Below are 54783 nucleotides of genomic sequence, written 5' to 3'. Positions count from 1 at the left end.
TCGCGGCGCGCGCGGCGTCCGGATCCCGATCGCGGATCGCGTCGACGATGGCTTCGTGCTCCAGCTCCGAGCGGCGCGGCATGTCTTCCACCGTGTACAACGCCTGCACGCGCTGGAACATTGCACCGTACTGGTGGCCCAGCAGGTGCCGGATCAGCAGCGAATAGGCGGGGTTGCCGCTGGCGTCGGCGATGCGGATATGCAGCAGCCGATCACCGGGATGGGTGGTGGAGGCGTGCTGGTTGTCGGCGATGTTGCGCTGCAGGGCTTCCTCGATGCCGGCGATCTGATCGTCGGTGGCGTTCTCGGCCGCCAGCGCGGCGGTTTCCGGTTCCACCAGCCGGCGGGCGCTCAGCAGCGAGAACGGCGGGATTTCGGCATCGAAATCGGCCACCACGCCCAGTTCCGGATCCAGTGTCCACGGATTGAGCTGGCGGGCGCGATCCAGCGCATGTTCGGCCGGCGGCGCCTCGTCGGCGTCCGGTCCCACCACGCTGACCCCGTCGCCCACCCGGACCCGCACCAGGCCCAGCACCTCCAGCGCGATCAGCGCCTCGCGCAGCGAGGTGCGGCTGACCCCGAACTGCTGCGATAGCTCGCGCTCCGGCGGCAGGTAGCTGCCCGGCGGAAATTCGCCACGGTTGATCATGCCGCGCAGCTGGTCGGCGATCTGCTGGTAAAGACGGCGGTTCTGGATGCTCTTGACTGGCATGTCCGGGGCTCCGCATCCGGCGGGCTTGCTGGGAACATGCGGCGATTATAGGCCAATCCCCGTACCGTCCCGGACGGTCGGGGCCGGCGTGTACCGAAGCGGCGGGGCGCACCGCGCCCCGCGCTCCCGATTCGTCACTGCGCCGTGTAGCCGCCGTCTACCAGCAACGAGGCGCCATTGACGAAGGAAGCATCGTCGCTGGCGAGGAACAGCACCGCACGAGCGACTTCCTCCGCCCGGCCCAGCCGGCCCATCGGATGCAGCTTCTCCAGCGCGTACCTGCCCTCGGCCGGGACGTCCTTCAGCAGCGGCGTGTCGATGTAACCCGGGCAGACCGCATTGACGCGGATGCCGCGCGCGCCGTAGTCGATGGCCAGGGTCTGGGTCAGCAGCTTCACCCCGCCCTTGGCCGCCGCGTAGGCGGTGACGCCCTGCTTGCCGACGTGGCTGTGGATGGAACCGCAATTGACTATGACGCCGCCACCCTGCTTGAGCATCTGCTCGATGACGTACTTGTCGCACAGGTAGACACCGGTGAGGTTGATGCCGATGGTGCGGTCCCAGGCCGCTTCGGACAGCTGGTCGATCGGACCGTCGGCGGCGATGCCGGCGTTGGCGAACAGCACGTCGATGCGACCGAACGCGGCGACGGTTTCCGCCACCATCCGCTGCACCGCCGCGCTGTCGGTGACGTCGGTCTTCACGAACAGGGATTTCGCGCCCTGCTTCGACAGTGCGTCGGCGACCGCCTGCCCGTGATCAGAGAAATCCGCGATCACCACATGCGCGCCGCGCTCTGCGAACAGCTTCGCGCTGGCCTCGCCGATGCCGCTGGCACCGCCGGTGACGATGACGACCTTGTTGTTGAAATCCATGTTGACGCTCCTGGCCGTGGGGGCCGATGTGAACTTTCAACAGGTTAATCCCTGCTGCCTTTACCCATGCCGAGTCCAGCGCCAATGACAGTCGAATCACATTGTCCCAGTCGTCGCACCGCCGTCATTCCAGCGAAACCTGGAATCCATTTTCGCCGGGTTTCTCGACGTCCAGGACCACTCACCATCACGGCAAATGGATCACGGCATTCGCCGGGACAATGATGGAATGGCGATGCAGGCAGGGACATGCCGGGGATTCGCCACGCGACACGCTGGCGGCATTGGCTTGCGGAGATGGCGTGCACGGGCACGCCGCCGCTCTCCACTCAATCGCTCTTGCGCTTGTCCGTATCCCGCATCTCGTACCACATGCCATTGAGGATGGCGAAGCTGGCCGCGAGTCCGGCGCCGAGTATCCAGCTGAAATACCACATGCGTGCTTCTCCTCAGTAAGCGTTCGGATTCTGGTCGTGATCCAGGCTGTCCTCGCCGACCTTGCCGCGCATCACCCGGTATACCCAGGCCGTGTAGGCCAGGATGATCGGCAGGAAGAACGCGGTCACCAGCAGCATGATGAACAGCGTCAGGTGGCTGGAAGACGCATCCCACACCATCAGGCTGGCGCCGGGATTGAGCGAGGACGGCAGCAGGAAAGGAAAGGTGGTCAAGCCGAAGGTCAGCAGGATGCCGGCAATCGCCAGCGCCGAGGACAGGAACGCCAGTCCGCCCTTGCCCGCGCGCAGGCAGAGCGCGCTCAGCAGCGCACCCAGCACGCCCAGCACCGGGAACAGCCAGATCACCGGCCAGCGCGCGTAGTTGCCCATCCACGCGCCCGGCTGCGCGATCACCACCTTGGCCAGCGGATTGGACGGACCGGCCGGATCCATGGCGACCTGCAACACGTAACCATTCAATCCCTTGGCCAGCCAGACACCGCCGATGACGAACAGCACCGCGGTGGCGATCGCGGCCACGCCGCCATAGCGGCGCGCGCGCCGGGCGATCGCGCCGTCGGTCTTCATCGCCAGCCGTCCGGCGCCATGGGCGACCAGCATGCACACGCTGACCAGGCCGCACAGCAGCGCGAAGGGCGTGAGCAGTCCGAACAGTCCGCCCTCGTAGTGCGGGCGCAGGATGTCGTCGAAGGTGAACGGCGCGCCGAGCAGCACGTTGCCCATCGCCACGCCGAATACCAGTGCCGGCACCAGCCCGCTGACGAACAACGCCCAGTCCCATACCGCGCGCCAGCGAGGGTCCGGCACCTTGCTGCGGAACTTGAAACCGACCGGGCGCAGGATCAGCGCGACCAGGATCAGGAACATGGCGATGTAGAAGCCGGAGAAGCTGACCGCGTACAGCGGCGGCCAGGCGGCGAAGATCGCGGCGCCGCCGACGATCAGCCAGACCTGGTTGCCCTCCCACACCGGGCCGATCACGTTCAGCGTGATCCGGCGTTCCTCGTCGGTGCGGGCCACCGCCGGCAGCAGCGTCGCCACGCCCAGATCGAAGCCGTCCATCACCGCGAAGCCGATCAGCAGGATGCCCAGCAGCGCCCACCAGATCAGGCGCAGGGTCGGATAGTCGAGCGGAATGGTGTCCATGGACGCGCTCCTCTCAGATGGCCGTGACCGGCGGGGTGGCGGGTGCGGTCGCGCCGTGCGGTTCCGGCGAGAGCTCTTCCGGGCCCTTCAGGATCAGCTTGCGCATCAGCCATATTTCGACCACCGCCAGCACCGTATAAATCGTGACGAAGCCGCTCAGGGTGATCAGGATCTGGTGCAGCTTCAGGCCCGAGGCGGCGAAGAAGGTCGGCAGCACGCCATCGATCACCCACGGCTGGCGGCCGTACTCGGCGATCAGCCAGCCGGCCTCGATCGCGATCCATGGCAACGGCAGGCTGTAGAAGGCCAGCCGCAGGAACCAGCGCCGCTTGTCCAACTGGTGTTTGCTGGCCAGCCAGAACGCGAAGGCGAAGAAGGCGATGAAGTAGAAGCCCAGTCCGACCATCAGGCGGAAGCTCCAGAACAGCGGCGCCACGTGCGGCACGGTGTCGAACGCGGCCTTGACGATCTCCTCGTCGGTCGCGTTGGCGATGTCCTCGCGGTACTTCTTCAGCAGCAGGGCGTGGCCGATGTCGCGCCAGTGGGTTTCGAACATGTACCGCGCGTGGGAATCACCGCGGTTGGCGCGCAGTTTCTGCAGGTTCTCGTAGGCGACGATGCCGTTGCGGATGCGCCCTTCGGCGCGCTCGACCAGTTCCAGGATGCCCGGCATCTCCTTGTTGAGCGAACGGGTACCGATGATCCCCATCACGTAGGGGATATGCACCGCGTAGTGGTTGGTGCGGGTTTCCTGGTCGGGAATGGCGAAGGCGTTGAAGCCCGCCGGCGCCGGCTCGGTTTCCCACATCGCCTCGATCGCGGCCAGCTTCATCTTCTGGTTCTCGCCGACCGCGTAGCCGCTCTCGTCGCCCAGCACTACCACCGACAACGCCGCGGCCAGGCCGAAGCTGGCCGCCACCGCCATCGAGCGCTTGGCGAAGTCGACGTTGCGGCCGCGCAGCAGGTAGAACGCGCTGATCGACATGACGAACATCGCCCCGGTCACGTAGCCGGCGCTGACCGTGTGGACGAACTTGGCCTGCGCGACCGGGTTGAAGATCACCGCCATGAAGTCGGTGATCTCCATGCGCATGGTCTCGGGGTTGAACACCGCCCCGACCGGGTTCTGCATCCAGCCATTGGCGACCAGGATCCACAGCGCCGAGAAGTTGGTAGCCAGCGCGACCAGCCAGGTGACCGCCAGGTGCTGGACCCGGCTGAGCCGGTTCCAGCCGAAGAAGAACAGGCCGATGAAGGTCGCTTCCAGGAAGAAGGCCATCAGGCCCTCGATTGCCAGCGGAGCGCCGAAGATGTCGCCGACGTAGTGGCTGTAATAAGACCAATTGGTCCCGAACTGGAACTCCATCACAATACCAGTGGCGACGCCCATGGCAAAGTTCACCCCGAACAGGGTGCCCCAGAACAGGGTCATCCGCCGCCACACGTCCCGTCCGGTCATGACGTAGACGCTCTCCATGATGGCCACCATGAAGGACAGGCCCAGGGTCAGTGGCACGAACAGGAAGTGGTACATCGCCGTGAGGGCGAATTGCAGGCGGGACAGCTCGACAACGGTCATGTCCGGCATGAGGGAGGCTCGGCAGCGGTGTCGAGGGGGATTCTAGACCCCTGCCGGGCAAGGGCGGGGGTGACAATCTGTCGCACCCTGGACCTTGTACCGGGTTGCCAACATGCCGCCCGTGGTTCGCTGACCACTCCCTGTCCGTATTTCCCCCCTCCCGGTTGATTCAAATCAATGTGGGCGGGGGCCGATGGGGCTGAAGATCATGGTGTTGAGCCTAGGAGCAGGTGGCATGCAGAGCGTGCGGGGTACTTATAACGACAAGGTGGTGCGCCAGTTCGCGGTGATGACCGTGGTCTGGGGCATCGTGGGGATGGCCGTGGGCGTGTTCATCGCCGCCCAGCTGTACTGGCCGGCGCTGAATTTCGATCTGCCATGGCTCAGCTATGGCCGGCTGCGCCCCCTGCATACCAATGCGGTGATCTTCGCGTTCGGCGGCAGCGCCCTGTTCGCGACCAGCCTGCACGTGGTCCAGCGCACCTGCCACGTCCGGCTGATCTCGGACAAGCTGGCCGCGTTCGTGTTCTGGGGCTGGCAGGCGGTCATCCTGGCGGCCGCGATCACCCTCCCGCTGGGCATGACCCAGGGCAAGGAATACGCCGAGCTGGAATGGCCGGTCGACCTGCTGATCACCGTGGTCTGGGTGGCCTACGCGGTGCTGTTCTTCGGCACCATCGCCAAGCGCGCGGTCAAGCACATCTACGTGGCGAACTGGTTCTACGGCGCCTACATCATCGCCGTGGCCCTGCTGCACATCGTCAACAACATCGCCATCCCGGTCGGCTTCACCAAGTCCTACCCGGTCTACAGCGGCGCGGTCGACGCGATGGTGCAGTGGTGGTATGGCCACAACGCGGTCGGCTTCTTCCTGACCGCCGGCTTCCTCGGCATGATGTATTACTTCGTGCCCAAGCAGGCCGGTCGCCCGGTCTACTCCTACCGACTGTCGATCGTCCACTTCTGGGCGCTGATCGCGGTCTACATGTGGGCCGGCCCGCACCACCTGCACTACACCGCGCTGCCGGACTGGGCGCAGTCGCTGGGCATGGTGTTCTCCCTGATCCTGCTGGCGCCGTCGTGGGGCGGTGCGCTGAACGGCATCCTGACCCTGTCGGGCGTGTGGCACAAGCTGCGCACCGACCCGATCCTGAAGTTCCTGATCGTCGCCGTGTCGTTCTACATGATCGCGACCTTCGAGGGACCGATGATGTCGATCAAGACGGTCAACTCGCTGAGCCACTACACCGACTGGACGGTCGGCCACGTGCACGCCGGCGCGCTGGGCTGGGTGGCGATGATCTCGGTGGGTTCGATCTACGCGCTGCTGCCGCGCCTGCTGGGCCGGGACAGCATGTTCTCGACCAAGGCCATCGACCTGCACTTCTGGCTGCATACCCTGGGCGTGGTGTTCTACATCGCCTCGATGTGGATCGCCGGCGTCATGCAGGGCCTGATGTGGCGCGCCACCAACGCCGACGGCACGCTGACCTACAGCTTCGTCGAGGCGCTCAACGCCACCTATCCGTACTACCTGATCCGCCTGGGCGGCGGCCTGCTGGTGCTGAGCGGCATGGGCGTGATGGCGTGGAATACCTGGAAGACGTTTGCATCCGCGCGTTCGACCGCACCGCAACCGATCCTGCCGGTTGACGTTTCCGAAGTGCGCGCCTGAGGACGAGACCGACATGAGCAACAGCAACTCCCACGAGAAAATCGAGAAGAACATCGGCCTGATGGCCATCCTGATCGCGGTGGTCGTGTCGTTCGGCGGCCTGGCCGAGATCGTGCCGCTGATGTTCCAGGCCGAGGCCATCAAGCCGCTGGAAGGGGTCAAGCCCTACCCGGCCCTGCAACTGGCCGGCCGCGACGTGTACGTCCGCGAAGGCTGCTACAACTGCCACTCGCAGATGGTCCGCACCCTGCGCTTCGAGAGCGAGCGCTACGGCCACTACTCGCTGGCCGGCGAGTCGGTCTACGACCGTCCGTTCCAGTGGGGCAGCAAGCGCACCGGGCCGGACCTGGCCCGGGTCGGCGGCCGCTACTCCGACGACTGGCACCGCGTGCACCTGATCAACCCGCGCGACGTGGTACCCGAGTCGAACATGCCCGGCTTCCCCTGGCTGGAGAAGAACAAGGTCGACGGCGAGGCCACCGCGCGGCGGATGGGCGCGCTGAAGGCGCTGGGCGACCCCTACACCGATGCCGAGATCAAGGCCGCGCCCGAGGAACTGAAGGGCAAGACCGAGCTGGACGCCGTGGTGGCGTACCTGCAGGCGCTCGGCAAGCACGCACCGCGGGGAGGCTGAGATGGTGTCCGGAATCGTGACCGCAATCCTGCTGGTGCTGTTCATCGGCGGCTGGATCTGGGTATGGAGCCCGCGCCGCAAGGCCGAATTCGATGACGCCGCGGCGCTGCCGCTGAACGAGGAAGACGAGGAGTACAAGGCATGAACAGCGGCTGGTCGTGGTACGTCATCGCCCTGGTGGCGCTGAACATCGTCGGCTGCGCGTGGTTGCTGTGGTGGACGGCGCGCCGTCGCCCGGGCGATCCGGCGCCGGAGGAAACCAGCCATGTCTGGGACGGCGATCTGACCGAGTACAACAAGCCCTTGCCGCGCTGGTGGATCAACATGTTCTACCTGACCATCGCGTTCGGCATCGGCTACATCGCGTGGTACGGCGGCCTGGGCGGCTACGCCGGCGCCGCCGACTGGTCTTCGGCCGGCGAACACGCCGCCAAGAAGAAGGTGGAGGACGCCAAGCTGGAACAGACCTTCAAGCCCTACGCGGACCAGGCCATCGACAAGCTGGCGCAGGATCCGAAGGCGCTGTCGCTGGGCCGTTCGATCTTCAACAACACCTGCGCCACCTGCCACGGTTCGTCCGCGCAGGGTGCGATCGGCTATCCCAACCTGACCGACGACATCTGGCACTGGGGCGGTTCGCCGGAGAAGGTGCTGGAAACGGTGCTGGACGGCCGCGACGGCGTGATGCCCGAATGGGGCACCGCGCTGACCGGCATGGGCGGTCCGAACGCGGTCGACTACACCATCGCCTACGTGCGCACGCTCGGCCATCCGGATCAGCTGATCAACAACTTCCCCGCCTCCCAGGGCAAGAAGCTGTACGAAGGCGTGTGCGTGGCCTGCCACGGCGTGGACGGCAAGGGCAACCAGGACCTGGGCGCGCCCGACCTGACCGACGACTACTGGTTGTACGGCGACAGCAGCGAGAGCCTGCGCCAGACCATCGGCAAGGGCCGCCATGGCATCATGCCGGCGCACCGTGAGCTTCTCGGCGAGACCCGCGCGCGCCTGGTCGCCGCGTACGTCTGGTCGCTGTCGCACAAGGGCAACAAGGAAACCGCCGCCGCCTCGCCATAGAAGGAAACGTCGTCGCCATGACCGATTTCAGCGAACCCCGACTGGACCATCCGCCCCGCCCGCTGGCACAGCGGATCGGGGCCATCCTCTGGCCCAGTTTCTTCGCGGCGGGCGTGGCGACGATGGTGTTCTTCGCCTTCGTGGATCCGCTCCAGCTGCGCGACGTGACCTTCCCCGACTGGCCGTTGACCCGCGAGCTCGGCTACACGCTGGGCTTTTTCATGTTCTGGCTGGCGACCGCCTCGTCCAGCCTCTTTACCTGGATACTCCTGCGGCCTTCCAGCCGCTTCAACCGCGCGCTGCCGCCGGAATGAAAGCCTGGAGCGGGCCTGCGACAAACCGTCGCTCCCGCTCCTGTCGTGCGCGCCGGAGACTGGATCCGTCCGGTACTCCCTCAACGCCACGCCGGTAACCCCCGGCGAAGCCATGCCATGAACGTTCCGATTCCGCTTTACCGCAAATCCCAGCTCCCATCGCGCAACGGAGTATCGCCATGAGCCGGCAGATCCCGATCGACGTGGTGGACGACCAGGGCAATTCGCTCTACGTCAGCGAACGCAAGATCTACCCGCGCGACGTGTCCGGCCGCCTCAACCGCCTGCGCGTGGCCGCGGTGTTCTGGCTGCTGGGCATGTTCTACGTGTTCCCGTGGCTGCGCTGGGACGGCCGCCAGGCGGTGCTGTTCGATCTGCCGGCGCGCAAGTTCTACGTGTTCGGGCTGTCGTTCTGGCCGCAGGACTTCCTGTTCCTGGCGCTGCTGCTGATCATCGCGGCGATGGCGCTGTTCTTCTTCACCACCCTGGCCGGGCGCCTGTTCTGCGGGTACGCCTGCCCGCAGACGGTGTGGACCGAAGTGTTCCTGTGGATGGAGCGCTGGACCGAGGGCGACCGCGGCCAGCGCATGAAGCTGGACGCCGGCCCCTGGAACGGGCAGAAGATCCTGCGCAAGGGCGGCAAGCACGCGATCTGGCTGCTGTTCGCGCTGTGGACCGGCTTCACCTTCGTCGGCTTCTTCACTCCGATCCGCGATCTGGCCGTGCGCGCGCCGCTGGAATGGGGCGGCTGGGAAACCTTCTGGGTGCTGTTCTACGCGCTGGCCACCTGGGGCAACGCCGGCTTCCTGCGCGAGCAGGTGTGCAAGTACATGTGCCCCTACGCGCGCTTCCAGAGCGCAATGTTCGACCGCAACACCCTGATCATCGCCTACGACCCGATGCGCGGCGAACCGCGTGGCCCGCGCAAGCGCGGCCTGGGCAGCGTGCTGGAACGCGCGCGCGGCCTGCTCGACAAGGCCACCGCCTACGACTACGTGTTCCGCGCGTACCAGCATCCCACCGCGGCCGACAACCGCCTGCACGCGCGCGGCACCATCACCTTTGCCGGCGCCGGCGCGCACGCCGAGCCGCTGCCGAAGTTCGCCCCGGATCAGCTGGGCGACTGCATCGACTGCACCATCTGCGTGCAGGTCTGCCCGACCGGCATCGACATCCGCAACGGCCTGCAGTACGAGTGCATCGCCTGCGGCGCCTGCATCGACGCCTGCGACGATGTGATGGGCAAGATGGGGTATCCGAACGGCCTGATCCGCTATTCGACCCAGAACGCCATCGACGGCAAGGGCACCCGCGTGCTGCGTCCGCGCGTGTTCGTCTACGGCACCATCCTGCTGGCGCTGCTGGCCGCCTGGGCCTGGGGCGTGACCCACCGCAGCGACGTGATCGCCGAGGTGCTGCGCGATCGCAACGCGCTGTACCGCGACGTCGGCGGCGGGCGCATCGAGAACAGCTACACGCTCAAGCTGGTCAACAAGGATCAGCAATCGCACCAGTACCGCATCGTGCTGGAATCGGACACCGCCGGCATCACCCTGGCCGGTGGCGGCAAGCAGGTCCAGGCCGATGCCGAGGAAGTGCTGTCGCTGCCGCTGGTCGCGACCGCGCCGTCCAGCGTGACCGGCCGGCACGCCATCCGCATCCGCGTCGAACGCGAGGACGGCGTGTCCACCAAGATCGTCGAGAGCAGCTACTTCGGACCCGTCCCATGACCCCGCAACCCAAAGTCCCCCTCTGGCGCATTCCGGTGATGTGGCTGGTGATCGGCCTGCCGATCGCCTCGATCGTCGCCGGCGTCGGCCTGGTCTACATCTCCGTGCGCGCCGGCGGCGCCGACGCGGTCACCGACAAGGTGGATCGGATGGCGCAAATCCAGACCACCGACCTCGGTCCGGACCAGCGTGCGCAGTCGATGAAGCTGGCGGCGGTGCTGCGGGTGGACGCGGGCGTCGTGGAAGTCATTCCGGTCAGCGGCGAATTCGATCGCCGCGCGCCGCTGGAGCTGCATCTGCAACATCCGACCAAGGCCGAGGAGGACCGCCGCCTGCGCCTGCCGCCGGCCGGCAACGGTTGGCGTCTGGATGAAGCGGTGGACGCCTCGCACGCGTGGAAGGTGCAACTCGGCCCGGCCGACGGCCAATGGCGCCTGCGCGGCCGCCTGCCCAAGGCGCAGCGCGCCACGCACCTGTCGCCCTCGTTGCAGGACGACGCCGCCTCGTGAGCGCAACGGCGCCTTCGCCGCATTGCTACCACTGCGGCGAGGCGCTGCCGGCCGCACCGGTGCTGCGTCCGCTGGACGGCCAGACCGCGGGATTCTGCTGCGAAGGCTGCGCCGCGGCGGCCGAATGGATCCGCCATTCGGACCTGGGCAGCTACTACCGCCTGCGCAGCGCCGCGGCCGGACGCGTGGACGCCGAGCCGGTCGATCTGGGCATCTGGGATCGCGAGGAGTTGCAGGCCGAACACAGCCATCCGGTCACCGGCGGGCGCGAGATCATCCTGCTCACCGACGGCATGCGCTGCGCCGCCTGCGCCTGGCTGATCGACCGCGCGCTCACCCGCGAGGAGGGCGTGCTCGACAGCACCGCCAACGCGGTGACCGGACGCATCCGCATCGCCTGGGATCCGCAGCGCGCGGCGCTGTCGCGGATCCTGCAGCGGCTGTCCATGCTCGGCTACCGGCCCTATCTGGCCGGCGGCGAGGCCAGCGAACGCGCGCGCCTGGACGAGCGCAAGCGCTGGCTGCTGCGGCTGGGCATCGCCGGTCTGGGCGCGTTACAGGCGATGATGTTCGCCGAGGCGCTGTACCTGGACGTAGACCGGACCATGCCGGTGCCCACGCGCGATTTCTTCCGCTGGCTGACCTTCCTGGTGTCCACGCCGGTGGTGTTCTACTCCGGCTGGCCGTTCCTGGCCGGCGCCTGGCGCGAACTGCGCGAACGCCACCTCGGCATGGACACGCTGATCGCCGGTTCCACCCTGCTCGCCTACCTGGCCAGCCTGGTCGAAACCATCCGTGGCGGCGTGCATGTCTGGTACGACGCGGCGGTGATGTTCGTGTTCCTGCTGCTGGCCGCGCGCATGCTGGAACAGCGCGCGCGCAACATCGCCACCGCCCAGGTCGATGCGCTGGCGCGGGCGCGCCCCGCCTTCGCCACCCGCGAGCGCGCCGACGGCAGCCGCGAGTCGGTGGCGGTCGGCAGCCTCGCCGCCGGCGACGTGGTGCGGGTGGCCGCCGGCGACAACGTGCCCGCCGACGGCGTGCTGCTGGACACCGACGCGGTGTTCGAGGAAGCGCTGCTGACCGGCGAGTCGCATCCCATCCACAAGCGCGCCGGCGCGTCGGTCTACGCCGGCACCGTGTGCCGCGAGCACCCGGCGCGGCTGCGGGTCACCGACGTCGGCAGCGCCACCCGGCTCTCGCAGCTGGCGCGGCTGGTCGATCAGGCGCAGGCGCACCGGCCGCCGATCGCGCGCGCGGCCGATCGCATCGGCGGACGCTTCGTCGCCGGCCTGCTGCTGGCGGCGCTGGCGGTGTACGTGTTCTGGTATTTCCACGATCCCGCGCGCGCCTTCGAGGTGACCCTGGCGTTGCTGGTGATCAGTTGTCCTTGCGCGCTGTCGCTGTCGGTGCCGACCGCGCTGGCCGCTGCGCACGGCACCCTGGCGAAGCTGGGCGTGCTGGCGACCCGCGCCGATGCGCTGGACACGCTCTCGCGCGCCAGCGACATCGTGTTCGACAAGACCGGCACGCTCAGCGATCCGCGCGCGTTGAGCGTGGAGGCGCAGGGCCTGGACGATTTCGATCGTTCGCGCGCGCTCGCGCTGGCCGCGGCGCTGGAGCGCGACAGCGGCCATCCGCTGGCCGCCGCGTTCCTCCAGGCCGCCACCGACGCGGACGTGGACACGCTGCGCGCCGAGCGGGTGGAAACCGTCACCGGCCGGGGCGTGCAGGGCCGCATCGATGGCCAGGCGTGGCGGCTGGGCCAGGCCGGGTTCGCCAGCGGCGGCGAAGACGATGGGGCGATCTGGCTGGGCGATGGCACGCGTGCCGTCGCGCGGTTCGTGCTGCGCGAATCGGCGCGTCCCGACGCCCGGGACGCGCTGGCGGCGCTGCGCGCGCAGGGCTACGCGGTGCATCTGGCCAGCGGCGACGGCGTCGCGCCGGTGCAGCGCTTCGCCGCGGAAATGGACATCGCCGATCCGCGCGCGCGGCAAACGCCGGAGGACAAGCTCGCCTTCGTGCATGAACTGCAGGCGCAGGGCCGGATCGTCGCGATGGTCGGCGACGGCATCAACGACGCGCCGGTGCTGGCCGGCGCGGACGTGTCGGTGGCGATGGGCCAGGGTGCGCCGCTGGCGCAGCGCGCGGCGGATCTGGTGATGACCGGCACCTCGCTGTCGCGCCTGCCCGCCACCGTGGATCTGGCCCGCCGCACCCGCCGGCTCATCCGCGAGAACCTGGCCTGGGCGCTGGCCTACAACGTGCTGGCGCTGCCGCTGGCCGCCACCGGCAAGGTCACCCCGTGGCTGGCCGCGCTGGGAATGGCGCTATCCTCGCTGCTGGTCACCGCCAACGCCCTGCGCCTGACCCGCGTGCCCACGAGCAAGTCCGCACCATGACCATTCTGTTGATGCTCATTCCGATCAGCCTGGTGCTGCTGGGCCTGGCGGTCGCCGCCTTCATCTGGGCGGTGCGGCGCGGCCAGTTCGACGATCTGGACACGCCCGCGCTGGACATCCTCGACGACGAGGACGCGCGGAAACCCGCGCACGCGTCGAAGCCATCCGCACCGGAAGGCGACGGCGCGGCACCCGCGACGGACGCGGCGCGCGACACGGGCAAGGACGATGCCGGTTGACAGCCTCACCCTGCTCGCGGCGCTGCTGAGCGGCCTGCTGGGCGGCGTGCATTGCGCCGCGATGTGCGGCGGCATCGCCACCGGATTCTCCGCGATGAACCCGCAACGCGGCTGGGGCGCGGCCTTGCAGGTCAACCTCGGTCGGGTCGGCGGCTACGTGCTGGCCGGCGCGATCGTCGGCGGTTTCGGCGGCGGGCTGCTGAAAGTGTTCCGATTCGACAACCTGGCACTGGTCCTGCGCATGGCGGTGGGCGTGGTGCTGGTGCTGGTCGCGCTGCGCCTGCTGGATCGGCGCGCGCGCCTGCAGTTCCTGTCGCGTCCGGCGGCGCGCGTGTGGCAGTGGTTGCGGCCGTTGCAATCGCGCCTGCTGCCCGCCGATCGCGCGTGGCGCCGGATCGCGCTGGGCATGCTGTGGGGCTGGCTGCCCTGCGGACTCAGCCTGAGCCTGCTGACCGCCGCGTGGTTGCAGGCCAATGCGCGCGACAGCGCGCTGACCATGCTTGCCTTCGGCCTGGGCACGCTGCCGATGATGGTGCCGCTGACCTGGTCGGGCGCGCGCATGGGCCGCTGGCTGCAACGGCCGGGCGCGCGCATGGGCGCGGCGATGATCGTGCTGTTCGCCGGCCTGCTCACCCTCGCCGGACCGTGGCTGGCGCACGCGCCGGCACTGCATGGCCTGCTCAGCGCGCTGGGCTGCCGCACCCTGCCGACATGAGCGACGTGGCGGATGCGCGCGCGCCCGACGCGGCGCGACACCTGAAGGCATTCGCCGCGCTCGGCGCGCGTCCGCTGCGCCTGGCCGGCGTCTGCACGGTGCTGGCTGGCGCGCTGCTGGTGCCGCAGGCGCTGCTGATCGCGCGGGCGATGCAACAGGTCTTCGTAGACCATGCGCCGGTGCGCGCGGTGGCGGCGCTGCTGGCCGGACTGGCCGTCGTCGGCATGTTGCGCGCGTTGCTCGGATGGGCGTCGCGGCGGTTGGCCGACGAAGCGGTGGAAACAGTGCGCGTGCAGGTACGTGCACGGCTGGCGCGCCGCCTGATCGCGCGCGGCCCGCGTTGGCTGCGCCACCGGCGCAGCGGCGAACTCGCCGAGACGCTCGGCGGCCACGTCGATGCGCTGGAAGGCTACCTCGGCGGTTTCCTGCCGGTGCGGCTGGAAGTGGTGGCGGTGCCGTTGCTGATCCTGATCGGCGCGTTCTGGGCCGACCGCGTGGTCGGCCTGATCCTGCTGCTGACCCTGCCACTGGCGCCGATCTTCATGATGCTGGTGGGCTGGGGCGCGGAAGCGGCCAGCCGCCGCCAGTTGCAGGCGCTGGCGCGGATGGGCGGCCATTTCGCCGATCGCCTGCGCGGCCTCGGCCTGATCCGCCTGTACGGACGCGGCGACAGCGAACTGGCCGGCATCGAACAGGCCGCCGAAGGCCTGCGCAGCAGCAGCCTGAAGGTCCTGCGCATCGCCTTCCTGTCCTCGGCGGTGCTGGAGTTCTTCGCCTCGCTGAGCGTGGCGATGATCGCGCTGTACCTGGGCCTGTCCTACCTGGGCATGCTCGATCTGCGCGGACCGCCGCTGGATCTGGCGACCGGCGTGTTCTGCCTGCTGCTGGCGCCCGAGTTCTACGCGCCGCTGCGGCGGCTGGCGACGCACTACCACGATCGCGCCGCCGCGCTGGCCGCGGCGGGCGAGATGGCGCATCTGCTGGAAGACATCGAACCCGAGACCGCGCCGCCATCGCCGGCGACCGCGAACGCGGCCAGCGATCCGCGCGCGCCGGCGCTGCGGGTGGAACGCCTGGCGCTGCGTCCCGCCGCCGGTGCGCCGCTGGCGCTGCGGGATCTCTCGTTCGCGCTGGAAGCCGGTGGACACCTCGCGATCGCGGGCGCCAGCGGCGGTGGCAAGAGCACGCTGCTGGAAGCGCTGGCCGGCTGGCTACCGCCCGCCGGAGGATCAATCCAATACGACACGCCGCCGCGCATCGGCTATGCCCCGCAGCGACCGTTCCTGTTCCAGGGCACGCTGGCCGACAACCTGCGTATCGCCGCACCCGGCGCCAGCGACGCGGAACTGGAACACGCCGCCGAAGCCGCCCAGGTGATGCGCTTCGCCCGGCGCCTGCCGCAAGGCCTGCATACCGCCATCGGCGAGCGCGGCTTCGGCCTGTCCGGCGGCGAGGCGCGGCGCGTGGCGCTGGCCCGATTGTTCCTGCGCAAACCCGGCCTGCTGTTGCTGGACGAACCGACCGCCTTCCTCGACCCGGAAACCGAACAGGCCGTGCTCCAGGCGCTGGCGGAGTTCGCGCGCGGACGCACGCTGATCATGGCCACCCACAGTCCGGCGGCGATGCGGATGGCTGGGCGCGTGCTGGATCTCCACCACGCATGCCCGCGTGTGCCGGAGGCGTCGCCATGAGCGCGCGGCCGGACGATCTGGGCGGCGTGTTGCGCCGCCATGCCGGCGGCATCGCGCTGACCTTCGCGCTGCTGCTGACCACCCTGCTGGCCGGCACCGGCCTGCTCGGCCTGGCCGGACATTTCCTCACCGCCGCGGCGCTGGCCGGCAGCGCGGCGATCGGCTTCAACTTCTTCGGTCCGTCGGCCGGCATCCGTGCATTCACCTTCGCCCGCATCCTCTCGCGCTACGCGGAAAAGCTGGTCGGCCACGACGTCACCCTGGCGCTGGCGAAGGATCTGCGGGTGTGGTTCTTCCGCCGCGCGCTGCCACTGGCGCCGCTGGGGCTGGGGCGCTATCGCGTGGGCGATCTGCTGGCGCGACTGGTCGCCGACATCGAGGCGGTCGACGGCCTGCTGGTGCGCGCGCTCGGGCCGCTGGTGTCGCTGGCGACGGTGCTGTCGATCGGTGTCGCCGTCGCAGCCTGGTGGCTGCCCGTCGCCGGACTGTTGCTGGCGGTGGCGTTCGTCCTGATCGCGGTGGCGGTGCCGTGGGCGATACAGGCCGGCGCGCGCGGCCTGGAACGCGAACGCGCCGAAGCACGCGCGCGCCTGCGCTACGCGGTGCTCGAAGGGCTGGAAGGCGCCAGCGATCTGGTCGCGCTCGACGCGGCGGATGATTGGCTGGCGCGGGTGGATGCGGACGCACTGGCACTGGCCGGACGGGAGCGCCAGCGCAAGCGGCGGCTCGCGCTCGGCGTGCTGCTCCACGGCCTGCTGGCGGCGGCGCTGCTCCCGGCGCTGGGCTGGCTGCTGTTCGACGCGGTCGATGCGCGGCGCTTGTCCGCGCCCGCGGCGGGCGGCCTGTTCTTCATGACCCTCGCCCTGCTGGAAGCCGCCGCCGGCATCGGCGTGGCATGGCAGGCCTGGCAGGCCGCGCGCGCCTCCGCGCGGCGGCTGGACGAGGTGGCGATGCAGCAACCGGAGATTGACGAGCCCGACGATCCCGTCGCCGTGCCCGCGCAAGGCCCGCTGGTGCTGGAAGGCGTGGCCTTTGCGTGGCCGGGCGAAGCGCGCCGGCTGCTGGATGGCGTGGATCTGGTGCTCGCGCCGGGACGTCGCATCGCCATCCGCGGCGACAGCGGCGCCGGCAAGTCATCGCTTCTCGCATTGCTGCTACGCCTGCGCGATCCCGACGCAGGCCGGCTGCTTTACGCGGGCCACGATCTGCGCCGGTTCCGCGGCGCCGACTGGCATTCACGCCTGGCCTGGCTGCCGCAGGACGCGCCGATCTTCGCCGGCAGCGTGCGCGACAACCTGCGGATCGGCGATCCCGGCGCCGACGATGCAAAGCTGTGGCGGGCGCTGGCGCAGGTCCGGCTGGACACGCTGGTACGAAACTGGAGCGACGGCCTCGATGGCTGGGTCGGCGAAAGCGGCGCGACCCTCTCGGCCGGCCAGGCGCGGCGCCTGGCACTGGCGCGCGCGCTGTTGCGCGATACTCCGCTGCTGCTACTCGACGAGCCCACCGAAGGCCTGGACCAGGACACCGCCGACGCGCTGATGCGCGATATCGCCGAGGCCGTCGCCGATCGCGCGGTCCTGATCATCACCCACGCGCCCCTGCCCCCCGGCACCGTCCACGAAAGCCACCGCCTGATCGACGGCCGCCTTTGGCCGGATCCCGAGGAGCGGAGCGAGCTCCGCTCTACACCAAGCCACATCGCCTCTTCGTAAAGCGGAGCAAGCTCCGCTCCACGCCAAGCCACATCGCGTCCTCGTAGAGCGGAGCTCGCTCCGCTCCGCGATGCCTCATGCGCACGTCAAGCCATCATCCGCACAACAGGCAAAAAGAAAGCGGAGCAAGCTCCGCTCTACACAAACTCATCGCCTCTTCGTAGAGCGGAGCTCGCTCCGCTCCGCGATGTCTCATGCGCACGTCAAGCATCATCCGCATAACAGGCAAAAGAAAAGCGGAGCAAGCTCCGCTCTACACAAACCACGTCGCCTCTTCGTAGAGCGGAGCTCGCTCCGCTCCGCGATGTCTCATGCGCACGTCAAGCCATCATCCGCACAACAGGCAAAAAGAAAGCGGAGCAAGCACCGCTCCACGCCAAACCACATCGCGTCCTCGTAGAGCGGAGCTCGCTCCGCTCCGCGATGCCTCACGCGCACGTCAAGCCATCATCAGCACAACAGGCAAAAGGAAAGCGGAGCAAGCTCCGCGCCACGCATGTATTTCGAGCGGACGACGCCGGCTTACTCGCGCATTTCGGCGAGCGCGGCCAGGCGCTTGCGATCCTTCAGGCTCACCCGGTGCGGGTCGTCGGTGGCGATCAGGCCGTCCTGGCGCAGGCGGGTGAAGCTGCGGCTGACGGTTTCCACGGTCAGGCCCAGGTAGTCGGCGATGTCGGTGCGCGACATCGGCAGCACCACCTCGTCGCCGCTGTAGCCCTGGCGGCGGCGGCGCGCGTGCATGTCCAGCAGGAACGAGGCCAGCCGCTCCAGCGGGGTCATCCGCGCCAGCGACATCAGGTTGTCGCGGGTGGCGTCCAGCTCCACGCAGGCGCGTTCCAGCAATTCGCGCTCCAGTTCCGGATAGCGCGCGCACAACGTGCGCATGTCCTGCATGGTGAAGGCGCACAGCTCGCTGTCGACGATCGCCTCGATCGAATGGCGGTAGTGGGTGGCGCCGCTGAAGCCGATGAAATCGCCCGGCATCAGGAAGCCGGCCACCAGCCGGCGGCCGTCGGCCAGCAGGCGGATCCGGCGCAGCGCGCCGGCGGTGACGGTGAACACCTCGCGGCGGGAGTCGCCTTCCCGCGCCAGCACTTCGCCGGCCTTGAGCGGAATGTCGCCGGCCAGGGTCTCCAGCGCCCGCGCCTGGTCCAGCGGCAGTGCCGCGCAGACCGCCAGGTGGCGGACCTGGCAACCGACGCAGTCGCCCTGGGCCGGGCCGGCCAGGGGATCGGCGTCCCCTCGGCTCCCGGGGACAACGGGCTGTCCGTTGTGACGCAGTACGCGCAGGCTCATGGGGGCGGTCGGGTCGAGAAAACAGGGGCTTATAGTATATCGGCCCGGCGCGGCATTCCTTTCGGCTGAACGGAAAACCGCCCCTCCCGGTCCATAAAATCCCCGCTGGCGCCCGGAATCGGTTAAAGTGCGCGCCGTTTGCCAGCGGCCGTTCGTTTCCCCGACGGTCCGCCGATGCCGGTCCCCCGCGGTCCCGCATCCGCCCCACTCCGACTGCTTTCGCTGTGCAAACCCGGAGTCGCCATGTGGCGTCTTCCGCCTTTTTCCCCTCTCGCAGCGCGGTTTCCAGGGAACGCTACGGGTAAACGGCCGATCCGCCATCGCCGCCGCGCCTGACCGCGCGTTGTCGGCGCGGGTGGCGTCCGCCGCCTTTGGAGTATTCCGCAATGACGTTCGAATCCCTCGGCCTGGCGCCGGCACTGCTGCGCGCGCTGGACGAGCAGGGCTACACCGAGCCCACCCCCGTCCAGGCCCAGGCCATTCCGCTGGCGCTGGCGGGTCACGACCTGCTGGCCGGCGCCCAGACCGGCACCGGCAAGACCGCCGCGTTCGGCCTGCCGCTGATCCAGTACCTGGCCACCACCCCGCAGGAAGTCGCCCCGCGCGGCGGCCGCAAGCCGCGCGCGCTGATCCTGACCCCGACCCGCGAACTGGCCGTGCAGGTGCACGACAGCCTGCGTACCTACGGCAAATACCTGCGCATCCCCAGCACCACCATCTACGGCGGCGTCGGCATGGGCAACCAGCTGGACGCGCTGCGCCGTGGCGTGGATCTGGTGATCGCCTGCCCGGGCCGCCTGATCGATCACATCGAGCGCCGCAGCATCGACCTGTCCGGCATCGAGGTGCTGGTGCTGGACGAGGCCGATCGCATGCTCGACATGGGTTTCCTGCCCTCGATCAAGCGCATCCTCGCCAAGCTGCCGCGCCAGAACCGGCAGACCCTGCTGTTCTCGGCCACGTTCGCCGATCCGATTCGCGATCTGGCGCTGGAGTTCATGCGCGAGCCGCAGCAGGTGCAGGTGACCCCGAACAACACCGTCGCCGACACCATCGCCCACCGCGTGCATCCGGTCGACGGCGGCCGCAAGCGCGAACTGCTGCTGCACCTGCTGGCCGCGGACAGCCGCGTGCAGACGCTGGTGTTCGGCCGCACCAAGCACGGCTGCGACAAGCTGGCGACGTTCCTGGAAAAGAGCGGCGTGCGCGCCGCCGCCATCCACGGCAACAAGTCGCAGGGTGCGCGCCTGCGTGCGTTGGGCGATTTCAAGGCCGGCCGCGTCAACGTGCTGGTCGCCACCGACATCGCCGCGCGCGGCATCGACATCGATCAGCTGCCGCGGGTGATCAACTTCGACCTGCCGATGGTGGCCGAGGACTACGTGCACCGCATCGGCCGCACCGGCCGCGCCGGCGCGCAGGGCGAGGCGATTTCGATCGTCGCCCAGGACGAAGCCAAGCTGCTGCGCCAGATCAACCGCATGCTCAAGCGCGATCTGGACATCGTGGAAGTGCCGGGCTTCGAACCGCAGGTGCCGATCCGCTGGGGCAACTCGCAGGCCGGCCGCGACGATCGTCCCGCCGGCAACAAGGCACCGCGCAAGCACAACCGCCGTCCGCACGCCGCCCCGCCGCGGCATGCCCATGCCGGCGGTCCCAAGCCGCAGGGCCAGGGCCGTCGCCAGGAAGGCCGTGGCGCCCGCGGTGGCCGTGGGGGTGGTTCCGGACGCTGATCGCTCCAGCGAAGGCCGTCTCCGATCAGCCGCGTCGACGTCCGTCGACGCGGCTTTTTCGTTTCCGGCAGGCGCGATGGACGCGCGGCGGAAACGGAACCCGCTCAGAAGCTGTACGACACCGACACGCGATAGTTGCGGCCCGGTTCGCTGTAGCGGCCGATGCCGTCGTCGGTGGCGTAGCCGTACAGGTAGAAGTCGCCGCGGGTGACGTTGCGGATGCGCGCCCACGGGTAGTAGCGCTCGTCCATCAGGTTGTACACGCCGGCGTTGATGCGCAGGTGATCGTTCACGCGCAGGCTGCCGAACAGATCGATCGTGGTGTAGGCATCGCTCAGGAAGCGCTGCGGCACCTGGCCGAACACGTCCGGCTGAAGATCCACGTCGCGGCCCTTCTTGGCCAGCGAATGGGTCAGGTTGCCGGTGATGCGCAGGCGGTCATCCCAGCCCTGCCAGCTCAGGCCCAGCACGCCCTTGTCCGGGTTGATGCTGTCCAGCGGGCGTCCGTTCTTCTGCTCGCCCTCGTTGTGCGACCACGCCGTACGCAGCAGCCAGGCGTCGCCCAGTCGCCACAGGCCTTCCAGCTCCACGCCCTTCACGGTGACTTCGCCGACGTTGGCCGGCGTGTTGTAGTCGTAGCCGAGCCGGGTGGTGCAGGTACCGCGCGAGCAGGTGCGGTATTCGGTGCCTGGATTGGCGGTCACCCGCGTGTTTTCGATGAAGTTGTCGTAGCGATCACGGAACACCGAGATGCCGAAACGCGCGTTGTCGCTTTCCCAGCGATAGCCCAGTTCCACGCTCAGGCTCTTTTCCGCCTCCAGATCCGGATTGGCCGCCGCGGTTGGCACCAGCACGGTGTTGCCGGTTCCCACTTCGGTGATCTGGGTGGTGCTGGTGGGCGCGTACATCTCGCCGGTGGTCGGCGCGCGGAAACCGCGCCCGGCCTGCAACCACAGCGACTGGTTGGGCAGGAACCGGTAGCTGATGCCGGCCTGCCAGGTGGGCGAGGCGAAACTGACGTCGCGCACGCTGCCGGTGGGATCCAGGAAGGTGCCACCCACCCGCGGCGAGTAGTCATAGCGGTCGTAGCGCGCGCCCAGGGTCAGCTGCAGGCGGTCTTCCAGGAAGCCGATGCGATCGCGCAAATACAGGTTCCAGGAGGTCGCATCGGTCTTTGGCACCTGCGCCGGGTCCACGGTGGCGGTGTCCAGCGCCCCGGCGTTGTTCCAGCGATAGTCGATGGCAAGGAAGTCTATGTCGCGCTGCTGCCAGGCCGCGCCATAGACCAGCGCGTGCCTGGCCGACCCGGTGTCCAGGGCCTTGTCGAAGTCCAGCGCCACCCGGTCCAGGCTCTGCTCGGTGGTGCGGTCCTCGGCGCGCCGGCAGGTCAGCGCGAGCGTGCACGGCGTGGTGACCGGCGTGGCCGGCGTGCTGGAAGCGCCGCTGCCGGTCAGGATGCGGGTGATGCCGCGGCTCTTGGTCTCCTGGCGATCGGCCTGCAACTCCAGGGTGTCGAACATGGCGTTGCCGGCATCCCACCGGTAGCGGATGCCGTAGCGGTCACGTTCGCTGCTGTCGTCGCCCCAGCGCTCCAGGTAGCCGGGCCCGCTGACCCGGCTCAGGTTCTCGACCAGGTTGTCCACCCGGTTGCGCTCATAGACCACGCCCAACCGGTGCGCATCGCTGATCACGAAATCGACCTTGGCCAGCACGTTGGTGCTGTCGTGATCGATCGGATCCGGCAACCGGCGCGCGCTGCCGGTTGCCACCGCGGTGTTCGAGAACCAGCCCTCGGATTCGTGCGCCTTGCGCCGGGTGTAGACCAGCATCGATTCGACGATGCCGGTGCGGTTGGCCAGGGTCAGCGAGCCGAGTTTCTCGTCGTTGTGGCTGGTGTATCCCAGTTTCATGCCGACATGGGTGTCATTGCCTTCCTGCTTCAGGTAGTCGGCCGGAGCCTTGGTGGTGAACACCACCGCGCCGCCCAGCGCGCCGCTGCCGGCGGCGATCGAATCCGGTCCCTTGATCACTTCCACGGTCTTCAGCGAATCGATGTCCAGGCCACCGCGCCCGGCGCGGAAGAATTCGTAGCTGCGCGCCGTCTCCAGGCTCTCGGCCATGCCCAGGCCATCGATGGTCAAGGCGACGCGATCGCCCTCGATGCCGCGGATGTTGAAGCCGTTGTCGCCAAAGCGACCTAGGTCGACGATGCTGACGCCGGGGATGTAGCGGATGACGTCTTCCATGCTCTCCGCCATCTCGTTTTCCATCTGGCGGGCGTCGATGACGGTGACGTTCTGGTTGGCGGACTTGCGCTTCTCACGCGCGGCCTTGACCTCGACGGGGTCGAAGGTCCTGGTGCCGTCGGCATCGGACGGGGTTTCCGCGTGCAGGGGGAAGGACAGGCTCGACGCGATGGCCAGCGCGAGCAGGCTGGGGGGCAGCTTCATGGTGGAACTCCGACAGTCGGGAAGGGAAATGCGCGCTTCGATGGGAGCGCTCCGGTCCTGGCTGCCGCCGCCATCGGCGGTCCTGCGTTGCTGGGAAAGGCATCGCGCACGGGCGATGCGGGAAGTGGGGTGACGCCCGCTATCGCGGGTGTTGGCAGGGATCGACGCGCCGTCGCGACGGAAGGCGCCGCGCAGGACGCGCGCATGGGGACATCCCCTGGAGCGATGCGGTGTTCATCGGCATCCCCATGCCGGTGCCTGTCAGCGTCCCGCGGCGGTGCGGGCCGGCCGTGCCGGCGGCGGCAACGCCGCGTCGGCCGCGTCGACCACGCCGTCGTGGTTGCGGTCCGCGGCGTCGAAACTGCGCCGACCGGACACCTGGTACTCGGCGAAGGTCATCCGGCCATCCTTGTCCGTGTCCAGGGCGGCGAAACGCACGCGCGTCTGCTTGTCCGAACCGCCACCCAGCGCGGCGTAGTGCTGGTCCAGGCGCTGGCGGAATTCCGTCAGGTATTCCTCGCGGTCCAGCGCGCCGTCCCGGTTGGCGTCGGTGCGTTCGAATTGTCCGGCGCGGGCGCGATCGAATTCCGCGCGTTCGACCTGGCCGTCGCCGTTGCCGTCGTACAGCGCCAGGAAGCCATCGCCGGTATGCGCGCTGGGCAACTCCATCCGGCTGCGCCTGCGCTCGGCGCGCGCGGCGCGTTCGGTGGCCGCGTCGCCGCTCTTCGCCAGTTCGGCGTTTTCCATTTCCAGCGCCTTCCGGCCTTCGGCGAACACGCGTTCGCCGGAAGCGTCGAACTCGGCCCGCGACACGCGCCCGTCGCGATCCGCATCCAGCGCGTCGAAGCGGCGGCCGGTCTGGATGATCTGGTTTTCGCGTGCCTGTTCGCGCGCCTGCCGCGATCGGGTTTCGAACTCGCGCACGTATTCTTCCACGTCCACGCTGCCGTCGCGGTTGGCATCGGTGGCATCGAAGCGCTGGCGGCGGAAGGCGTCGAATTCCTCCCAGCCCAGGCGACCATCGCCGTTGCCGTCATGCTGGGCGATGAAGGCGGTGATGTTGTCGCTGTGGCCCACCACCAGCGGGCGCGCGGGCGGCGATTGCCAGGCATTGGCGGCGAGGGGAAGCAGCAGCGCGGTGGCGACCGCGCCGGTGAGGAAGGCGGTTTTCATCGAGGGACTCCAGCGGATCCGGAAAGGCGGCTCAGGGTTCGAGCACGCGGAAGGTCAGGGTGTAGCTGTGGCTGTATTCAGCCACCGGCGCGCCGGCCGGGGCCGGCGTGCGATGACGCGACAACGCCAGCCAGGTGCCGGCGCGCTGCAATGGAAAACTCACCCGGCCTTCGGCGTCGGTGGTCAGGTTCACGACCTGCGCCTTGCGATCCGACGTCCAGACCGCCTCGGTGATCTCGACCGGCTGGTTGGCCAGCGGCTTGCCGTCATGCTGGACGACAAAGGCGAACGACTCGCCCACGTACAGATCGTTGGGATGATCGACCGGCACGAACTCCAGCCCCTGCCCGCGCGCGCGCAGCGCCGCGGTATCCGGCGCGCCGATGCTGACGTAGGTCTCGGCGAGGGTAAGTGACTGGAAGTTGGACAGGATCTTGGCGCCGGCCGGGATCTTCACCGCCGGATCGCGCGAACTCTCGCGCTTGCCGCCGGCCTCCCAGGTGCGGAACAGCGCGCCCAGGCGCGGCCCGGTGCTGAACCGGTACTGCGGCATGCGGTGCTCGGCGACCGCGCGGGTCTTGAACACCTGCACCGTGTCCGGCGCGGCGCTGGCGCCGTCCGGCCCGATGATCACGAAGCGGCTGTTGTCGAACGCGGCTTCGGGCACGAAGAAGGTTTCGGCGAAGGCGGCGTCGAGCGCCAGCGTTTCGCCGGCCTGCGGGGCGAAGTTGCTGGGCGAGAGATAGGGCGTGTGGGCGGAGGCGGTCGCGAAGGCGGCCCAGGCGAGCGCGCCGGTCAGCAGGGTCAGCGGTTTCATCATCGGTTCCTGAGGGGACGGAATCGCTGGCGGAACCGGGGACGGCTGCTGGCTGCCGGGCGCATCTTAAATGCAAATGCGAATCGTTACAATCCAGTGAAGATGGATTTCCGAAAGAAGCCCGACACAGCGGGCGACGCCGGATTTGCCGCCTTCATGCGCCGCAGCGGACAATACGCGCATGGATATTTTCAAGATCTTCACCCTGGAAGCCGCGCACCGCCTGCCCAACGTGCCGGAGGGGCACAAGTGCGCGCGCCTGCACGGCCATTCGTTTCGGGTGGAACTGCACGTTTCCGGCGACATCGATCCGCACACCGGCTGGGTGATGGACTTCGCCGACATCAAGGCCGCGTTCAAGCCGATCTACGACCGCCTGGATCACCACTACCTCAACGATATTCCCGGTCTGGAGAACCCGACCAGCGAGCGCCTGGCCGCATGGATCTGGGAACAGCTCAAGCCCGCCCTGCCCGGCCTGAGCGAAGTCGTGGTCCACGAAACCTGCACCGCCGGCAGTCGTTATCGCGGCTGAGCGCCCAGACCGGCGACAGGCCGGTCGCTGGGTAGGGGCACCGTATCGCATGGTCGAAAACGGCTGGCCTCGCCGACCACGCGAATCCTTGGAAACCCGGAAGAAAACGTTTGCACCGTGGCGGTGCGCCTGTGCACGCCCGTTTCCCGCGCAACCGTGGCTTCCCGTCCTCGCCTTCCCCTGTTCAGCTTTGTCCCGCAAACCGCTGATTTTTAACGGGGACTGACCGTTCGTCGGAAAACCATACGCCTGTTATTGCACCGCAACAAAGACCTCGATATGCTGCGCCGCAACATCCTCGTATTCCCTTTTGGAGTGCACCATGTCCGCACAGTTCAACGAGCAGTTCAGCACCTACACGCACCAGTTCGCGGCGGCCGCTGCCCGCGCGAACCGTCTGGCCCTGGAAAGCGCCGAGACCATCTTCGGCGTCCAGCTGAAGACCTTCGAGAAGAACGTCGACGCCACCACCGCCTTCTTCGGCGAGCTGGCCGAAGTGCGTGATCTCGACAGCTACAAGACCCTGTGGCCGAAGGGCGTGCAGATCGCCAAGGACAACACCGAGCGCCTCGTCGCCGCCGGCCAGGAAGTGTTCGGTCTGGCGCTGAAGACCGGTGAAGCCTTCGGCCAGCTGGCCAAGTCCCAGTACGAAGCCGCCACCGACAACGTCCAGGCCACCGTGGCCAAGGCGACCAAGGCTGCCAAGGCCGCCAAGTAATACCGCTTCAAAGTTCTCTCTACATTGCGCGGACTCCCCTCCCGCCGCGCAATCCGGCCCGGCCAGCGCCTCCCCGCTGCCGGGCCTTTTCTTTGAGCGAATCCTTCCCCCGCCCGCGGGGGAAGGTGCCCGAAGGGCGGATGGGGGCGCTTTGGGCGGCAAACCAACACCCCTAAAACCCCACACTCCCCATCACCCCGGCAACACCAACCGCCCCGCCCCCACCGCCGGATCCGCCGGCGCGGCATGCATCAAGCGCCCCCAGCACGGCGCATCGATGCGCGCCTTCAGCAGTTCGAAGTTCTCGTCCCGCCGCGCCATCTCCGGATCCACTTCGCTGGCGATCCAGCCGATCAGCTCCGCACCGTCGGCACGGATGGCGCGCGCGGTCAGCCGCGCATGGTTGAGGCAACCCAGCCGCATGCCCACCACCAGCACCACCGGCAGGCGCAGCGCGCGCACCAGATCGACCTGATCCAGCGACGCCGACAGCGGCGCCGCCCAGCCGCCCACGCCTTCCACCACCACCACGTCCGCCTGCGCCCGCAACCGCTGGAAGGCATCCACGATCGGCGGCAACGCCAGGACCACGCCGGCTTCCCGCGCGGCGATCTCCGGGGCGAGCGGCGCGGGTAACGCATAGGGATTGAGATCGGCATAGGCCGGACGCGGATCGCTGGCAGCCAGCAACGCCAGCGCATCCTCGTTGCGCCAACCGTCCACGGTGCGTTCGCAGCCGCTGGCGACCGGTTTCATCCCGACCGCGCGAAGGCCCCGACCACGCAGGGCATATAGCAGGCTGCTGCTGGCGAAGGTCTTGCCTGCCCCGGTATCGGTGCCGGTGACGAAGAAGCTGTGCATCCGTTTCCTGTGGCGATGCGCCCCGTCGGCGCGTGGCCGCCCATCGTAGCGGGCCGGTCCGGCGAAGGCAGCCGCGTGCCAGCGGAACATTCCGACGCCGGCGCGTCCTGTTTTGGCCGGTCATCACGTTGTCTTCATCAATCCAACCATTCCCGGCGCACCGGCCCCCTCGCGGGTTCGGGCTAGAATCCAGTGATGTCCTTCACCAGCCAGACCCTGACCGGCAGCAAACCGGAACAATACGCGCAGCTGGCCGCCCAGGCGCGCGCCCTGCTCAGCGGCGAAAGCGACCGCATCGCCAACGCCGCCAACCTGTCGGCGCTGGTCTACCACGCGCTGCCGGATCTCAACTGGGCCGGTTTCTATTTCCACGACGGCACCGAACTGGTGGTCGGTCCTTTCCAGGGCCTGCCCGCCTGCGTGCGCATCGCCCTGGACAAGGGCGTGTGCGGCGCGGCCGCGCGCACCCGCCAGACCCAGCGGGTGGAAGACGTGGAGGCCTTCCCCGGCCATATCGCCTGCGACAGCGCCTCGCGCTCGGAACTGGTGGTGCCGCTGGTCAAGGGCGATCGCCTGATCGGCGTGCTGGATCTGGACAGCCCGCAGTTGGCGCGTTTCGACGAGGAAGATCAACGCGGGCTGGAAGCCATCGCCGCCATCTACGTGGAGACGCTGGCATGAGCATCAGCACCGCGAAGATGCGCAATATCGGTCCCAAATCGGCGGCCTGGCTGCGCCAGGTCGGCCTGCGCACGCAGGAGGATCTGGTGGCGGCCGGTTCGGTGGAAGCCTTCATGCGGGTCAAGCGCGCCGGTTTCCGTCCCAGCCTCAACCTGCTGTACGCGCTGGAAGGCGCACTGCTGGACTGCCATTGGCAGCACCTGCCGGAGGAACGCCGCAGCGAACTGCTGGTGGCCTACGACGCCGCCGCCGCGCTGCTGCCGCCACCCCGTGGCCGTCCGGCAGCCGCGCCGGTGACCACCACCACCCATGGGCAGGAAGATGAAGGCAGCGCGCCTTCGATGAACCTGTTCGACTCGCCGGGCGGCGGCGAACAGGACGACTGATCCGCCTCAGGACAGGCGCCACGCCGCCGGCGCGAGCGCCAGCGCCAACAGCAGCAGCGTTTCCAGCACCTCGGTGCTGGCGCCGAGGCAGTCGCCGGAGATGCCGCCGAGGCGGCGCTTCCAGTACCACGCGGTCAACGGTGCCAGCAGCAGGCACGCCAGCAACGGCGGCGCCAGCCACAGGCTGATCGCCGCCAGCGCCACGCCCCACGCCCAATCCCAGTACGCGCCTTCGTTGCGGTACCAGGCGAAGCGCTCGGCCATGCCCGCATGCAGCGGCGGCAACCAGCGGCTCCACAACAGCGTGGTGGCCCAGCGCGCCCACGCAGGTACCAGCAGCACGCCCCACAGCCACGCGCCATCGGCCAGTTCGGCCAGCAGCACGAACTTGGCCAGCACCTGCATGACCACGGTGACCACGCCGAACACGCCCATGTGCGGATCCTTCAGCACTTCCAGGAAGCGCTGCGGATCGCGATGCGCGGCACCGAAGGCGTCGGCCACGTCGCCCAGCCCGTCCAGGTGCAATGCGCCGGTCACCCACACCCAGGCCAGCAAGGCCAGCAGGCCGGCCAGCCACGGGCGCGCGTCCAGCGCCCACAGCGGCAGCGCCACCAACGCGCCGATCAGCACGCCCACCAGCGGGAAATACACCGCCGTGCGGCTCAGTTCTTCCTCGCGGAAGTCGCGCAGTTGCGGCGTGGGCAGGCGGGTCAGGAACTGCACCGCCAGGATCAGCTTGCGCATGCTCATGCCTGCCGCACCTCGATCAGTTCGCCCCACAGCTGATCCCGGTCATCGATCTGCACGCGCAGGCGCAGGCGGGTGCCGTAATCGATGCGCACCGCCCACAGCGACGCCAGCGGCAGGCCGCAGGCCAGCGCCAGCGCCAGTCGCAACGGGCCGGCATGGCTGACCACCAGCGCGGGCGAGGTGTCTTCGCGTCGCGCCAGCGCGCGCAGGCCGCGACCGACGCGTGCTTCGAAGCCGGCCCAGGGTTCGGCGTTGGGCGGCGGATGCGCGCCGGGATCCCGGTAGAAATCCTGCAAGGCGCGCTGCGAGTGCGGGTCTGCCGCAAGGGTGTCGCGATGGCGACCGTCCCAGTCGCCGAAATCCCACTCCGCCCAGTCATCGGCGATGTCCACCGGCAACGCCTGCGCGGCGGCCAGCGCCTGCGCGGTATGCAGCGCACGCTGGCGTGGCGAACTGATCACCCGTGACCAGGCAATGCCCGTGCAACCGCCGCAGACCGCGTCGGCGGCGCCCGGCAGCAGCGGCGGATCGGTGCGGCCATCGAAATGACCGACGCGTCCGGTCGAGGCATGGCGCACCAGGTCGAGGATCATGGCGTCTCGTCGCGTCCGGAAACCGCGGCTTCGGCGAAGGTGGCCATGCCGGCGTGCAGCGCGCAGGCCAGTCGCAGCAGCGGCACCGCCAGCGCGGCGCCGCTGCCTTCGCCCAGGCGCAGATCCAGTTGCAGCAGCGGGCGCGCTTCCAGCGCGGCCAGCACGCGCGCGTGGCCGCGCTCGGCGGACTGGTGCGAGAACAGCAGCCATGGCCGCGCCTGGGGTTGCAGGCGGACCGCCGCCAGTGCCGCGGCCGAGACGATGAAACCGTCCACCAGCACCGGTACGCCCCGCTGGGCGGCGGCGATCATCGCGCCGGCCATCGCGGCGATTTCCAATCCACCGACACGACGCAGCGCCTCGCGCGCGGGCTGCGGGTGCGCGGCGATGTGCGGACGGTGCAATGCAAGCGCGTCCGCGATCACCCGTTGCTTGTGCGCAATCCGATCGCCCTGCAATCCGGTACCCGCGCCGACCAGTTCCTCCAGCGGCAGATCCGCCAGCGCGCAGGCCAACGCGCTGGCCGCGGTGGTGTTGCCGATGCCCATTTCGCCGAACACGAACAGATCGGCGTCGCCGGCCGCTTCCACCGCGCGCCTGCCCGCCGCCAGCGCATGCGCGAGTTCATCCTCGTCCATCGCCGCTTCCACGCTGAAGTCGCGGGTGCCCAGGCAGGGCTTGTCGGCGTGTACGCCGGCGATGGGCTGGCTGCCGCGGGTGCCGGCATCCACCAGCCGCAGCGGCAGACCGAGTTCGCGCGCCAGCACCGAGATCGCGGCGCCGCCGTGGGCGAAGTTGTGCAGCATCTGCACCGTCACCTCGGACGGAAACGCCGACACGCCCTGGGCGACCACCCCGTGATCGCCGGCGAACACGATCACCGGCACCCGTGCCAGCGTCGGACGATCGGCGCGTTGCAGCGCCGCCAGTTCCACCGCCAGGGTCTCGATGCGGCCCAGCGAGCCCTGCGGCTTGGTCAGCTGATCCTGGCGCGCGCGCGCGCGTTCGGCGTGTTCGGGGGAAGGTTGCCGGCAATCGGCGAGGATCCAGTCGGAAGACACGAGGCGATTTCTTGCGGCGAGGGAACCGGGATTCTACGGGAGGCCTCGCGCCCATCCCCGCCCGCCCCGATGCATGCCTTGCCTTGCCCGCTTTCCATCGATGCGCGCTGCCGCCCGGGCGCGGCCCGCCCATCCACAGGATCGGCATCCGCCAGACCGGTATCTGGTAGGATCGCCGCGCTTTCTGGTGACCCGCGGACGATTCCGCCCCGGGTTGAAACGGGAAGCCGGTGAACCCGCGCACGCCATCCCGGCGCTGCGGGTGATTCCGGCGCTGCCCCCGCAACGGTAAGCGAGCCAGGACAGGGCATACGCCACTGTGCATCCGCACGGGAAGGCGCCCTGGCCGGCGATGGCGCCGCCATCGCGCTCGCAAGCCCGGAGACCGGCCCGAAAGACGACTGGTTGCGACGCGGCGGGCGTTGCGGCGGCGAGCGCCGTGCGTACGGCCGTTTCCGCTGTCTTCCCGTTCCCGCGTTGCCGCCTCCCCTCGTTATGCCGCGCGGGAGCGCGCGGCGCATGGAGCCGATTGCAATGCCACCTATCCGTACCCTGTCCCTGGCCGTCGCCCTGGCGCTGCCGGGCCTGGCGCTCGCCCAGGACGCCGCCACCGAACTGGACGAAGTCGTCGTCACCAGCACCCGCACCGCGATCGCGCTGGAAGACAGCCTGGCGCCGGCGCAGGTCATCGACCGCGCCGACATCGAGCGCAGCCAGGCGACCTCGCTGCAGGATCTGCTGCGCGGCCGCGCCGGCATCAACCTGACCAATGCCGGTGGCCCGGGCAAGCAGACCTCGCTGTTCCTGCGCGGCACCAACTCCAGCCACACCCTGGTGCTGATCGACGGCGTGCGGGTGAACTCGGCTGATTTCGCCGCCGCCGCCATCCCGGATCTGCCGCTGGCGCAGATCGATCGCATCGAGATCGTGCGCGGCCCGAACTCCAGCCTGTACGGCTCCGAGGCGATCGGCGGCGTGATCCAGATCTTCACCCGCCGCAACCAGGGCACCTACGCGCCGCACTTCCAGATCGGCGGCGGCAGCAATGGCCTGCGCCAGGCCAGCGCCGGCTTCGGCGGCGGCGGCGAGCGCGGCTGGTTCGGCGCGGACGCGGCCTACCAGCGCACCGATGGCATCAATGCCTGCCGCGGCTCGGTATCGCAGGGTCGCGGCTGCTACGCCGACGAACCTGACCGCGACGGCTACCGCAACGTCTCTGCCAGCCTGCGCGGCGGCTACAAGCTGACCGACACGCTGACCGCCGAGGCCAGCGCGCTGCGCGCCGAAGGCGCGAACCGGTACGACGGCTACTACAACTACACCGAGAACGTGCAGCAGGTGTTGAATGGCAAGGTCCGTTACGTGCCGACCGACCGCTTCGCCCTGACCGTCAACGTCGGCCGCAGCGACAACGAGACCGACAACTACCGCAACGAGGTCGATCACGACAGCACCCACAACACCCACCGCAACACGGCCAGCGCGCAGGCCGACATCGGCCTGGGCCAGGATCAGTTGCTGACCGTCGGCGCGGATTGGTACATCGACCATCTCGACAGCACCACCGACTACGCCGCCGACAGCCGCCGCAACACCGCCGGCTTCGTCGAGTACCAGGGCAAGTTCGGCGCCCACCAGTTGCAGGCCAGCGTGCGCAACGACGACAACGAGCAATTCGGCAACCACACCACCGGCAACCTCGGCTGGGGCATGAGCTTCGGGCGCGGTTTCAAGCTCAGCGCGACCTACGGCACCGGTTTCAAGGCGCCGACCTTCAGCGATCTGTACGACCCGTGGAGCGGCAACCGCGACCTGGAGCCGGAGAAATCGAAGAGCCTCAATGTCGGTATCGCCCAGAACGGCGACGCCTGGCGCTGGGCGCTGGATCTGTACGAGACCCGCATCGATGATCTGATCACCTATGACGGCAGCAGTTTCGCGATGGTGCAGGTGGACGAGGCCCGCATCCGCGGCGCCGAGTTCACCGTCGACGTCACCCTGGCCGGCTGGGATCTCTCCGCCCAGATCAGCCACACCGACCCGCGCAACCGCAGCGCCAGCAACAACGACAAGCTGCTGCCGCGCCGCGCGCGCAACACCGGTCGCATCGACGTGGATCGCGCGTTCGGCGACTTCCGCGTCGGCGCGACCGTCAATGGCGCGGGCTACCGCTACGACGAGCTGACCAATGCCACCCGCCTGGGCGGCTTCGCCACCGCCGACCTGCGGCTGGAATACGCGGTCACCCCGGAATGGACGTTGCTGGCCAAGGTCGACAACGTGTTCGACCGCGAATACGAAACCATCGCCTGGTACAACCAGCCCGGTCGCGAATACGGCCTGAGCCTGCGCTACCAGCCCAAGCGCTGATTGCGTGCATGAAAAAGCCCGGCAGACGCCGGGCTTTTTCTTTTTTGCCATCCCTCCCTTGTGGGAGCGACGTAAGTCGCGATACCGGAAAGCCGGAAACTCCGGAAAAGCTCGCGACTCACGTCGCTTCCACAGGGAGACATCCGGGTTACGGAGATTTATCGAACAATCCTTGCTGCTCGACCGCGAGTGCCGGGCGCCTTGTTGCCTTTCTCCCTTGTGGGAGCGACCTAGTCGCGATACCGGAAAGCCGGAAACTCCGGAAGAGCTCGCGACTCACGTCGCTCCCACAAGGAAAAATCCAGGTTACGAGGCGTCTTCAAACAGCCCGGGCTGCTCGACGACATCCTCGCGATCGCGGAAGCCGGACAGGCCCACGCCGACCAGCCGGTACAGGGTGTCGGCCGGCAGGTCCACGCGTTCGCGCAGGGCCAACGCGATGGCGGTGAACTCCTCGAGGGTGGCCGGCGGCGCTTCTGGGGTGAAGCTGCGGGTGAGGATGCGGAACTGCGCGGTTTTCAGCTTCAGCACCACGGTGCGGCCGACGCGATCGGTCTTGCGGGTCGCTTCCCAGGTCTTGCCGGCCAGGCGCCGCACCGCCTCGCCGATGTCCGCCAGCGGCACGTCGCGCTCGAAGGTGTCCTCGGCGGAAATCGACTGCACCGGCTGATCCGGTTCCACCGGGCGCTCGTCGACGCCGCGCGCACGCCGGAACAGGCTGCCGCCGAAACTGCCGAAGCGCTGTTCCAGTTCGATCTGCGGCCACTCGCGCAGCTCGCCCACGGTGCGGATGCCCATCGCGTGCAGCTTGCCCAGCATCACCTTGCCGACGCCGGGAATCCGCTCCACCGGCAGCGGGATGAGGAAGGCGTCCACCTGACCCGGCTTGATCACGAACAGGCCGTCCGGCTTGCGCCAGTCCGAGGCGATCTTGGCGAGGAACTTGTTCGGCGCCACTCCGGCGGAGGCGGTCAGCGCGGTTTCCTCGCGGATCTGCGCGCGCACGGCCTCGGCGATGGCGGTGGCCGAAGGCAGGTCGGTCTTGGGCGCGGTCACGTCCAGATAGGCTTCGTCCAGCGACAGCGGTTCGACCAGATCGGTCTGGCGCAGGAAGATCTCGCGCACCTGCCGCGACACCGCCTTGTAGCGCGTGAAGTCCGGCGGCACGAAGATGCCGTCCGGACACAGCCGTTCGGCGCGCACCGCCGGCATCGCCGAGCGCACGCCGAAGGTACGCGCCTCGTAGGAGGCCGCGCACACCACCGAACGCGCGCCGCGCCAGGCCACGATCACCGGCTTGCCGCGCAACGACGGATCGTCGCGCTGCTCCACCGACGCGTAGAACGCGTCCATGTCGATATGGATGATCTTGCGCATGCCGGCGGTATTGTAAGAGTCCTGCAGTCTTCTTTCCCTGCGGGAGCGATGTCGGTTGCAATGGCGGGAACCTTACCCTGAGGAAAAACTCGCGACTTACGTCGCTCCCACAAGTGGGGTTATGGATGGCAGGGCCAAGGATTTGAGAATTTTTCCTTGTGGGAGCGACGTCAGTCGCGATGGCCGGAATCGTCCGCTGAGGGAAAATCTCGCGACTTACGTCGCTCCCACAGGTGGGGACAGGAAGGCGGTGGCCAGCGTGCCCAGGGTCGTGATGGCCTGTTCGGCGCGTGCGTCCAGCGGATGGCCATAGTTGAGGCGGATGCAGTGGCGGAAGGCGCGGCTGGCGGAGAACATCGGTCCGGGCGCGAGGCTGATGCCCTGGGCGAGCGCCTGCCGGTGCAGGGCCAGCGCATCGACCTGCGGCGGCAGTTCCACCCACAGGAAGTAGCCGCCCTGCGGCCGGGTCATCCGCGTGCCCTCGGGGAAGTGCCGGGCGATCGCGCCCATGTATTCCTGCCGCTGCCGTTCCAGCGCCTTGCGCAGGCGCCGCAGGTGGCGCTCGTAGCCACCCTTTTCCAGGTACGCGGCCAGGCCGAGCTGGCTGGGCGCCGAGGTTGCCAGCGAGAACGTCAGCTTGTGGTGGGCGATCTCGCGCCGGTAGCGACCCGGCGCCACCCAGCCCACCCGATAGCCCGGCGCCAGGCTCTTGGAGAACGATCCGCAATGCAGCACCCGTCCGCCGCGGTCGAACGCCTTGGCCGGCGGCGGGCGGCGTTCGCCGAAATACAGCTCCGCGTAGACGTCGTCCTCGATCAGCGGGATATCGTGACGATCGAGCAGGTCCACCAGCGCGCGCTTCTTCTCGTCCGGCAGGGTGCAGCCCAGCGGATTCTGGAAACTGGTCATCAGCCAGCACGCCGCCGGACGATGGCGTTCGATGGCCTGCGCCAGCGCGTCCAGGTCGATGCCTTCGCGCGGATGGGTGGGCACCTCCAGCGCGTGCAGGCCATGCCGTTCCAGCGCCTGCAGGGCGGCATAGAAACAGGGCGATTCCACCACCACCGTATCGCCGGGCCGGGTGACCGCCTGCAGGCACAGGTTCAACGCTTCCAGCGCGCCGTTGGTGATGACGATCTCGTCGGCCGACACCTGCACGCCGGCGATCAGGTAGCGCAGCGCGATCTGCCGGCGCAGCTGGATCTTGCCGGGGGTCAGATCGTCCACCGTGCTCCACGGATCCAGCGATTGCGCGGCGCCGGCCATGGCCCGGCCCAGTTTGTCCAGCGGATACAGCAGCGGGCTGGGAAACGCCGAACCCAGCGGCACCACGTCGTGGACCATCGCCGATTCCAGCACCTCGAACACCAGTTCGCTGACGTCCACCGGCCGCGCGCCGTCGGCTGGCTGCGAGGCGCGCTCGGGCTCCGGCGGCAATGGCCGCGCGTCATCGGCCACGTAGTAACCCGAGCGCGGGCGCGAGCGGATCAGGCCGCGCGCTTCCAGCAGGTAATAGGCCTGGAACACCGTGGCCGGACTGACCTTGCGGCGGGCACTGGTCTGGCGCACCGACGGCAGCCGCTGGCCCGGCCGCAGCAGGCCGTCACGGATGGAGCGGGCGATGTCCTCGGCCAGGGATTCGTAGCGCTTCATGGGAGCCTTCCAAATCAACCGGTTACCGACATGGCGTCAAATCTGATCCGGTTTTCTGGCAGGGATTCTGATTCTTGGACAACTGCTCCGCAATGCCTAGGATCCCCTCCAGACTTCTCCTTCCCGCAGCCCCGACTCCATGAACGCGCAGGTCGAACTCAATCTGGCCCTGATCCTGTTTCTGCCCTGGTTCGCGATCCTGGCCGCGCTGTACTGGATCTACCCGCGCCAACCGCGCGGTACCGGCCGGCGCCTGTTCGACACCATCGCGCTGGTGCTGGCCACCGCGCTGTCGGCCTGGGGCATGCACTGGGGTTTCCTCAACGCCGATCCCAATGCCGGCGCGATCTGGAAACAGGTGCTCGCCACCTCCGTCGCCTACGGCCTGTTCCTGATGGTGATGACCCTCGCCATCGCCGTGCGGGCCTGGTGCATGCCCGCTTCCCCCGCGCGCGCCCGCTGACGCGCGCCCACTTCACCGGACCACGTCCATGAAACTCCTGCTCGTCCTCGGCTTTCTCGGCATCATCATCTACAACCTCGGCGCCGGCCTGTACTACATGCTGGTCGACACCGGCGGCAGCAAACGCACCGTCAACGCGCTGACCCGGCGCATCGGCTTCTCCGTGGCTCTGATCGTGATAGTGATGATCGGCATCGCCAGCGGCTGGATCCAGCCGCACGGCGTGCTCAACTGATTTCGTCGCCAACGGGTGGCGTTCGACACGCCACCTCGTCCGGGCATGGCGTCAAGAAGCGACGCCATGCCGATTTCGATCCGGCTCAGGCCCGCGCCGTCTATGCGCAGGCGGTGCTGTCGCCACTACGCGCGCTGCACGCGCGCGATTCGGATCCGGGATAGATCAGGAACGCCGGCCGCGCTCGCGTTTGACCCAGGCGCGTATCGCCAGCGCCACCAGCGCGGTGAACACCAGCCAGGACACCAGATTGAACAGGCCGTCCCCCATCAGCGCGCTGACCAGTCCGACCAGGCTGGCCAGCGTGATCCACGCCGGTGCCACGAACGGACTGGAAGGACCGCGTTGGGCCCGGCTCATGCCTGCGCCTCGCCGTTGCCGATCAGGCCGCTGCGCTCGATTTCGGTGACGCGCGCCTCGGTGCTACCACGCTTGAACCATAAGTACAGGCCGGACACCAGCACCCCGATGGTCAGCAGATCCAGCAGCGCCCACAGGATCTTCAGCGGCATGCCGCCGTAGTCGCCGAAATGCAGCGGCTGCGAAAGCAGCAGCGTGGTCATGTAACCGGGCAGTTCCGGCTTGGCGGTGAGTTCGCCGGTTTCGGCGTCGATCAGCACCGGACGATACAGGCGTTCGGTCAGTGGCGTGTTGCCGTGCATGAACACGCCATAGTGGTGGTTGCCGCTGTAGCCGGTGCCCGGGAAGCTCACGAACGCCGGCACCATGTCCGGCTCGGACGCGCGCGCCGTCGCCACCGCCGCGTCCAGCGAAGCCAGCTTTCCGGGCCGCGGGCGGTCCTGGTAGCGCGCGGCGAACTCGCCGAGCTGATCGGCTTGCCACGCCTGTTCCAGCGGACCGGCGAGCGTGTTGATCGCGCCGGTGATGCCGACCACGAAGGCCCAGCCCAGCGTCACCACGCCCAGCACGTTGTGCAGATCCAGCCAGGCCAGCCGGCGGCTGCGACCAGTCCGCAGCGTGCCGAACGGCAGCTTGCGCATGAACGGACCGTACAACACCAGGCCGGACACGATCGCCACCGCGAACAGCAGCGCCATCGCGCCCAGGAACAGCATGCCCGGCAGGCCGACGAAGACGTCGGTGTGCAGCCGGTAGAGGAAATACATCACCCCTTCGTTGAACTGCGCCGCCGGCAGCACCTCGCCCGTGTACTGGTGCAGCACCGCGGTGTGCATCTCCGGCGGCGGCGTATCCGGCCGCGCGCCGGTGTTGACGTAGACGCTGGGCGAATGGTCATCCCAGCCGAAGAACAGCGGCACGTCGCCCGGATACTTCGCCAGCGCCTTCTCCACCAGCACGTCGATATTGGCCGGCTGCGCACCCGGCGCCGCCGCCTCGACTTCGGGGTCGGCGCCGGTGAGGTGGCTGATTTCCTCCCAGAACACCAGCGGCAGGCCGGTCAGGCACAACAGCAACAGGAACAGCGTGCACACCAGGCTGGTCCACTTGTGGACCAGGAACCAGGCCTTGAGCGTGCTTCGCTGCATGGCGGGCCTCAGAAGCGGTAGGTGACGGTGCCGGTCACCATGCGCGGGTTGCCGCTGAAGCAGTCACCGAAGTTGCGGCACGGCGCGTAGTACGCCTTGTCGAACAGGTTGGTGACGTTGAGCGCCATCGTCCAGGATGGCATCTGCAGTTCCAGCAGCGCGTCGGCCAGCGTGTAGCTGGGCGTGCGCACCACGATGCTCGCGCCGGTGGAGACAGTCGAACCCACATGACGGCCACCGATACCGGCGCGCAGCTTCATGCCGTCGCCGATCTCGAAGCCCTTGGCGACCCAGACCGAGGCCAGATCCTGCGGGGTGTCGTTCAGGCGCTTGCCCAGTTCCGGGGTGAAGTTGCTGCGGGTGACCTTGGCGTTGTTGTGGCTATAGGCGGCGGTAATGGTGAAATCGTTGTCCGACACATAGGCGGCTTCCAGCTCCACGCCCTTGGATTCGATTTCACCGGTCTGCACCGTGTTCAGCACGTTGTCCGGGTCGTTGGTCTGGCGGTTGGTCTCGGTGATGCGATACACCGCCAAGGTGGCGAACAGGTTGCGGCTCGGCTGCCACTTCACGCCGGTCTCGTACTGGTCGCCGCGCATCGGCTCGAACGCGCGGCCGTACAGATCCTGGCCAGGTACCGGCAGGAACGACTCGCTGTAGCTGATGTACGGCGACAGGTTGGCGCCGATGTCGCCGATCACGCCGATGCGGTAGGTGGTCTCGTTGTCGGTCTTGTCGCGCAGGCCCTGGGTCTTGGAACGCACGTGGTCGCGACGCGCACCGAGCACGAGCGATACGCGGTCCGCGTAGCGGATCTGATCCTGCACATAGACGCCGGTCTGGGTGGTGCGCTGGTTGGGCAGCCGCCCCCATTCCGGGATGGTGACGCCGGTGGAGACCGGGTTGTAGATGTCGATAGGCGTACTGGCGCCCGAGAAGCTCAGCGCCTCCTCGCGGAAGTCGGTGTAGTCCACGCCGGCCAGCAGCAGGTGGCGGAACGCGCCGGTGGCGAAATCGAACTGCAGCGCGTTGTCGGTGGTCAGGATCCGGTTGTCCGGCTTCACGCCGTACGACAGCCGGTTGAGCACGCGGTTGTCGGCATCGATGAAGGGATTCTCCGGATTGCTGTAGGTATCCGGGAACAGCTCGCGGAACTCGGTCTCCGAGTCGATGTAGCGCAGGCTGGAACGCCAGGTGATCACGTCGCTGAAGGCGTGATCGAACAGCACGGTCGCGCTGATCTGGCGCGCGTCGAGCTTGTCGAAATCCTTGTCGCCCAGGAAGGTCGACGGATCCAGCCGACGGCCCGGCGGCGCCTTCAGGGTGGCCGCCACCGGCAGGAACTGCTGGCTGGAAGCGGTGCGATCACGCTGGTAGCTGGCCAGCACGGTCAGGTTGCTGCGTTCGCCGCGCCAGGTCAGCGAAGGCGCCAGGTAGATGCGGTCGTCGTCGATGTGATCGGTCTGCATGCCCGAATCGCGCACCACGCCGACCAGCCGGCCGGCCAGGTTGCCCGAACCGCCCAGCGCGCCGGTGATGTCACCCTGCAGCTGGCGGCGGTCGAAACTGCCGACCTGCAATCCAATTTCACCGGCGGACTGGAAACTCGGGCGCTTGCTCATCGCGTTGATGATGCCGCCCGCGCCGCCGGCGCCGTACAGCACCGACGAGGGGCCGCGCAGGACTTCCACCCGCTCCAGGCCATAGACCTCGGGCCGCGCCATCGGGCTGAAGTTGTAGAGCTTGCGCATGCCGTCCAGGTACTGCACCGGATCCAGGCCGCGCACGGTGCTGGCGTCGCCGCGGGTATCCAGGCCCCAGGCGTCGGCGGTCACGCCGGCGCTGTAGCGCAGGGTTTCCTGCAGGTTGTTGGCGCCGCGATCGATGAACAGGTCCGAGGTCACCACGCCGATGGACTGCGGGGTCTCGGTCAGCAGGGTGTCGGTCTTGGTCGCCGTGCTGGCGCGGTCGGCAACCACCTGCACGCTGTCCAGGGTCCTGGCGTCGCCGGAATCCTGGGCCTGGGCCAGGGCGGAGGCCAGCAGGGAGGGCGCCATCAGCGACAGCAGCAGGCCGTTGCGGCGGCCTCGGACAGGAGCGGGCATTGCGGTTTCCAATCGGGTGGGAGCCGGAAATTATGAGAAGCGGCACCTTCAAACGCAAATGATTATCGTCCACACGGACTCCCGTCCGCGGCCGCGCCCGCTGGGCCGGCGGGATGGCGGCTTCGGCCAGCGCTTCACGCAAGCCGTGTAAAATGTGCGTTTTTTCAGCCCCATCGAATGTTGGAAGCCCCCCAACGGGCGGCGATTCGTGGCCCGACGTTCATCCGTCTGCTGGCCCGCCTGACGGCCACGGACGTCCCCTCGCCCACGCAACCGCTGTCGGACCGGCTGAGCCACTGGATCGACTGGACCCACGCGGTCGCCCTGTCCACCGCGCTGGACAGCCGGTCCGAGTCCGATCCGCTCGCCGATCCTTTCGCCGAACCGGCTTCGGCCGAAGCCGTGGAAGCGGACTGCGCCCGCGTGCGCGCCGCGTTGACCCGTGCCATCCACGAAGACTCCGCCTTCGATCCCGCCGCCCGGCGCGGCGGCTTGGAGGATTCCCCCGATTACCTGTTCTTCCGCCAGCGCTACCTGTTCCTGCAACAGTCCATGGACACCGCCATCGGGCTTCTGCGGTCCCGCCTGCGCGACGCGCTGGCGCCGCGCTCGGCGGAACTGGCGCGCCTGGCCGCCGTCGACGCGTCGCTGGAACGCGCACTGGCCCGCCGCGAACGCCGGCTGCTGGCCGCCGCGCCCACCCTGCTCGGCCCCCATTTCGAACGCCTGCGCGCGAACGCGTCGGCGATTTCCCCTTCATCCAACGAACCCGGCGAACCCGCGACCGTTTCGGACGCGTGGCTGGACAGCTTCCGCAGGGACATGCGGAACCTGCTGCTCGCCGAACTGGATGTCCGCCTGCAACCGGCCGAGGGCCTGCTCTCGGCCCTTCGCACCCACCTGCCTGGATAACATGCTCAGAAACCTGCTCGCTCCCGCCCTCTTTCTCGCCGGTCTGGCCGCTGTCTGCTGGATTGCGGTGGGCTATGTCGGCGCCAACCCGCTGGCCCTGTCCGTCACCCTGCTGATCGGCGCCTGCTATGTCGTCGGAGGATGGGAGCTGTACCGCTACCGGCAGGCCACCGCCACCCTCGCTGGCGCCGTAGCGGACCTGTCCACGCCTCCCGCCGCGCTGGCCGAATGGTTGGCGCGCCTGCATCCCTCGCTGCGCAACCCGGTGCGCCTGCGCATCGAAGGCGAGCGTGCCGCGCTGCCGGCACCGTCGCTCACGCCTTACCTGGTCGGATTGCTGGTGCTGCTCGGCATGCTCGGCACCCTGCTCGGCATGATGACCACCCTGCGCGGTACCGGCATGGCGCTGGAAAGCGCGGCGGATCTGCAGGCCATCCGCGAGTCGCTGGCCGCGCCGGTCAAGGGACTGGGTTTCGCCTTCGGCACCTCGATTGCCGGCGTCGCCGCCTCGGCCATGCTCGGCCTGCTGGCGGCGCTGTGCCGGCGGGAACGCCAGTTGGCGGTGCAATCGCTGGACGCGGGCATCGCCTCCGCCCTGCGCGTGCATTCGCAGGCGCACCAGCGCGAGGAAGCGTTCCGCCTGCTGCAGCGGCAGACCGACGCGATGCCCGCGCTCGTCGATCGCCTTGAAGCGATGATGGCCGCGCTGGAGCAGCAGAGCCGCGCCGCCAACGATCAGTTGCAGGCCCGACAGGATGCATTCCACGAGCGCACCGAGGCCGTGCATGCGCGTCTCGCCGCTTCGGTGGAGACCTCGCTGAAGGAAAGCGTCGGCGAAAGCGCGCGCGCCGCCAGCGCGGCGCTGCAACCGATCATGGAAACCACCATGTCGGCGATCGCGCGCGAGACCACCACCCTGCATGGCGCCCTCAACCAGGCCGTGCAACAGCAACTGGACGGGCTGTCGTCCGGCTTCGCCACCACCACCACCACAGTCGCCGATCTGTGGCGGCAGGCACTGGCCGAGCAGCGCGAGTCCAACGCCACGCTGATGCAGGATCTGCGCGGTTCGCTGGAGCGCTTCGCCGGCACCTTCGAACAGCGTTCGGCCGAACTGCTGGAAAGCGTCTCCGCGCGCTTCGACGCCGCCAACGGCGCCGCCGCGCAGGCCTGGAACGACACCGCGTCGCGACAGGCCGCCGCCAACGAGGAACTGGCCACGCGCAACCAGCAGGCGCTCGCCGGCGCCGCCGCCACCTTCGAACAGCACGCCGCTTCGCTGGTCGACCGGATGCGGCAGTCCCACGAGGATCTGCAGGCCGCGCTGGAAGCGCGCGACCAGCAACGCCTGTCCGCCTGGAGCGACGCATTCGCCGCGATGAGCGATGCGCTGGGCCAGCGCTGGGAGCAGACCGGCGAACAGGCCGCCCGCCAGCAGCAGGCCATCTGCGACACCCTCGCCGCCACCGCGCAGGACATTTCCGCGCAGACCCAGACGCATGCGCGCGACACCATCGCCGAAATCTCGCGGCTGGTGCAGGCCGCTTCGGAAGCGCCGAAGGCTGCCGCCGAAGTCATCGCCGAACTGCGCCAGAAGCTCTCCGACAGCATGGTCCGGGACACCGCCATGCTGGAGGAACGCAGCCGCCTGCTGGAAACCCTGCAGACCCTGCTGGACGCGGTCAACCACGCCTCCACCGAACAGCGCACCGCCATCGACGCACTGGTCACCACCTCGGCGGATCTGCTGGACCGCGTCGGCACCCGCTTCACCGATCACATCGAGGCCGAGACCGGCCGGCTCGGCGACGCCGCCAGCCAGGTCAGCGCCGGCGCGGTCGAAGTCGCCAGCCTGGGCGACGCCTTCGGCGCGGCCGTGCAGCAGTTCGGCGACTGGAACGACCGACTGGTCGAACGCCTGCAGGGCGTCGAGACCGTGCTGGACAAGTCGCTCGCCCGCAGCGACGAACAGCTCGCCTACTACGTCGCGCAGGCGCGCGAGGTCATCGACCTGAGCATGCTGGCGCAGCGCCAGATCATCGAGGATCTGCAGCAGTTGGCAGGTCGCCGGGCAGACGCTGAAACGGAAGCCGCATGAGCGCGGACATCGAGGCCGAGGTCGAATCGAGCACGCCGATCTGGGCCGCCTTCGGCGACCTGATGTCGGTGCTGCTGGGCGTGTTCGTGCTGATCCTGGTCGGCGTGATCGGCGCGCAGATGCAGTTGTCCCACCGGCTGGACGAGGAAGTCCGCCAGCGCCAGCTCGAGTCGCAGCGGCGCAAGGCGCTGGAACAGGCGCTGGCGGTGCCGCTGGCCGAAGGCCGGGTGACCCTGGTCGATGGCCGCATCGGCATCCGCGGCAGCGTGCTGTTCGCGTTGAACTCGGATCAATTGCAACCCGAAGGCCAGGCACTGCTGAAGAGCCTGGCCGGACCACTGGCCGACTACCTGCGCGCGCGCGACGAGATCCTGATGGTCAGCGGCTTCACCGACGACCGCCAGGTGCGCGACGGCAACCGCCAGTTCCTCGACAACTGGGACCTGTCGGCCAATCGCGCGCTTACCGTGACCCGCACCCTGATCGCCGAGGGCGTGCCCGCGTCGTCGGTGTTCGCCGCCGCGTTCGGATCCGAACAGCCGGTCAGCTCCAACGCCAGCGAGGAAGGCCGCGCGCGCAACCGGCGCGTGGAAATCGCCCCGATGCCGCGACCGAAGGCCGCCGCGGCCGCACCCGATCGCGCACATGAGCGATAACGGCGACCGCTTCCCGACACCCACGCCCGTCCGGCAGTTGCTGGCCGAGGCGCTGGCGCGTCGTGCCGGCGATCGCGGCGATGCCGTGCGACAGCTGCTCGAAGCGCGACTGGCGACGCTGCGCGACAGCGACGACCAGATACGCCGGGCTGTGGCCGTACCCGCCCCGCCGGCAGGCAGCGTGCTGCGGGAACTGCTCGACCACATCGCCGACCAGGCCGCCGTGCGCGACAGCGAGCAGTTGGCGGCCGGTGATTCGCCGCGCCCCGCCTACCCGGAAGTGGCGCAGCTGGAAGACGCCCGCCGGCGCTGGTCGCGGATCCGCGCCGAGAGCCAGCTGCGCGAATCGCTGGAAGCCGCGCCGGCCGACGCCGGTCCGCTCAATTCCGGCCGGCTGGTGCACCGTTCGATCACCCTGATGCGCGAACAATCGCCCGGCTACCTGCAATCGTTCCTGTCCTACCTCGACGCACTGGCCTGGCTGGAACAGATGAGCGACGGCGGCCTGCTCGCGACCGCAGAAACACCGCGCGCCGCCACCGAGACCAAGCGCCCCCGCAAGCCACGCAAGCGTCGCGAATAGCGCTGTTCCATCGTCCCCGCGCCGCTGATGAGGACACCGGTCAGCGCTGCGGCCTGGAACCCTCCGCGGCCGCCGCGCCGTCCGTCTTGCGGAACACCATGCCGTCGAACGCAATCGACTCGACCCGCGCGTCCTTCACGGTGAAAGCCAGCAGCTGGCCGCTGTTGGGCACGAACTCGATGCGCACCTGATCCGCTTCATCGCTGCCCGTGGCCACCGCCTCCAACCGGCCCCAGCGGATGCGCAGGCTGTCGGGACCTTCCGGGGCAACGACCATGTTGCCCAACAAGTCATGATGATAGGTGCCGGCATAGCGATCGCGCGGAAGCGACAGGTGCCAGGCACGCGCGCGGATTTCCTCGCGCTTGGCGAGCGTGCCGCGTCGGAATGCCTGCGCCTTGGCCTGCAGCTCCGCGAACCGGCGCCTGGAATTCGCGGTGACTTCCACTTCGCCCAGCAGCAAGCCGTACACGTGATCGGCAATCAGGTTGGTCAGCTGCGCGCCCAGCACGTCCTCGTTGTTGAGCACGACCAGGCCGATGCCTTCCGCCGGCATGAACGAAAGATGGGCGTGGAAGCCGGCGAAGCCGCCGAAGTGGTGCAGCATCGTCCGGCCCTTGTAGGGTCCGGTATACCAGCCCCAGGCATAACCGCTGCGCTGGAAATCCTGGTACTTCGCCTCCAGCCCGATCCGGGTCTGGTGCGAACGCAGGATCGTCGCCGCCGGCAGGCCGCCGACACGCGCATCCGGAAATTGCGCCAGCAGGAACCGCGCGAGATCCGGCGCGGTCGAGACCAGCCCGCCGGCCGCCTGCATGGTGTCGTCGGACTTGGTGAGGTACAGCGGCACGCGCGGGTCTTCGGACGCCATCGAGTAGGGCTTGGCCAGGGTCCAGCCCGCGGCCTGCGCGCGGCTGATCCGGGCCGTGGTGTGGCGCATGCCCAGCGGCTGGAAGATGGCATTCTCAAGTTGCGTCTGCCATGGCACGCCGAATCGCGTATCCATCCAGACGCTGGCGATGTTGTAGCCCACGTTGGTGTATTTGAAAGTGCCGTGCGCCGCTTCCGGATCGGCCGTCGATACTCGCACCAGCGCGCGCCGCGACGCCGCGTCGTGCAGGCCGCTGAACGCGGTCGCCCAGGCCAGCGGCGGATTGTCCACGCCGGAGCCATGGACGAGCAGATCGCCCAGGGTCACCGCGTCGGCGTCGAAACCGGTGAAACGCAGATCCGGAAACATTTCCCGCATCGACAGGCGCATGTCCAGTTGTCCGGCGTCTTCCTTGAGCAATGCGTTGAGGGCAAAGAACGGTTTGGTCGCCGAGGCGATGTAGAACACGGTGTCGCGGCTCACCCGCGTGCGCGCGGCGATGTCGGCCTCGCCGAAATAGCCCTCGTAGATCACCTTGCCGTCCTTCACCACCGCCACCGCGGTGCCGGAGGGATGCCCGGTGGCGTCCTTGGTCTGCTGGATGAGGCGGGACAGCGGCGCGAAATCCGGATCGACGGCGGACGCCGGCGCAGGAAGGGTCGCGACCCAGACGGCGGCGACCGCCAGGAAGTGCTTCATGGTCGTTTTCCGGTGAAGGGAAGAGACGCCGCCGCGGAGTCGCGGCGGCGGCCGGCTCAGCGGCTGCGGCGTTCCAGCAGGTAGTAGGCGATGTTGCCCAGGCCGGTCGCGCCCAGCAGCAACGCGATGGTGCCGGGGGTGATCTCCTCCGCGCCGATCAGTTCCACCCCGGCGAAGCCCAGCGCCAGCGCCAGCATCACACAGCCCCAGTGCAGCGAGGCCTGGCGACGGCGGGTGGTCTCGCCTTCCAGCAGCGAGCGCACCAGTTCCTCGGAACCGCGCGATTCGATGACCCGGCGGCGCGTGTAGGCATCCACCACCGTCTTGATGGAATAGACGATGCCGATGATCAGGGTGATCGGGATGAGCAGTTCGAAGTTCATGGCGGTTACCGGGAGGGATGGGTTGTCGATTGGGATACGGCTACTGGCCCGCCGGTTGCACTTTCGCCGGTTGCAACCGCTCGCCCCTCCGGCGTATCCCTATGCCGATGCCCGCCCCGCCCACCACTGCCGATACCGCCCCGCAGGCCGACCGCGATCTGGTCGAGGCCGTGCTGGCGGGCCGGCGCGGCGCCTTCGAACAGCTGGTGCGGACCTACCAGGGCCTGTGCTGGCGCATCGTGGACGACATCGTGCGGCACCCGGACGATACCCGCGAGCTGTGCCAGGAAGTGTTCCTGCGCATCCACCGATCGCTGCACCAGTATCGCGGCGACAGCGCCCTGAAGTCATGGGTGGCGCAGGTGGCCTGTTCGGTCGCGCTGCGGCACATCGAGCGCAAGCGCCTGCCGCTGGCCGACATCCGCGACGACGAGGACGGCCTGGCCCCGGCCGAACGGGTCAGCGACGGCTTCGACCTGGAGACGGCGACGGCCGACGAGGACATGCAGTCGCACCTGCATGCCGCCATCGACGCCCTGCCGCCGCTGCAGCGCATGCTGCTCACGCTCTACCATCTGGAAGAAATGCCCATCGGCGACATCGCCCGTTCCACCGGACTGGCCGAAGGCACCATCAAGAGCCACCTGTTCCGCAGCCGCAAACGGTTGCGGGAGATTCTGGAAGCCCGCATCGGAGTTCCCGCATGAACAACCGCGACAAGAACCCCTTCCACCAGTACGCGCCCCCGCAACCGGCGTTCGACCCCAGCGAATGGGAGCAGCAGGAACGCGGCCTGCGTGCCGCCCATCAGGCCGATGACGCCGGACTGAAAGCGCTCGCGCGCGACTACCGCGTCGTGGCCCATGCCGTGCGCTCGCGTCCACGCAGCGGGCCGCCGATGGATTTCGCGGCGTCGGTCGCCCGCCAGGCCGCCGTTCGCGAGGCCGGCATCGAACGCCTGCTGTCGCGCTGGCTGGTGGTCACGCTGGTGATCGTGCTGGGCATCGTGGGCGTGCGCTACGGCGCCGAGGTCCGGGCATCGTTCCAGCAGGCGCTGGGCGATGTGGCCAGCGGCTGGATCCTGATCGGCCTGGCCTGCGCGGGCCTGTCCTGGGCCTGCGCCCGGGTCCAGTCATTCATGGCGCAGGACCGGACCGCGCATCCTTCGCCCTGAATACGAAAGCCCCGCTCCCCGAACGCTTGCGCATGGGCCACGCCACCCGCGCGGTGCCCGTGACCAAAGATACTTGCCGCCCCGCGCCGGTCCGTTGAAATAACGGATTGGAACGGGACATCGGACGGCATCGACACCGGTCCGCGGGGGATAGGGGAACCTTTACCTTCCGGCGGCGGTCGGTTGCGGTTCGGGGCATCGAGGGAGCGGGAATGATTGAACTGCATGGCGTGCAGCGCCACTACGCCATGAGCGGGCAGACCGTGAAAGCGCTGGCAGGCGTGGACCTGCGCATCGACAGCGGCGAGTTCGTCGCCATCACCGGCCCGTCCGGGTCCGGAAAATCCAGCCTGCTGAACATCCTTGGCTGCCTGGACCATCCGAATGCGGGACGCTACCTGTTCGAAGGTCGCGACGTGGCCACGTTCGACGACGAGGCCAGCAGCGACCTGCGCAACCGGCGCATCGGCTTCGTGTTCCAGAGTTTCCACCTGCTGCCGCGCCTGACCGTGCTGGAGAACGTGCTGCTGCCGTTGCGCTTCCACCGCCAGCCGCCGGCCGGCACCCATGAGCGCGCGATGGCATTGCTGGATCGCGTCGGCCTGGCCGAACGCCGCGACCATCGGCCCAGTGAACTGTCCGGCGGCCAGATGCAGCGCGCGGCCATCGCCCGCGCCCTGCTGCTGCAGCCGGCGCTGCTGCTCGCCGACGAGCCCACCGGCAACCTGGATTCGCGCAGCGCCGCCGACGTGCTGGCGCTGATCGACGAAGTCCATGCCGGCGGCCAGACCGTCGTGCTGGTCACCCACGACAACGACATCGCCACGCGCGCGCCGCGCCAGGTCAAGCTGCGCGACGGGAGGGTCGAGCATGATGCGTTGCAGTAAGACTTTGCTCGCCGGCCTGTGCCTGGCCGCGCTGGCGGTATCCGCGCACGCGGTCGTGCTCACCGGCGAGGTCCGCGCGATCGACGCGCAGCAGATCCTCACCCCGCAGTCGAACAGTTCGCCGGTGGTGATCCGCTACTACGTGCCCGAGGGCGAACGGGTGAAGAAGGGCGACGTGGTCCTGCGCATCGACCCGGGCCAGTCCGCCAGCCGCATTCCCGATCTGGAAGCGGAAATCGAACAGACCCTGGCCAAGAACGCCAAGGACGTGGCCGAACTGCAGGTCAAGGCCGTGCAGGCCGAAACCGAGCTGGTCGACGCCGAAGCCGAACTGGCCACCGCGAAGCTGGACGCGCGCATCCCGCGCGAACTGATTTCCGCGCTGGATTACGACCGCTACCAGGGCGATCTGGATCGCACCACCCGCGAGGCCGCGCTCAAGCGCAAGCAACTGGACGCCGCGCGCGCCGCCGTGCAGCGCGCCACCAGCGATGGCCAGTTGCAGGTCCGCAAGCTGGAACTGGAGCGCGACTACCACACCGCGATGGTGCGGACCTCCGAGATCAAGGCCGATCGCGATGGCGTGGTCGTGCACGGCTTCAACAACAACTGGATCGGCGGGCGCATCGACGAAGGTTCCTCGACCATGCCCGGCAGCAAGGCCGGCGAAGTGGTCAGTAGCGGACGCATGAACGTGCGCGCCTGGGCGCTGGAGCCGGATCGGCGCGACCTGAAGGTGGGCCAGCCGGTGGAGTTGAGTTTCGACGCCCTGCCCGGCAAGCGTGTCCCGGGCCGCATCGAATTCATTTCCGGTGCGCCCGAACCCCGGCCCGAATGGGGCGAGGGCCGTTATTTCACCGTCGACGTCACCCTGGACTCGGGCTCGCTGGCGCTGATGCCCGGCATGAGCGTGCGGGTCATCGTCCGACCGCCGGCCGCCACCGCGAACGGAGGCAGGGGCCGATGAAACCCGCTCGATTCAACTCCCCGCGTGGCGCCCTGTTTGCCCTGGCACTGGCGTGCGCGCTGCCGGCCACGCATGCCGCCACCCTGCGCGTGGACGGCGAGGTCTACGCGCAGCGCAGCTCGCAGCTGATACCGCCTTCGGTGGATCGCATGTGGCAGTTCAACATCACCCAACTGGCGCCGGACGGCAGCTCGGTGAAGAAGGGCGACGTCGTGGTGGCCTTCGACACCAGCGATCTGGTCCGCCAGCTGAGCGAAAAGCAGAGCCTGCTGCAGGAAAAGAAACGCACGCTGGAAAACCTCAGCCTGGATCTGGCCGAACGCGAGCGCAGCCAGCGGCTGACCACCGCCGAGGCGGAAGCCAAGCACGACAAGGCGCGCCGCAAGACCGAACAGCCGCGGGAACTGATCGCCGCGCTGGAATACGACAAGCTGGTCGAGGAGCGCCGCCGCACCGAACGGCTCGCCGCCCTGGCCCAGGTCGCCGAACGCGCCGCCGCCGAACAGCGCAAGCAGGAATTGCGGCTGGTGAATTCGGAACTGCAGCAGGCGCAGGCCGACGTGACCCGCCTGCAATCCTCGATCGCCGCGCTCAACCTGCCGGCGCCGCGCGATGGCGTGATCATGCACAAGAGCAGTTGGAACGGAGAAAAGTTCGACGTCGGTTCGCAGGTCTGGCGCGGCCAGACCGTCGCCGAGATTCCCGATCCCACCACCCTGGCGGTGCGCGCGCAGTTGCCGGAGCGGGATCTGCAGCGGGTGAAGGTGGGCGTGCCGGCGCGGATCGTGATCGAGGGCGGCGGCGGCAGCGTCCACCACGGCAAGGTCGCCAGCATCGGGCGGGCGGTGCGCAGCAAGTCGCAGGTGCAACCCGTGCCCATCCTCGATCTGGAGATTCGCCTGGACGATGCGAGGGCGAAGCTGCGCCCTGGCCAGGCGGTGCGGGTGGAGCTGACCGTCCCGGATGTCGCCGGAGGTGCGAAATGATCCGTTTCCGCCATGCCGGAGCAGTACTGGTGCTCGCCTGCGCGCTGGCCGCCTGCGGCAAGCCCGAGATGCCGGTCGCCACCGAAACGGTCGCGCCGGGGCATCTGCGCATCGCCGTGCGCGGCGAAGGCGAACTGCGTTCGGCCAAGCCCACGCCGTTGATGGTGCCCGGCCAGAACTGGAGCGCACGGCAGGTGGAATGGATGCTGCCGGAAGGTTCGCTGGTGAAGAAGGGCGATCTGCTGGCGCGCTTCATCTCGCCCGATGGCGAGCAACAGTTGGCCCAGGCCATGATCGATCTGCAGCGCAACGCGCTGGCGCGGATCGCGAAGGAAGGCGATCTGGCTTCCGCGCTGGGCCGGGTGGAAGTGGATCTGTCGCAGGTCGCCGTGCAGTTGGGCATCGCCCAGCGCTACGCCGAGGCGGATCTGAGCACGGTGGCGCGCAACCAGGTGCTGGACGCCATCGAGGACAAGGAATACCTGCAGGTCCGCCAGGGCACGCTGCAATGGCGGCGCGATCAATCCGGCGTGCGCGGCGAAGCGGAAATGGCGGTACTGGACGCCCAGCGCGCGACTTTCGACATCAACGCCCAGAGTCGCAAGTCGGATCTGGATGCCCTGGAGCTGCGCGCGCCCAATGACGGCGTGCTGATGCTGTCGGCCAACTGGTCGGGTGACAAGCCCATGGTCGGCGCCAACCTGCGCGCCGGATTCGAATTCGGCAACCTGCCCGATACCGGCGCGATGGAAGTCGAGATCGATCTTCCGCAGATCGAGGCGCAGGGCGTGCAGGTCGGCGATACGGTGGTGCTCAATCCGCTTGGACGCCCGGATCAGCGCATCGAGAGCAAGCTGTCGTGGGTGGCAAGCGCGGCCAAGGTGCGCAACCGCGAAAGCCCGGTTAAATATCTGTCGATGCGCGCATCGGTTCCCACCGCCGCGGTGGAGCGCTACCGCCTGCTGCCCGGCCAGCGTTTCGAGGCGACCGTGGTGCTGCTGGACGCCAAGGACGCGATGGCGGTACCCAACGTGGCGATCGAGCAGCGCGACGGCCGTCACTGGGTGCGTCTGCGCCAGGGCGGCGACTACGTCGCCCGCGAGGTGAAGCTGGGCGTGCGCGGCACTGCGCGCTCGCAGGTGCTGTCCGGTCTGAAGCCCGGCGATCAGGTGCGCCTGTCGCAGGTCGAAGTACCCGTACCGGGCGACGATGCCAAGGACGACGCGAAAGACGCCGGCAAGGACACCGCGCCGGCTGGTGACGGCGCCGACGACAAGCAGGAAAAGAAAGCATGAGTGGTGCTCCGCTGAAGGGACTGTTCAACCGCCTGCCGACCGTCTGGCGCGAGGCCGTGGAGGAGCTTTGGCGGCGGCGCCTGCGCACGCTGCTGACCCTGCTCGGCATGATCTTCGGCGTTGGCGCGATCGTGGCGATGCAGGCGGTCGGCGAAGGCAGCCGCCGCGAGGCGCTGCGGCTGGTGGAAGGACTGGGCCTGCACAACCTGATCGCCGAGGCCAAGCCGCAGGACGAAGACACGTTGAAGGAGACACGCGAGCGCAGCCTCGGCCTGACCGTGGCCGATGCCGAAGCCGCGCGCGGTGTCGTGCCCGGCGCCGAACGCCACGCCGCCGAGAAGACCATCCGCACCCATACCGTGTTCAGCGATATCGGCCGCAGCGACGCGCAGGCCAGCGGCGTCAGCGCCGACTGGTTCGGCCTGTCCTCGCTGCGCATCCGCGATGGCCGCGCGTTCAGCGCCGAGGACGAGGCCAGGCTGTCGGCGGTGGCGGTACTCGGCCACCAGGCCGCCGCGGACCTGTTTCCCAAAGGCAACGCGATCGGCGGACTGATCAAGGTCAATCACGTGTGGCTGGAAGTGATCGGCGTGCTGGCCGATCGCGATCTGGGCCAGGACAGTTTCGAGGGCGTGCAACTGGGTTCGGAAAGCAACCGCATCTATGTGCCGCTGGCGAGCGCGCGTGCCCGTTTCCGCTTCCAGCCGCAGGAGGACGAAGTGGATCGGTTCCTGCTCCGGTTGGACGATCCGACCCGGCTGGCGGCCGGCGCCGGCGTGCTCGCGGCGGTGCTGGACCAGCGCCACGCCGGCATGGCGGACTACCAGTTGATCGTGCCGCAGCAGTTGTTCCAGCAGCACCAGGAGACCCAGCGCATCTTCCAGGTGGTGATGGGCGCGATCGCCGGCGTCAGCCTGCTGGTCGGCGGCATCGGCATCATGAACATCATGCTGGCCAACGTGCTGGAGCGGCGCCGCGAAATCGGCCTGCTGCGCGCGCTCGGCGCGCGCCGGCGCGACGTGATCGCCCAGTTCCTGCGCGAGGCCACGGTCATCTGCATCGCCGGCGCGGGGCTCGGTCTGGTGTTTGGCGGCGTGCTCGCCTACCTGATTGCGATGTTCGCCGGCTGGCAGGTCGCCTGGGCTCCGCTGCCGATCCTGCTTTCGGCCGGCTTCTGTGCATTGGTCGGCCTGGCCTTCGGTGTATATCCGGCACGACAGGCTGCGCAGTTGGATCCAATCGCGGCGCTGCGGCACGATTGAAGCCAACTCAGCCCCTTGACCAGCCATTGGCTGCTGAAAGCGAAAAATGGGGATTGAGGGGGATTTGATTTTGGCGCGAAGAGCAAATCCCCCGTCACCTGCTTCGCAGGCGCCCGCCCCTTTTTTCAAAGGGGGCTGATCAGGCGGTGGCCGTTTCCCCGGAATAACCATCTGGCTCTTGCCTCTCCCTCGGCAGTCATCCGGCTTTTCCTCCCCCTTTGAAAAAGGGGGACTAAGGGGGATTGGCTCTTCGCACCAAAAGCAAAATCCCCTGTCACCCGCTTCGCGGGTGCCCGCCCCCTTTTCCGCTTTCAACAGCCCAATGGCTGGTCAAAGGGGAGGCAAAAGCTGCCATGCTTCTGCCGAATCCCGGCTTTCGACGGCCGTAAGGCCGGTCATCCCCAATCCCGAATCCCCGCCCCATGCACGCCAAACACATCACCCCGATCCTCAACGTCTCGCACATGGAAAAGAGCTTCGCCTGGTTCAAGGCGCTGGGTTGGGAGAAATGCTGGGACTGGGGCAGTCCGCCCACCTTCGGTTCGGTCGGTTCCGGCGAGTGCGAGATCTTCATGTGCCTGGATGGCCAGGGCCATCGTCAGGATCCCGCCCGTCCCCACGTGGAAACCGGCGGCGTCTGGATGTCCATCTGGGTCGACGACGTGGACAGCATCCACCGCACCTGTCTGGCGAACGGCATCGAAGTGACCTGGCCGCCGACCGACGAACCCTGGGGCGTGCGTGAGATGCATGTCCGCCATCCGGACGGACATGTGTTCCGGATCAGCCAGTCGCGCTAGGGCCAGGCTCCCGCGACATGAGCGTCCTGGACAGCAGCAGCAGGAACAGACCCAACGCGAGCAACAGCGCAGGCACTCGCATCGCGCAATTTGCGCACCGTACGCCGGCGGATGCGGTATCCGAGGGTATCCGACCGGACAACGCGCATCCGCGAAAATCCAAGCGCCGCCTTGTTCTTCGTCCGCCTACGCCGGCGTACGGAAACACGAGGCTGATCTGCGTCAATACAGCTGTATGCACAATTGTGCATTATTCTGGTTCCTGACCTGTCGGATCACGCATGAAATCCCCCGCTTCCTTTACCCGGGATCAGCTGCTGGCCAGCGCCCGCGGCGAACTGTTCGGCCCGGACGCCGGCCGCCTCCCCAATGACCCGATGTTGATGTTCGATCGCATCACCGAGATCCGCGAGGACGGCGGCGCGCACGGCAAGGGCATGGTGCGGGCGGAACTGGATATCCATCCGGACCTGTGGTTCTTCAAATGCCACTTCCTCGGCGACCCGGTGATGCCCGGCTGCCTGGGCCTGGACGCGCTGTGGCAACTCACCGGTTTCTATCTCACCTGGATCGGCGCGCCCGGACGTGGCCGCGCGCTCGGCACCGGCGAGGTGAAGTTCACCGGCCAGGTGCTGCCCACCGCCAAGCGGGTGAGCTATGAAATCGACATCAGCCGCGTGATCAACCGCAAGCTGGTGCTGGCCGTGGCCGATGGCCGCATGCTGGTCGATGGCCGCGAGATCTATACCGCGCGCGATCTGCGCGTGGGCCTGTTCACCTCCACGGAGGCGTTCTGAGCATGCGCCGCGTCGTCATCACCGGCCTGGGCATCACTTCCTGCCTGGGCAATGATTCCAACACCGTTTCCGCCGCGCTACGCGAAGGCCGCTCCGGCATCCGCCATCTGCCGCAATACGCCGAGCTCGGCTTCCGCAGCCAGGTCGGCGGCGCGCCGGAGCTGGATCTGGAAG

General features: G+C 68.4%; 54 protein-coding genes and 1 riboswitch (2 of these 55 running past the window's edge). Of the genes, 34 read left to right on the top strand and 20 right to left on the bottom strand.

The genetic code is table 11. The annotated features are described in order from the left end of the window. From IB228_RS15685 to IB228_RS15665, 5 genes are all read right to left on the bottom strand, one after another. On the bottom strand, nt 1-712 hold the 5' portion of the coding sequence (locus tag IB228_RS15685; protein WP_192199135.1) for a FadR/GntR family transcriptional regulator. It extends 53 nt beyond the left edge of the window; 712 of the gene's 765 nt are visible here — the first part of the coding sequence; the start codon lies at nt 710-712; its stop codon lies beyond the left edge, outside the window. A gap of 134 nt (nt 713-846) precedes the next feature. Then, the gene (locus IB228_RS15680; protein WP_183640885.1) at nt 847-1587 is read right to left on the bottom strand and encodes an SDR family NAD(P)-dependent oxidoreductase; all 741 of its coding nucleotides are present in this window, start codon (nt 1585-1587) and stop codon (nt 847-849) included. Nucleotides 1588-1916: 329 nt separating this feature from the next. Beyond that, nucleotides 1917-2024 carry a cytochrome bd-I oxidase subunit CydX gene (cydX, locus tag IB228_RS15675; protein WP_141454247.1) on the bottom strand — a complete coding sequence of 36 codons (108 nt, stop codon included), beginning with the start codon at nt 2022-2024 and terminating at the stop codon, nt 1917-1919. 12 nt (nt 2025-2036) lie between these two features. Next, a complete protein-coding gene (cydB, locus tag IB228_RS15670) occupies nt 2037-3191 on the bottom strand; it encodes a cytochrome d ubiquinol oxidase subunit II (protein WP_192199134.1) in 1155 nt (384 codons plus the stop codon). Nucleotides 3192-3204: 13 nt separating this feature from the next. Next, complete coding sequence (locus IB228_RS15665) at nt 3205-4779, bottom strand: cytochrome ubiquinol oxidase subunit I (protein ID WP_192199133.1); 1575 nt, start codon at nt 4777-4779, stop codon at nt 3205-3207. Between the two features lie 226 nt (nt 4780-5005). Here IB228_RS15665 and ccoN point away from each other — a divergent pair, with 226 nt between their 5' ends. From ccoN to cydC, 12 genes are all read left to right on the top strand, one after another. Beyond that, nucleotides 5006-6445, top strand: coding sequence for a cytochrome-c oxidase, cbb3-type subunit I (gene ccoN, locus IB228_RS15660; RefSeq protein ID WP_183640879.1), 1440 nt, complete (start codon nt 5006-5008; stop codon nt 6443-6445). Between the two features lie 13 nt (nt 6446-6458). Further along, nucleotides 6459-7079 (top strand): cytochrome-c oxidase, cbb3-type subunit II, encoded by a 621-nt coding sequence (gene ccoO, locus IB228_RS15655; protein ID WP_141454251.1) that lies wholly within the window; start codon nt 6459-6461, stop codon nt 7077-7079. A gap of 16 nt (nt 7080-7095) precedes the next feature. Next, a complete protein-coding gene (locus tag IB228_RS15650) occupies nt 7096-7224 on the top strand; it encodes a cbb3-type cytochrome c oxidase subunit 3 (RefSeq protein WP_318288375.1) in 129 nt (42 codons plus the stop codon). Further along, the gene (ccoP, locus tag IB228_RS15645; RefSeq protein WP_192199132.1) at nt 7221-8156 is read left to right on the top strand and encodes a cytochrome-c oxidase, cbb3-type subunit III; all 936 of its coding nucleotides are present in this window, start codon (nt 7221-7223) and stop codon (nt 8154-8156) included. Before IB228_RS15650 ends, ccoP begins: the two co-directional genes overlap by 4 nt. A 17-nt stretch (nt 8157-8173) precedes the next feature. Further along, entirely contained in the window at nt 8174-8470 is a 297-nt protein-coding gene (locus IB228_RS15640) for a hypothetical protein (RefSeq protein WP_192199131.1), read from the top strand. 179 nt (nt 8471-8649) lie between these two features. Beyond that, nucleotides 8650-10200, top strand: coding sequence for a 4Fe-4S dicluster domain-containing protein (locus tag IB228_RS15635; protein ID WP_192199130.1), 1551 nt, complete (start codon nt 8650-8652; stop codon nt 10198-10200). Continuing rightward, on the top strand, nt 10197-10709 hold the full coding sequence (locus IB228_RS15630) for a FixH family protein (protein WP_183640872.1): 513 nt from the start codon (nt 10197-10199) through the stop codon (nt 10707-10709). The genes IB228_RS15635 and IB228_RS15630 overlap by 4 nt, the downstream gene beginning before the upstream one ends. Then, the gene (locus IB228_RS15625; RefSeq protein WP_343227094.1) at nt 10706-13111 is read left to right on the top strand and encodes a heavy metal translocating P-type ATPase; all 2406 of its coding nucleotides are present in this window, start codon (nt 10706-10708) and stop codon (nt 13109-13111) included. Before IB228_RS15630 ends, IB228_RS15625 begins: the two co-directional genes overlap by 4 nt. Next, nucleotides 13108-13350, top strand: a complete 243-nt coding sequence (gene ccoS / locus IB228_RS15620; RefSeq protein WP_183640868.1) for a cbb3-type cytochrome oxidase assembly protein CcoS — start codon at nt 13108-13110, stop codon at nt 13348-13350. The genes IB228_RS15625 and ccoS overlap by 4 nt, the downstream gene beginning before the upstream one ends. Continuing rightward, nucleotides 13340-14065 (top strand): sulfite exporter TauE/SafE family protein, encoded by a 726-nt coding sequence (locus tag IB228_RS15615; RefSeq protein ID WP_192199128.1) that lies wholly within the window; start codon nt 13340-13342, stop codon nt 14063-14065. The genes ccoS and IB228_RS15615 overlap by 11 nt, the downstream gene beginning before the upstream one ends. After that, nucleotides 14062-15756 (top strand): thiol reductant ABC exporter subunit CydD, encoded by a 1695-nt coding sequence (gene cydD, locus IB228_RS15610; protein ID WP_192199127.1) that lies wholly within the window; start codon nt 14062-14064, stop codon nt 15754-15756. Before IB228_RS15615 ends, cydD begins: the two co-directional genes overlap by 4 nt. After that, a complete protein-coding gene (gene cydC, locus IB228_RS15605) occupies nt 15753-17471 on the top strand; it encodes a thiol reductant ABC exporter subunit CydC (RefSeq protein ID WP_192199126.1) in 1719 nt (572 codons plus the stop codon). The genes cydD and cydC overlap by 4 nt, the downstream gene beginning before the upstream one ends. Nucleotides 17472-17993: 522 nt before the next feature. Here the strand turns inward: cydC and IB228_RS15600 are convergent. Then, the gene (locus IB228_RS15600) at nt 17994-18767 is read right to left on the bottom strand and encodes a helix-turn-helix domain-containing protein (RefSeq protein ID WP_183640860.1); all 774 of its coding nucleotides are present in this window, start codon (nt 18765-18767) and stop codon (nt 17994-17996) included. A 386-nt stretch (nt 18768-19153) separates the two neighbouring features. Here IB228_RS15600 and IB228_RS15595 point away from each other — a divergent pair, with 386 nt between their 5' ends. Further along, nucleotides 19154-20500 (top strand): DEAD/DEAH box helicase, encoded by a 1347-nt coding sequence (locus tag IB228_RS15595; protein ID WP_183640858.1) that lies wholly within the window; start codon nt 19154-19156, stop codon nt 20498-20500. Between the two features lie 104 nt (nt 20501-20604). Here the strand turns inward: IB228_RS15595 and IB228_RS15590 are convergent, their stop codons facing one another. The 3 genes from IB228_RS15590 to IB228_RS15580 form a co-directional block, all read right to left on the bottom strand. Continuing rightward, a complete protein-coding gene (locus IB228_RS15590; protein ID WP_192199125.1) occupies nt 20605-22950 on the bottom strand; it encodes a TonB-dependent hemoglobin/transferrin/lactoferrin family receptor in 2346 nt (781 codons plus the stop codon). A 261-nt stretch (nt 22951-23211) separates the two neighbouring features. Continuing rightward, complete coding sequence (locus IB228_RS15585; protein ID WP_192199124.1) at nt 23212-24123, bottom strand: EF-hand domain-containing protein; 912 nt, start codon at nt 24121-24123, stop codon at nt 23212-23214. 31 nt (nt 24124-24154) lie between these two features. Continuing rightward, the gene (locus IB228_RS15580) at nt 24155-24940 is read right to left on the bottom strand and encodes a DUF4198 domain-containing protein (protein WP_192199123.1); all 786 of its coding nucleotides are present in this window, start codon (nt 24938-24940) and stop codon (nt 24155-24157) included. 181 nt (nt 24941-25121) lie between these two features. Between IB228_RS15580 and queD the strand changes: the two genes are divergently transcribed. Together queD and IB228_RS15570 are read left to right on the top strand one after the other, a co-directional pair. After that, complete coding sequence (gene queD, locus IB228_RS15575) at nt 25122-25475, top strand: 6-carboxytetrahydropterin synthase QueD (protein WP_141454267.1); 354 nt, start codon at nt 25122-25124, stop codon at nt 25473-25475. Between the two features lie 322 nt (nt 25476-25797). Beyond that, nucleotides 25798-26193, top strand: a complete 396-nt coding sequence (locus IB228_RS15570) for a phasin family protein (RefSeq protein WP_183640850.1) — start codon at nt 25798-25800, stop codon at nt 26191-26193. A 192-nt stretch (nt 26194-26385) separates the two neighbouring features. Here the strand turns inward: IB228_RS15570 and bioD are convergent, their stop codons facing one another. Continuing rightward, nucleotides 26386-27054, bottom strand: a complete 669-nt coding sequence (bioD, locus tag IB228_RS15565) for a dethiobiotin synthase (RefSeq protein WP_192199122.1) — start codon at nt 27052-27054, stop codon at nt 26386-26388. A gap of 195 nt (nt 27055-27249) precedes the next feature. Between bioD and IB228_RS15560 the strand changes: the two genes are divergently transcribed. Together IB228_RS15560 and IB228_RS15555 are read left to right on the top strand one after the other, a co-directional pair. After that, nucleotides 27250-27735, top strand: coding sequence for a GAF domain-containing protein (locus IB228_RS15560; protein ID WP_192199121.1), 486 nt, complete (start codon nt 27250-27252; stop codon nt 27733-27735). A 2-nt stretch (nt 27736-27737) separates the two neighbouring features. Further along, the gene (locus IB228_RS15555; RefSeq protein WP_141454604.1) at nt 27738-28121 is read left to right on the top strand and encodes a TfoX/Sxy family protein; all 384 of its coding nucleotides are present in this window, start codon (nt 27738-27740) and stop codon (nt 28119-28121) included. Nucleotides 28122-28127: 6 nt separating this feature from the next. Here the strand turns inward: IB228_RS15555 and cobS are convergent, their stop codons facing one another. Genes cobS through cobT form a run of 3 tightly spaced genes read right to left on the bottom strand, consistent with a single transcriptional unit; the run spans nt 28128 to nt 30528 of the window. Continuing rightward, the gene (gene cobS / locus IB228_RS15550) at nt 28128-28874 is read right to left on the bottom strand and encodes an adenosylcobinamide-GDP ribazoletransferase (protein ID WP_225562484.1); all 747 of its coding nucleotides are present in this window, start codon (nt 28872-28874) and stop codon (nt 28128-28130) included. After that, entirely contained in the window at nt 28871-29467 is a 597-nt protein-coding gene (locus tag IB228_RS15545) for a histidine phosphatase family protein (protein ID WP_183640843.1), read from the bottom strand. Before IB228_RS15545 ends, cobS begins: the two co-directional genes overlap by 4 nt. Beyond that, on the bottom strand, nt 29464-30528 hold the full coding sequence (gene cobT, locus IB228_RS15540; protein WP_192199120.1) for a nicotinate-nucleotide--dimethylbenzimidazole phosphoribosyltransferase: 1065 nt from the start codon (nt 30526-30528) through the stop codon (nt 29464-29466). The genes IB228_RS15545 and cobT overlap by 4 nt, the downstream gene beginning before the upstream one ends. 168 nt (nt 30529-30696) lie before the next feature. Continuing rightward, a riboswitch (cobalamin riboswitch) is annotated at nt 30697-30937 on the top strand. Between the two features lie 125 nt (nt 30938-31062). On the opposite strand from cobT, the gene btuB reads away from it, so the two are divergent. Then, complete coding sequence (btuB, locus tag IB228_RS15535) at nt 31063-32898, top strand: TonB-dependent vitamin B12 receptor (protein ID WP_192199119.1); 1836 nt, start codon at nt 31063-31065, stop codon at nt 32896-32898. A 306-nt stretch (nt 32899-33204) separates the two neighbouring features. On the opposite strand, the gene dinB is transcribed toward btuB, so the two are convergent. Both dinB and IB228_RS15525 read right to left on the bottom strand, forming a co-directional pair. Further along, a complete protein-coding gene (dinB, locus tag IB228_RS15530; RefSeq protein ID WP_192199118.1) occupies nt 33205-34275 on the bottom strand; it encodes a DNA polymerase IV in 1071 nt (356 codons plus the stop codon). Nucleotides 34276-34491: 216 nt separating this feature from the next. Next, on the bottom strand, nt 34492-35928 hold the full coding sequence (locus tag IB228_RS15525) for a PLP-dependent aminotransferase family protein (RefSeq protein ID WP_192199117.1): 1437 nt from the start codon (nt 35926-35928) through the stop codon (nt 34492-34494). A 139-nt stretch (nt 35929-36067) separates the two neighbouring features. Between IB228_RS15525 and IB228_RS15520 the strand changes: the two genes are divergently transcribed. Further along, nucleotides 36068-36391, top strand: coding sequence for a hypothetical protein (locus tag IB228_RS15520; RefSeq protein ID WP_192199116.1), 324 nt, complete (start codon nt 36068-36070; stop codon nt 36389-36391). Between the two features lie 28 nt (nt 36392-36419). After that, complete coding sequence (locus IB228_RS15515; protein WP_183640831.1) at nt 36420-36626, top strand: twin transmembrane helix small protein; 207 nt, start codon at nt 36420-36422, stop codon at nt 36624-36626. A gap of 165 nt (nt 36627-36791) precedes the next feature. Here the strand turns inward: IB228_RS15515 and IB228_RS15510 are convergent, their stop codons facing one another. The 3 genes from IB228_RS15510 to IB228_RS15500 are packed head-to-tail and all read right to left on the bottom strand — an operon-like array spanning nt 36792 to nt 40239. Next, nucleotides 36792-36986 carry a hypothetical protein gene (locus IB228_RS15510; RefSeq protein WP_192199115.1) on the bottom strand — a complete coding sequence of 65 codons (195 nt, stop codon included), beginning with the start codon at nt 36984-36986 and terminating at the stop codon, nt 36792-36794. Next, the gene (locus IB228_RS15505) at nt 36983-38134 is read right to left on the bottom strand and encodes a PepSY-associated TM helix domain-containing protein (RefSeq protein WP_192199114.1); all 1152 of its coding nucleotides are present in this window, start codon (nt 38132-38134) and stop codon (nt 36983-36985) included. The genes IB228_RS15510 and IB228_RS15505 overlap by 4 nt, the downstream gene beginning before the upstream one ends. A gap of 8 nt (nt 38135-38142) precedes the next feature. Beyond that, nucleotides 38143-40239, bottom strand: coding sequence for a TonB-dependent siderophore receptor (locus IB228_RS15500; protein ID WP_192199113.1), 2097 nt, complete (start codon nt 40237-40239; stop codon nt 38143-38145). A gap of 177 nt (nt 40240-40416) precedes the next feature. Between IB228_RS15500 and IB228_RS15495 the strand changes: the two genes are divergently transcribed. Genes IB228_RS15495 through IB228_RS15480 form a run of 4 tightly spaced genes read left to right on the top strand, consistent with a single transcriptional unit; the run spans nt 40417 to nt 44488 of the window. Then, entirely contained in the window at nt 40417-41151 is a 735-nt protein-coding gene (locus tag IB228_RS15495; RefSeq protein ID WP_192199112.1) for a DUF3348 domain-containing protein, read from the top strand. A 1-nt stretch (nt 41152) separates the two neighbouring features. Further along, nucleotides 41153-43249 (top strand): DUF802 domain-containing protein, encoded by a 2097-nt coding sequence (locus IB228_RS15490; RefSeq protein WP_192199111.1) that lies wholly within the window; start codon nt 41153-41155, stop codon nt 43247-43249. Then, nucleotides 43246-43905 (top strand): OmpA family protein, encoded by a 660-nt coding sequence (locus IB228_RS15485; RefSeq protein WP_192199110.1) that lies wholly within the window; start codon nt 43246-43248, stop codon nt 43903-43905. Before IB228_RS15490 ends, IB228_RS15485 begins: the two co-directional genes overlap by 4 nt. Further along, on the top strand, nt 43895-44488 hold the full coding sequence (locus IB228_RS15480) for a DUF2894 domain-containing protein (protein ID WP_192199109.1): 594 nt from the start codon (nt 43895-43897) through the stop codon (nt 44486-44488). The genes IB228_RS15485 and IB228_RS15480 overlap by 11 nt, the downstream gene beginning before the upstream one ends. A gap of 40 nt (nt 44489-44528) precedes the next feature. Here the strand turns inward: IB228_RS15480 and IB228_RS15475 are convergent, their stop codons facing one another. Next, nucleotides 44529-46058 (bottom strand): serine hydrolase domain-containing protein, encoded by a 1530-nt coding sequence (locus IB228_RS15475; protein ID WP_192199108.1) that lies wholly within the window; start codon nt 46056-46058, stop codon nt 44529-44531. Between the two features lie 56 nt (nt 46059-46114). Beyond that, nucleotides 46115-46441, bottom strand: coding sequence for a hypothetical protein (locus IB228_RS15470; RefSeq protein WP_183640814.1), 327 nt, complete (start codon nt 46439-46441; stop codon nt 46115-46117). Between the two features lie 101 nt (nt 46442-46542). Here IB228_RS15470 and IB228_RS15465 point away from each other — a divergent pair, with 101 nt between their 5' ends. The 10 genes from IB228_RS15465 to fabB all read left to right on the top strand — a co-directional run. Further along, nucleotides 46543-47148, top strand: a complete 606-nt coding sequence (locus IB228_RS15465; RefSeq protein WP_225562483.1) for a sigma-70 family RNA polymerase sigma factor — start codon at nt 46543-46545, stop codon at nt 47146-47148. Continuing rightward, nucleotides 47145-47615: a hypothetical protein gene (locus tag IB228_RS15460; RefSeq protein ID WP_192199107.1), complete on the top strand. Its 471-nt coding sequence runs from the start codon at nt 47145-47147 to the stop codon at nt 47613-47615. The genes IB228_RS15465 and IB228_RS15460 overlap by 4 nt, the downstream gene beginning before the upstream one ends. Nucleotides 47616-47827: 212 nt before the next feature. Further along, nucleotides 47828-48502 (top strand): ABC transporter ATP-binding protein, encoded by a 675-nt coding sequence (locus tag IB228_RS15455; RefSeq protein ID WP_183640811.1) that lies wholly within the window; start codon nt 47828-47830, stop codon nt 48500-48502. Next, nucleotides 48486-49469 (top strand): HlyD family efflux transporter periplasmic adaptor subunit, encoded by a 984-nt coding sequence (locus IB228_RS15450; protein WP_192199106.1) that lies wholly within the window; start codon nt 48486-48488, stop codon nt 49467-49469. The genes IB228_RS15455 and IB228_RS15450 overlap by 17 nt, the downstream gene beginning before the upstream one ends. Further along, a complete protein-coding gene (locus tag IB228_RS15445) occupies nt 49466-50455 on the top strand; it encodes an HlyD family efflux transporter periplasmic adaptor subunit (RefSeq protein ID WP_183640807.1) in 990 nt (329 codons plus the stop codon). The genes IB228_RS15450 and IB228_RS15445 overlap by 4 nt, the downstream gene beginning before the upstream one ends. Next, on the top strand, nt 50452-51750 hold the full coding sequence (locus IB228_RS15440; RefSeq protein ID WP_183640805.1) for a hypothetical protein: 1299 nt from the start codon (nt 50452-50454) through the stop codon (nt 51748-51750). Before IB228_RS15445 ends, IB228_RS15440 begins: the two co-directional genes overlap by 4 nt. Then, nucleotides 51747-53012 (top strand): ABC transporter permease, encoded by a 1266-nt coding sequence (locus tag IB228_RS15435; RefSeq protein WP_192199105.1) that lies wholly within the window; start codon nt 51747-51749, stop codon nt 53010-53012. Before IB228_RS15440 ends, IB228_RS15435 begins: the two co-directional genes overlap by 4 nt. Nucleotides 53013-53434: 422 nt before the next feature. Then, nucleotides 53435-53812, top strand: coding sequence for a bleomycin resistance family protein (locus IB228_RS15430; protein WP_183640801.1), 378 nt, complete (start codon nt 53435-53437; stop codon nt 53810-53812). A gap of 281 nt (nt 53813-54093) precedes the next feature. Then, a complete protein-coding gene (gene fabA / locus IB228_RS15425) occupies nt 54094-54609 on the top strand; it encodes a 3-hydroxyacyl-[acyl-carrier-protein] dehydratase FabA (protein ID WP_141454298.1) in 516 nt (171 codons plus the stop codon). A 2-nt stretch (nt 54610-54611) separates the two neighbouring features. After that, nucleotides 54612-54783 carry the 5' portion of a beta-ketoacyl-ACP synthase I gene (fabB, locus tag IB228_RS15420; RefSeq protein WP_183640799.1) on the top strand. The gene runs 1037 nt beyond the window's last position, so 172 of the gene's 1209 nt are visible here — the first part of the coding sequence; it begins with the start codon at nt 54612-54614; its stop codon lies off the right edge, out of view.

The sequence above is a fragment of the Pseudoxanthomonas sp. PXM04 genome, from assembly GCF_014851695.1.
GTDB classification, from domain to species: Bacteria; Pseudomonadota; Gammaproteobacteria; order Xanthomonadales; family Xanthomonadaceae; genus Pseudoxanthomonas_A; species Pseudoxanthomonas_A beigongshangi.
Note: the sequence above shows the minus strand (reverse complement) of the source record. Positions and strands in the feature narration are given on the sequence as shown.

What these genes read in the sequence shown, in the direction of transcription:
- cobS (WP_225562484.1), bottom strand. Translation starts at nt 28,874, where the DNA reads ATGAGCATGCGCAAGCTGATCCTGGCGGTGCAGTTCCTGACCCGCCTG.
- ccoS (WP_183640868.1), top strand. Translation starts at nt 13,108, where the DNA reads ATGACCATTCTGTTGATGCTCATTCCGATCAGCCTGGTGCTGCTGGGC.
- btuB (WP_192199119.1), top strand. Translation starts at nt 31,063, where the DNA reads ATGCCACCTATCCGTACCCTGTCCCTGGCCGTCGCCCTGGCGCTGCCG.
- IB228_RS15465 (WP_225562483.1), top strand. Translation starts at nt 46,543, where the DNA reads ATGCCGATGCCCGCCCCGCCCACCACTGCCGATACCGCCCCGCAGGCC.
- bioD (WP_192199122.1), bottom strand. Translation starts at nt 27,054, where the DNA reads ATGCACAGCTTCTTCGTCACCGGCACCGATACCGGGGCAGGCAAGACC.
- IB228_RS15590 (WP_192199125.1), bottom strand. Translation starts at nt 22,950, where the DNA reads ATGAAGCTGCCCCCCAGCCTGCTCGCGCTGGCCATCGCGTCGAGCCTG.
- IB228_RS15560 (WP_192199121.1), top strand. Translation starts at nt 27,250, where the DNA reads ATGTCCTTCACCAGCCAGACCCTGACCGGCAGCAAACCGGAACAATAC.
- IB228_RS15435 (WP_192199105.1), top strand. Translation starts at nt 51,747, where the DNA reads ATGAGTGGTGCTCCGCTGAAGGGACTGTTCAACCGCCTGCCGACCGTC.
- IB228_RS15525 (WP_192199117.1), bottom strand. Translation starts at nt 35,928, where the DNA reads ATGAAGCGCTACGAATCCCTGGCCGAGGACATCGCCCGCTCCATCCGT.
- IB228_RS15515 (WP_183640831.1), top strand. Translation starts at nt 36,420, where the DNA reads ATGAAACTCCTGCTCGTCCTCGGCTTTCTCGGCATCATCATCTACAAC.
- cydX (WP_141454247.1), bottom strand. Translation starts at nt 2,024, where the DNA reads ATGTGGTATTTCAGCTGGATACTCGGCGCCGGACTCGCGGCCAGCTTC.
- IB228_RS15440 (WP_183640805.1), top strand. Translation starts at nt 50,452, where the DNA reads ATGATCCGTTTCCGCCATGCCGGAGCAGTACTGGTGCTCGCCTGCGCG.
- IB228_RS15480 (WP_192199109.1), top strand. Translation starts at nt 43,895, where the DNA reads ATGAGCGATAACGGCGACCGCTTCCCGACACCCACGCCCGTCCGGCAG.
- IB228_RS15580 (WP_192199123.1), bottom strand. Translation starts at nt 24,940, where the DNA reads ATGAAACCGCTGACCCTGCTGACCGGCGCGCTCGCCTGGGCCGCCTTC.
- IB228_RS15570 (WP_183640850.1), top strand. Translation starts at nt 25,798, where the DNA reads ATGTCCGCACAGTTCAACGAGCAGTTCAGCACCTACACGCACCAGTTC.
- IB228_RS15545 (WP_183640843.1), bottom strand. Translation starts at nt 29,467, where the DNA reads ATGATCCTCGACCTGGTGCGCCATGCCTCGACCGGACGCGTCGGTCAT.
- cydB (WP_192199134.1), bottom strand. Translation starts at nt 3,191, where the DNA reads ATGGACACCATTCCGCTCGACTATCCGACCCTGCGCCTGATCTGGTGG.
- IB228_RS15635 (WP_192199130.1), top strand. Translation starts at nt 8,650, where the DNA reads ATGAGCCGGCAGATCCCGATCGACGTGGTGGACGACCAGGGCAATTCG.
- IB228_RS15460 (WP_192199107.1), top strand. Translation starts at nt 47,145, where the DNA reads ATGAACAACCGCGACAAGAACCCCTTCCACCAGTACGCGCCCCCGCAA.
- IB228_RS15450 (WP_192199106.1), top strand. Translation starts at nt 48,486, where the DNA reads ATGATGCGTTGCAGTAAGACTTTGCTCGCCGGCCTGTGCCTGGCCGCG.
- IB228_RS15665 (WP_192199133.1), bottom strand. Translation starts at nt 4,779, where the DNA reads ATGCCGGACATGACCGTTGTCGAGCTGTCCCGCCTGCAATTCGCCCTC.
- IB228_RS15470 (WP_183640814.1), bottom strand. Translation starts at nt 46,441, where the DNA reads ATGAACTTCGAACTGCTCATCCCGATCACCCTGATCATCGGCATCGTC.
- IB228_RS15640 (WP_192199131.1), top strand. Translation starts at nt 8,174, where the DNA reads ATGACCGATTTCAGCGAACCCCGACTGGACCATCCGCCCCGCCCGCTG.
- IB228_RS15585 (WP_192199124.1), bottom strand. Translation starts at nt 24,123, where the DNA reads ATGAAAACCGCCTTCCTCACCGGCGCGGTCGCCACCGCGCTGCTGCTT.
- ccoP (WP_192199132.1), top strand. Translation starts at nt 7,221, where the DNA reads ATGAACAGCGGCTGGTCGTGGTACGTCATCGCCCTGGTGGCGCTGAAC.
- cydD (WP_192199127.1), top strand. Translation starts at nt 14,062, where the DNA reads ATGAGCGACGTGGCGGATGCGCGCGCGCCCGACGCGGCGCGACACCTG.
- IB228_RS15510 (WP_192199115.1), bottom strand. Translation starts at nt 36,986, where the DNA reads ATGAGCCGGGCCCAACGCGGTCCTTCCAGTCCGTTCGTGGCACCGGCG.
- IB228_RS15485 (WP_192199110.1), top strand. Translation starts at nt 43,246, where the DNA reads ATGAGCGCGGACATCGAGGCCGAGGTCGAATCGAGCACGCCGATCTGG.
- IB228_RS15490 (WP_192199111.1), top strand. Translation starts at nt 41,153, where the DNA reads ATGCTCAGAAACCTGCTCGCTCCCGCCCTCTTTCTCGCCGGTCTGGCC.
- IB228_RS15500 (WP_192199113.1), bottom strand. Translation starts at nt 40,239, where the DNA reads ATGCCCGCTCCTGTCCGAGGCCGCCGCAACGGCCTGCTGCTGTCGCTG.
- IB228_RS15475 (WP_192199108.1), bottom strand. Translation starts at nt 46,058, where the DNA reads ATGAAGCACTTCCTGGCGGTCGCCGCCGTCTGGGTCGCGACCCTTCCT.
- IB228_RS15595 (WP_183640858.1), top strand. Translation starts at nt 19,154, where the DNA reads ATGACGTTCGAATCCCTCGGCCTGGCGCCGGCACTGCTGCGCGCGCTG.
- ccoO (WP_141454251.1), top strand. Translation starts at nt 6,459, where the DNA reads ATGAGCAACAGCAACTCCCACGAGAAAATCGAGAAGAACATCGGCCTG.
- IB228_RS15630 (WP_183640872.1), top strand. Translation starts at nt 10,197, where the DNA reads ATGACCCCGCAACCCAAAGTCCCCCTCTGGCGCATTCCGGTGATGTGG.
- IB228_RS15455 (WP_183640811.1), top strand. Translation starts at nt 47,828, where the DNA reads ATGATTGAACTGCATGGCGTGCAGCGCCACTACGCCATGAGCGGGCAG.
- IB228_RS15505 (WP_192199114.1), bottom strand. Translation starts at nt 38,134, where the DNA reads ATGCAGCGAAGCACGCTCAAGGCCTGGTTCCTGGTCCACAAGTGGACC.
- IB228_RS15520 (WP_192199116.1), top strand. Translation starts at nt 36,068, where the DNA reads ATGAACGCGCAGGTCGAACTCAATCTGGCCCTGATCCTGTTTCTGCCC.
- cydC (WP_192199126.1), top strand. Translation starts at nt 15,753, where the DNA reads ATGAGCGCGCGGCCGGACGATCTGGGCGGCGTGTTGCGCCGCCATGCC.
- IB228_RS15680 (WP_183640885.1), bottom strand. Translation starts at nt 1,587, where the DNA reads ATGGATTTCAACAACAAGGTCGTCATCGTCACCGGCGGTGCCAGCGGC.
- IB228_RS15615 (WP_192199128.1), top strand. Translation starts at nt 13,340, where the DNA reads ATGCCGGTTGACAGCCTCACCCTGCTCGCGGCGCTGCTGAGCGGCCTG.
- IB228_RS15430 (WP_183640801.1), top strand. Translation starts at nt 53,435, where the DNA reads ATGCACGCCAAACACATCACCCCGATCCTCAACGTCTCGCACATGGAA.
- IB228_RS15495 (WP_192199112.1), top strand. Translation starts at nt 40,417, where the DNA reads ATGTTGGAAGCCCCCCAACGGGCGGCGATTCGTGGCCCGACGTTCATC.
- fabA (WP_141454298.1), top strand. Translation starts at nt 54,094, where the DNA reads ATGAAATCCCCCGCTTCCTTTACCCGGGATCAGCTGCTGGCCAGCGCC.
- queD (WP_141454267.1), top strand. Translation starts at nt 25,122, where the DNA reads ATGGATATTTTCAAGATCTTCACCCTGGAAGCCGCGCACCGCCTGCCC.
- IB228_RS15600 (WP_183640860.1), bottom strand. Translation starts at nt 18,767, where the DNA reads ATGAGCCTGCGCGTACTGCGTCACAACGGACAGCCCGTTGTCCCCGGG.
- ccoN (WP_183640879.1), top strand. Translation starts at nt 5,006, where the DNA reads ATGCAGAGCGTGCGGGGTACTTATAACGACAAGGTGGTGCGCCAGTTC.
- IB228_RS15445 (WP_183640807.1), top strand. Translation starts at nt 49,466, where the DNA reads ATGAAACCCGCTCGATTCAACTCCCCGCGTGGCGCCCTGTTTGCCCTG.
- dinB (WP_192199118.1), bottom strand. Translation starts at nt 34,275, where the DNA reads ATGCGCAAGATCATCCATATCGACATGGACGCGTTCTACGCGTCGGTG.